50 protein-coding genes (2 of these 50 running past the window's edge) are annotated in these 56192 nt (G+C 72.4%); 25 read left to right on the top strand and 25 right to left on the bottom strand.

The features are described 5' to 3' along the window. Together AC07DI_RS07145 and AC07DI_RS07140 are read right to left on the bottom strand one after the other, a co-directional pair. Positions 1–130, bottom strand: partial view of a DUF2771 domain-containing protein gene (locus AC07DI_RS07145; protein WP_384256920.1) — the beginning only. It extends 380 nt beyond the left edge of the window; the window shows 130 of its 510 coding nt (coding positions 1–130); its start codon is at positions 128–130; its stop codon lies beyond the left edge, outside the window. A 119-nt stretch (positions 131–249) separates the two neighbouring features. Further along, the gene (locus AC07DI_RS07140; RefSeq protein WP_478902860.1) at positions 250–1650 is read right to left on the bottom strand and encodes an MFS transporter; all 1401 of its coding nucleotides are present in this window, start codon (positions 1648–1650) and stop codon (positions 250–252) included. Positions 1651–2383: 733 nt separating this feature from the next. Here AC07DI_RS07140 and AC07DI_RS07135 point away from each other — a divergent pair. From AC07DI_RS07135 to AC07DI_RS07125, 3 genes are all read left to right on the top strand, one after another. Continuing rightward, complete coding sequence (locus AC07DI_RS07135) at positions 2384–3322, top strand: DUF3027 domain-containing protein (RefSeq protein ID WP_478902755.1); 939 nt, start codon at positions 2384–2386, stop codon at positions 3320–3322. 280 nt (positions 3323–3602) lie between these two features. Then, positions 3603–6956: a sacsin N-terminal ATP-binding-like domain-containing protein gene (locus AC07DI_RS07130; protein ID WP_478902754.1), complete on the top strand. Its 3354-nt coding sequence runs from the start codon at positions 3603–3605 to the stop codon at positions 6954–6956. Positions 6957–7133: 177 nt separating this feature from the next. Further along, positions 7134–7985, top strand: coding sequence for a calcium-binding protein (locus AC07DI_RS07125; protein ID WP_478902752.1), 852 nt, complete (start codon positions 7134–7136; stop codon positions 7983–7985). A 9-nt stretch (positions 7986–7994) separates the two neighbouring features. Here AC07DI_RS07125 and AC07DI_RS07120 read toward each other — a convergent pair whose 3' ends face one another. Together AC07DI_RS07120 and AC07DI_RS07115 are read right to left on the bottom strand one after the other, a co-directional pair. After that, the gene (locus AC07DI_RS07120; RefSeq protein WP_478902750.1) at positions 7995–10400 is read right to left on the bottom strand and encodes a cation-translocating P-type ATPase; all 2406 of its coding nucleotides are present in this window, start codon (positions 10398–10400) and stop codon (positions 7995–7997) included. 131 nt (positions 10401–10531) lie between these two features. Then, a complete protein-coding gene (locus tag AC07DI_RS07115) occupies positions 10532–10792 on the bottom strand; it encodes a DUF2530 domain-containing protein (protein WP_384256932.1) in 261 nt (86 codons plus the stop codon). A gap of 241 nt (positions 10793–11033) precedes the next feature. On the opposite strand from AC07DI_RS07115, the gene AC07DI_RS07110 reads away from it, so the two are divergent. After that, positions 11034–12482 (top strand): NCS2 family permease, encoded by a 1449-nt coding sequence (locus AC07DI_RS07110; protein ID WP_478902748.1) that lies wholly within the window; start codon positions 11034–11036, stop codon positions 12480–12482. A 16-nt stretch (positions 12483–12498) separates the two neighbouring features. Here AC07DI_RS07110 and AC07DI_RS07105 read toward each other — a convergent pair whose 3' ends face one another. Then, a complete protein-coding gene (locus AC07DI_RS07105) occupies positions 12499–12681 on the bottom strand; it encodes a ribbon-helix-helix protein, CopG family (RefSeq protein ID WP_384256936.1) in 183 nt (60 codons plus the stop codon). A 145-nt stretch (positions 12682–12826) separates the two neighbouring features. Here AC07DI_RS07105 and AC07DI_RS07100 point away from each other — a divergent pair, with 145 nt between their 5' ends. Both AC07DI_RS07100 and AC07DI_RS07095 read left to right on the top strand, forming a co-directional pair. Next, positions 12827–13264: a MarR family winged helix-turn-helix transcriptional regulator gene (locus AC07DI_RS07100; protein ID WP_384256939.1), complete on the top strand. Its 438-nt coding sequence runs from the start codon at positions 12827–12829 to the stop codon at positions 13262–13264. 71 nt (positions 13265–13335) lie between these two features. Continuing rightward, positions 13336–14694 carry an MFS transporter gene (locus AC07DI_RS07095; protein WP_478902746.1) on the top strand — a complete coding sequence of 453 codons (1359 nt, stop codon included), beginning with the start codon at positions 13336–13338 and terminating at the stop codon, positions 14692–14694. A gap of 108 nt (positions 14695–14802) precedes the next feature. Here AC07DI_RS07095 and AC07DI_RS07090 read toward each other — a convergent pair whose 3' ends face one another. Further along, on the bottom strand, positions 14803–15327 hold the full coding sequence (locus AC07DI_RS07090) for a GNAT family N-acetyltransferase (protein ID WP_478902745.1): 525 nt from the start codon (positions 15325–15327) through the stop codon (positions 14803–14805). Positions 15328–15351: 24 nt separating this feature from the next. Between AC07DI_RS07090 and thpR the strand changes: the two genes are divergently transcribed. Further along, entirely contained in the window at positions 15352–15945 is a 594-nt protein-coding gene (thpR, locus tag AC07DI_RS07085; protein WP_478902743.1) for an RNA 2',3'-cyclic phosphodiesterase, read from the top strand. 163 nt (positions 15946–16108) lie between these two features. On the opposite strand, the gene AC07DI_RS07080 is transcribed toward thpR, so the two are convergent. The 3 genes from AC07DI_RS07080 to AC07DI_RS07070 form a co-directional block, all read right to left on the bottom strand. Beyond that, positions 16109–17137, bottom strand: coding sequence for an aldo/keto reductase (locus tag AC07DI_RS07080; protein WP_478902741.1), 1029 nt, complete (start codon positions 17135–17137; stop codon positions 16109–16111). Between the two features lie 49 nt (positions 17138–17186). Beyond that, complete coding sequence (locus AC07DI_RS07075) at positions 17187–17777, bottom strand: Uma2 family endonuclease (RefSeq protein ID WP_478902739.1); 591 nt, start codon at positions 17775–17777, stop codon at positions 17187–17189. 81 nt (positions 17778–17858) lie between these two features. Further along, a complete protein-coding gene (locus tag AC07DI_RS07070; protein WP_478902738.1) occupies positions 17859–18374 on the bottom strand; it encodes a MarR family winged helix-turn-helix transcriptional regulator in 516 nt (171 codons plus the stop codon). Between the two features lie 42 nt (positions 18375–18416). Between AC07DI_RS07070 and AC07DI_RS07065 the strand changes: the two genes are divergently transcribed. Beyond that, positions 18417–18923, top strand: a complete 507-nt coding sequence (locus tag AC07DI_RS07065) for a carboxymuconolactone decarboxylase family protein (protein WP_478902736.1) — start codon at positions 18417–18419, stop codon at positions 18921–18923. Positions 18924–18928: 5 nt separating this feature from the next. On the opposite strand, the gene AC07DI_RS07060 is transcribed toward AC07DI_RS07065, so the two are convergent. Beyond that, positions 18929–19177, bottom strand: coding sequence for a DUF397 domain-containing protein (locus AC07DI_RS07060; protein ID WP_478902735.1), 249 nt, complete (start codon positions 19175–19177; stop codon positions 18929–18931). Further along, the gene (locus tag AC07DI_RS07055) at positions 19174–19950 is read right to left on the bottom strand and encodes a helix-turn-helix domain-containing protein (protein ID WP_478902733.1); all 777 of its coding nucleotides are present in this window, start codon (positions 19948–19950) and stop codon (positions 19174–19176) included. The genes AC07DI_RS07060 and AC07DI_RS07055 overlap by 4 nt, the downstream gene beginning before the upstream one ends. 119 nt (positions 19951–20069) lie before the next feature. Here AC07DI_RS07055 and AC07DI_RS07050 point away from each other — a divergent pair, with 119 nt between their 5' ends. Continuing rightward, on the top strand, positions 20070–20480 hold the full coding sequence (locus AC07DI_RS07050) for a hypothetical protein (protein WP_478902732.1): 411 nt from the start codon (positions 20070–20072) through the stop codon (positions 20478–20480). A gap of 106 nt (positions 20481–20586) precedes the next feature. Further along, positions 20587–21495 (top strand): hypothetical protein, encoded by a 909-nt coding sequence (locus AC07DI_RS07045; protein ID WP_478902730.1) that lies wholly within the window; start codon positions 20587–20589, stop codon positions 21493–21495. 104 nt (positions 21496–21599) lie between these two features. Here the strand turns inward: AC07DI_RS07045 and AC07DI_RS07040 are convergent, their stop codons facing one another. After that, entirely contained in the window at positions 21600–22334 is a 735-nt protein-coding gene (locus AC07DI_RS07040) for a GDSL-type esterase/lipase family protein (protein ID WP_478902729.1), read from the bottom strand. Between the two features lie 85 nt (positions 22335–22419). Here AC07DI_RS07040 and AC07DI_RS07035 point away from each other — a divergent pair, with 85 nt between their 5' ends. Next, a complete protein-coding gene (locus tag AC07DI_RS07035) occupies positions 22420–23421 on the top strand; it encodes a TolB-like translocation protein (protein ID WP_478902727.1) in 1002 nt (333 codons plus the stop codon). Between the two features lie 108 nt (positions 23422–23529). Here AC07DI_RS07035 and serC read toward each other — a convergent pair whose 3' ends face one another. The 7 genes from serC to AC07DI_RS07000 form a co-directional block, all read right to left on the bottom strand. Further along, positions 23530–24648 (bottom strand): phosphoserine transaminase, encoded by a 1119-nt coding sequence (gene serC, locus AC07DI_RS07030; protein ID WP_384256971.1) that lies wholly within the window; start codon positions 24646–24648, stop codon positions 23530–23532. Positions 24649–24755: 107 nt separating this feature from the next. Next, on the bottom strand, positions 24756–25994 hold the full coding sequence (locus tag AC07DI_RS07025; protein ID WP_478902726.1) for a cytochrome P450 family protein: 1239 nt from the start codon (positions 25992–25994) through the stop codon (positions 24756–24758). Further along, complete coding sequence (locus AC07DI_RS07020; RefSeq protein ID WP_478902724.1) at positions 25991–27271, bottom strand: cytochrome P450; 1281 nt, start codon at positions 27269–27271, stop codon at positions 25991–25993. Before AC07DI_RS07020 ends, AC07DI_RS07025 begins: the two co-directional genes overlap by 4 nt. Then, positions 27268–27927, bottom strand: coding sequence for a GTP-binding protein (locus AC07DI_RS07015; RefSeq protein ID WP_478902723.1), 660 nt, complete (start codon positions 27925–27927; stop codon positions 27268–27270). The genes AC07DI_RS07020 and AC07DI_RS07015 overlap by 4 nt, the downstream gene beginning before the upstream one ends. Continuing rightward, positions 27908–28264, bottom strand: a complete 357-nt coding sequence (locus AC07DI_RS07010) for a DUF742 domain-containing protein (RefSeq protein WP_384256979.1) — start codon at positions 28262–28264, stop codon at positions 27908–27910. Before AC07DI_RS07010 ends, AC07DI_RS07015 begins: the two co-directional genes overlap by 20 nt. After that, a complete protein-coding gene (locus tag AC07DI_RS07005; protein ID WP_478902721.1) occupies positions 28261–28731 on the bottom strand; it encodes a roadblock/LC7 domain-containing protein in 471 nt (156 codons plus the stop codon). The genes AC07DI_RS07010 and AC07DI_RS07005 overlap by 4 nt, the downstream gene beginning before the upstream one ends. After that, entirely contained in the window at positions 28728–30269 is a 1542-nt protein-coding gene (locus tag AC07DI_RS07000) for a sensor histidine kinase (RefSeq protein ID WP_478902719.1), read from the bottom strand. Before AC07DI_RS07000 ends, AC07DI_RS07005 begins: the two co-directional genes overlap by 4 nt. Before the next feature lie 545 nt (positions 30270–30814). On the opposite strand from AC07DI_RS07000, the gene AC07DI_RS06995 reads away from it, so the two are divergent. The 12 genes from AC07DI_RS06995 to AC07DI_RS06940 all read left to right on the top strand — a co-directional run bounded on the left by AC07DI_RS06995 (position 30815) and on the right by AC07DI_RS06940 (position 46725). Further along, positions 30815–33562 (top strand): FAD-binding and (Fe-S)-binding domain-containing protein, encoded by a 2748-nt coding sequence (locus tag AC07DI_RS06995; RefSeq protein WP_478902858.1) that lies wholly within the window; start codon positions 30815–30817, stop codon positions 33560–33562. 355 nt (positions 33563–33917) lie between these two features. Then, positions 33918–34925 (top strand): SPFH domain-containing protein, encoded by a 1008-nt coding sequence (locus AC07DI_RS06990; RefSeq protein ID WP_478902718.1) that lies wholly within the window; start codon positions 33918–33920, stop codon positions 34923–34925. 57 nt (positions 34926–34982) lie between these two features. Next, positions 34983–35906 (top strand): C40 family peptidase, encoded by a 924-nt coding sequence (locus AC07DI_RS06985; protein ID WP_478902717.1) that lies wholly within the window; start codon positions 34983–34985, stop codon positions 35904–35906. 248 nt (positions 35907–36154) lie between these two features. Next, positions 36155–37180 carry an EamA family transporter gene (locus tag AC07DI_RS06980; RefSeq protein WP_384257022.1) on the top strand — a complete coding sequence of 342 codons (1026 nt, stop codon included), beginning with the start codon at positions 36155–36157 and terminating at the stop codon, positions 37178–37180. Between the two features lie 174 nt (positions 37181–37354). Continuing rightward, on the top strand, positions 37355–38152 hold the full coding sequence (locus tag AC07DI_RS06975; protein WP_478902715.1) for a TIGR03084 family metal-binding protein: 798 nt from the start codon (positions 37355–37357) through the stop codon (positions 38150–38152). Beyond that, positions 38149–39864 carry an acyclic terpene utilization AtuA family protein gene (locus AC07DI_RS06970; protein ID WP_478902714.1) on the top strand — a complete coding sequence of 572 codons (1716 nt, stop codon included), beginning with the start codon at positions 38149–38151 and terminating at the stop codon, positions 39862–39864. The genes AC07DI_RS06975 and AC07DI_RS06970 overlap by 4 nt, the downstream gene beginning before the upstream one ends. Continuing rightward, the gene (locus tag AC07DI_RS06965; protein WP_478902712.1) at positions 39861–41465 is read left to right on the top strand and encodes an acyl-CoA carboxylase subunit beta; all 1605 of its coding nucleotides are present in this window, start codon (positions 39861–39863) and stop codon (positions 41463–41465) included. Before AC07DI_RS06970 ends, AC07DI_RS06965 begins: the two co-directional genes overlap by 4 nt. 47 nt (positions 41466–41512) lie before the next feature. Beyond that, the gene (locus AC07DI_RS06960; protein ID WP_478902710.1) at positions 41513–43381 is read left to right on the top strand and encodes an acetyl/propionyl/methylcrotonyl-CoA carboxylase subunit alpha; all 1869 of its coding nucleotides are present in this window, start codon (positions 41513–41515) and stop codon (positions 43379–43381) included. After that, positions 43378–44592 (top strand): acyl-CoA dehydrogenase family protein, encoded by a 1215-nt coding sequence (locus AC07DI_RS06955; RefSeq protein WP_384257001.1) that lies wholly within the window; start codon positions 43378–43380, stop codon positions 44590–44592. Before AC07DI_RS06960 ends, AC07DI_RS06955 begins: the two co-directional genes overlap by 4 nt. A 40-nt stretch (positions 44593–44632) precedes the next feature. Then, positions 44633–45367, top strand: coding sequence for an enoyl-CoA hydratase family protein (locus tag AC07DI_RS06950; protein ID WP_478902707.1), 735 nt, complete (start codon positions 44633–44635; stop codon positions 45365–45367). Continuing rightward, entirely contained in the window at positions 45355–45987 is a 633-nt protein-coding gene (locus AC07DI_RS06945) for a TetR/AcrR family transcriptional regulator (RefSeq protein WP_389612100.1), read from the top strand. Before AC07DI_RS06950 ends, AC07DI_RS06945 begins: the two co-directional genes overlap by 13 nt. Positions 45988–46119: 132 nt before the next feature. Then, the gene (locus AC07DI_RS06940; protein ID WP_478902705.1) at positions 46120–46725 is read left to right on the top strand and encodes a peptidase inhibitor family I36 protein; all 606 of its coding nucleotides are present in this window, start codon (positions 46120–46122) and stop codon (positions 46723–46725) included. 138 nt (positions 46726–46863) lie between these two features. Here the strand turns inward: AC07DI_RS06940 and AC07DI_RS06935 are convergent, their stop codons facing one another. Then, complete coding sequence (locus tag AC07DI_RS06935) at positions 46864–47964, bottom strand: citrate synthase 2 (RefSeq protein WP_384253723.1); 1101 nt, start codon at positions 47962–47964, stop codon at positions 46864–46866. Positions 47965–48309: 345 nt separating this feature from the next. Between AC07DI_RS06935 and pdxH the strand changes: the two genes are divergently transcribed. After that, a complete protein-coding gene (pdxH, locus tag AC07DI_RS06930; protein ID WP_478902703.1) occupies positions 48310–48999 on the top strand; it encodes a pyridoxamine 5'-phosphate oxidase in 690 nt (229 codons plus the stop codon). 61 nt (positions 49000–49060) lie between these two features. Here pdxH and AC07DI_RS06925 read toward each other — a convergent pair whose 3' ends face one another. Together AC07DI_RS06925 and AC07DI_RS06920 are read right to left on the bottom strand one after the other, a co-directional pair. Continuing rightward, positions 49061–49927 (bottom strand): alpha/beta fold hydrolase, encoded by an 867-nt coding sequence (locus AC07DI_RS06925; RefSeq protein WP_384253718.1) that lies wholly within the window; start codon positions 49925–49927, stop codon positions 49061–49063. A 672-nt stretch (positions 49928–50599) separates the two neighbouring features. Next, on the bottom strand, positions 50600–51292 hold the full coding sequence (locus tag AC07DI_RS06920; protein ID WP_384253717.1) for an iron-dependent transcriptional repressor DtxR: 693 nt from the start codon (positions 51290–51292) through the stop codon (positions 50600–50602). 150 nt (positions 51293–51442) lie between these two features. Here AC07DI_RS06920 and AC07DI_RS06915 point away from each other — a divergent pair, with 150 nt between their 5' ends. Then, the gene (locus tag AC07DI_RS06915; protein ID WP_384253714.1) at positions 51443–52207 is read left to right on the top strand and encodes an SIS domain-containing protein; all 765 of its coding nucleotides are present in this window, start codon (positions 51443–51445) and stop codon (positions 52205–52207) included. Between the two features lie 318 nt (positions 52208–52525). Here the strand turns inward: AC07DI_RS06915 and AC07DI_RS06910 are convergent, their stop codons facing one another. The 3 genes from AC07DI_RS06910 to AC07DI_RS06900 form a co-directional block, all read right to left on the bottom strand. After that, on the bottom strand, positions 52526–53902 hold the full coding sequence (locus tag AC07DI_RS06910; protein ID WP_478902700.1) for a PAS domain-containing protein: 1377 nt from the start codon (positions 53900–53902) through the stop codon (positions 52526–52528). Positions 53903–54364: 462 nt separating this feature from the next. After that, positions 54365–55999, bottom strand: a complete 1635-nt coding sequence (locus tag AC07DI_RS06905) for a transporter (RefSeq protein ID WP_478902699.1) — start codon at positions 55997–55999, stop codon at positions 54365–54367. Continuing rightward, on the bottom strand, positions 55996–56192 hold the end of the coding sequence (locus AC07DI_RS06900) for an ABC transporter ATP-binding protein (RefSeq protein ID WP_478902697.1). Its footprint extends 580 nt past the window's final position; 197 of the gene's 777 nt are visible here — the last part of the coding sequence; its start codon lies beyond the right edge, outside the window; its stop codon occupies positions 55996–55998. The genes AC07DI_RS06905 and AC07DI_RS06900 overlap by 4 nt, the downstream gene beginning before the upstream one ends.

Below are 56192 nucleotides of genomic sequence, written 5' to 3'. Positions count from 1 at the left end.
GCGGCGTCGGCTTGTCACAGGCGGAGAGGACGAGGAGTCCGGCGGAGACGGCGCCAAGCGCGGCCACGGTGCGGCGGCGGCGCGCCGCGCTGTTCACATTCGCGGCTCCGCCGCGGAGCAGGGAGGTCATGGCCGAAGGCTATCGGGCGGGTCGGGGGGTGCGGTTACGCGGGGGTCGTGGCGTGCCGCGGCGTGTGCGGCTGCGCTCGGACGGAGCGTGGGTCGCCCGCCGGGCCTCTCAGGTCTCTCTCACACCACTCGGGTGCGGTGCGGGCCGCTGTGGCGGGAGGAGGTGAGGAGGCCGCGGACGGTCGACAGCCAGCCGATGGCCACGATCGCCGCCGCCACCGAAAGGCCGAGCGTTCCGATCAGGGGCAGGGCGATGCCGATGCCGCCGCCGATCACCCACGCCACCTGGAGCAGCGTCTCGGAACGGGCGAACGCGGAGGTGCGGATCTCCTCCGGTACGTCCCGCTGGAGCAGCGCGTCCAGGGACAGCTTCGACAGCGCCTGCGCGAAGCCCGCGCACGCGCCGAGACAGGCGACGCCCACCGCGCTGAAGAACAGCGCGGCCACGACCGCCACGCCGAGGACCACCGCGACGACGGTCACGATGATGATCTCCGGCGCCCGGGACTTCAGCCAGGCGCCGACGGCCGTGCCCAGCGCGTTGCCCGCACCCGCTGAGACGCCCACTATGCCGAGCGAGACCGCCGCGCTCTGCCCCGCGAGGGGGTGCTCGCGGAGCAGGAACGCCAGGAAGAAGATGAGGAAGCCGGAGAGGCAGCGCAGCGCCGCGTTGGCAGCCAGGGCATGGGTGACGGCGGGGCCGACCGTACGCAGCCCCATGCGCTTCTTGCGGGTCTCGTCGGGGTCGTCGGGGTCGTCCGCACGGCCGTGCAGATGCAGATGCTCCTCGTCGGCGGCGAGCAGCGCCCTGCTCTCGCCCTTCGACGAGTCGACCTTCGGCGGCAGCGAGAACGACAGGAACATCCCCGATACGAAGATCACGAAGGCGCCGTACAGGGGCCAGCGTGGCCCGAGCGCCTGCAGCCCGGCTCCTATGGGCGCCGCGACGGCCGTGGCGAGGAGACCGCCGAGAGTGACCCGTGAGTTGGCCTTGACCAGGGAGAAGCCGAGGGGCAGGAGGCGTGGGACGACGGCGCTTCTGACCACCCCGTACGCCTTGGAGGCGACGAGCACGCCGAGCGCGGCGGGGTAGAGCTCCACGCTGCCGGTCACGACCGCGCCCGAAAGGACGAGGGCGAGCAGCGCACGGGCCAGCATCGCGCCCGCCATCGCGGCACGGCGGCCGTGCGGGAGCCGGTCCAGGAGCGGGCCGATGACGGGGGCGAGGAGCGTGAACGGTGCCATGGTGATGGCGAGGTAGAGCGCGACGCGGCCGCGGGCCTCGTCCGTCGGTACCGAGAAGAAGACGGTGGAGGCGAGCGCGACGGTGATCATCACGTCGCCCGCGCCGTTCACCGCGTGCAGCTCGATCAGCTTGCCGAGCCCCGACTCGCCCGCTCCGTGGGCGTGGGTGGCCTTGCGGATGCCGCGGGCCGTGCCGGTGAAGGGGAGGTGCAGGGCGCGGCCGAGCGCACGCGCGGCCCGTCTCGCGGGTCCTGGCGAGACGGTTCCTACGGGCATCGACCTGGTGGGGGCCACTCCGTCATAGTGCCCTGTTGGGGGCGTACTAGTGCGGATACTGGCTGTGAGCCTGGCGGGCTTTCGGTCTGCCACTGTCAGCCGGGGGGGCTGGTGTTCTTCGCCGCTCCGCGGCGGGTTTCCCGCCCGCCCACCCGTTGCTCCGCGCCGCGGGGCCGGCGTTCTTCGCCGCTCCGCGGCGGTTGGGGTGGGTCTGTCACTGTCAGCCGGGGGGCTGGTGTTCTTCGCCGCTCCGCGGCGGGTTTCCCGCCCGCCCACCCGTTGCTCCGCGCCGCAGGGCCGGCGTTCTTCGCCGCTTCGCGGCGGGGTTTCCCGTCCACCCACCCGTTTGCCTCGCGCCGCGAGGGGTGTGGAAAAGGGCGGGTGGGTGGGGAAAACGCCGCGTAGCGGCGACGCGTGGAGGTGTCGCGCCGGGGGACTCGTGAGGAGCCGGAGAGCCGCAACCGGCGGGAGGAAGCGGGCGCGCGAAGAGCGGCTCGGGACGCGGCGGCGTACGTCGGTGTAGGCCCAGGGGCCAGGAGAAGGTAGCGTGCGTAGCGCGCCTGCGGCGGTTGTTCTTGGCCGCGCGCCTCTCGGTCATCCCGCAGAATGGGTGACGTAGGCGCGCCCCAGAACGTCGGGCGCGGACGTTGACGCGGCCCACTGGTCCGCTCCGTCCGCACCTCCGCGTAAGGGTGGCGCACTCGTGAGACGGCGTAGGAGAGAAGCGATACTTGTGAGCGCAGCGACAACGCGAAGCCGTACCCCGCGCACCCCGCGTACCCCCGACCGCCTGTGCGCCGAGGCGGTCGGCCTGGCACGCGCCGCGGCCGAGGAGGCCGCCGCGCCCGGTGTGGTCGGTGAGCATGTCGAGGTCGTCGTGGAGGGCGACCGCGTCGTCACGCACCTCTTCGAGTGCAAGGAGTTCGGCTACCGGGGCTGGCGCTGGGCGGTGACGGTCGCCCGTGCCTCGCGGGCGAAGGTCGTCACGCTCGACGAGACGGTGCTGCTGCCCGGCCCCGACGCCCTCCTCGCCCCCGAGTGGGTGCCGTGGAGCGAGCGGCTCCGGCCCGGCGACATGGGCCCGGGCGACCTGCTGCCGACCGACGCCGAGGACCTGCGCCTGGAGCCCGGCTACTCGGGCGAGGAGGAGCCGCCGCCCAACTCCGTGGTGTCACAGGAGATGGCTGAGCTCGTCGAGGCGGAGGACGCCGAGGTCACGGCCGTCTCGCCCGCCGAGTTGCCGGTTCTGCCCGCCCGCGGCTCCATCGCGGCGGTCGCCGACGAGCTGGGCATGCGGCGGGCGCGGGTGCTGTCCCGTTACGGCCTGCATGTCGCCGCGGACCGCTGGGACGAGGCGTACGGCGCGAAGACCCCGATGGCGCAGGCGGCGCCCGCGGCGTGCGTCAGCTGCGGCTTCCTCGTCCGGATCGGCGGCTCGCTCGGGCAGGCGTTCGGCATCTGCGGCAATGAGTTCGGGCCCGCGGACGGGCATGTCGTCTCCCTGTCGTACGGGTGCGGCGGGCACTCCGAGGCCGCGATCATGCCGAAGCCGCCGCGGCCCGCGCCGCCCGTCCTTGACGAGACGCGGGTGGACGTGCTTCCGCTGCGGCCCGCGGCGGACTCCGGATCGGTGAGCGTGGAGGGACCGAACGAGGACCTCGGTCACTCGTAGGCTCCGCGGGCGCGACGGGTTCGTACCCGGCGCGCACCCGGCGCCCACCCGGCACCCATCCCGGCGCCCACGATCGGGTGGGTCCGGGCTGCGCCCGGTGGGTCGCTCCGCGCCGGGTGTCCGCGCGGGAGTGACCCCCGGACGCCCTGCGAAGCCCCCCCGCGCGTCGCCGCTTCGCGGTGTTCTCCCCGCCCACCCGCCCCTTCTCTGCGCGGTACCGTTCGCCGCAGGGCACACCACGCCCCCGTAACGGATGCCGACGCAGAGAAGAGAGACGACCGTGAGCAAGACCGTGCGGCCGGCGGCCGAGGGCACTGACCCCTTCGGCACCGCCCGCCTCCGCCGCGGAGTCCTCGACGCGTGGGCGGCGGCCCCGGCCCGGTTCCGCGAGGACGCGAACGCCGAGGAGGACCTCGCCCTCGGCGGCTACCGCGACCGCCTCGTCGTGGAGCTCGCCCAGAACGCCGCGGACGCCGCCGCCCGCGCGGGCGTGCCAGGGCGCCTCGCGCTGACCCTGCGCGACGGGGTCCTCGCCGCCGCGAACAGCGGCACTCCCCTCGACGCCACCGGCGTCGAGTCCCTCTCCACGCTCCGGGCGTCCGCCAAGCGGCAGAGCGGGGCAAACGAGGGAGAGGCCGGCCCAGGGACCGGCACCCCCGGCACCCCCAGCAGCGTCGGCCGCTTCGGCGTCGGCTTCGCCGCCGTGCTCGCCGTCTCCGACGAGCCCGCCGTCGTCGGACGTACCGGCGGTGTCCGCTGGTCGCTGTCCGAGGCGCGCGAACTCGCCGCGGAGACCGCCCGCTTCAGCCCGGGGCTCGGCGACGAGATCCGGCGCAGGGACGGCCACGTACCGCTCCTGCGGCTGCCGCTCGCCGCCGAGGGCAGCGCCCCCGAGGGCTACGACACCGTCGTCATCCTGCCGCTGCGCGACGCCGCCGCGCAGGACCTGGTGGCCCGGCTGCTCGACGAGGTCGACGACGCGCTGCTCCTGGCCCTGCCCGGCCTGGAGGAGGTGCGCATCGAGACGCCGGACGGCGGTACGCGTACGCTGCGCCGGCGCGTCGAGGACCCGTACACCGTCGTCGAGGACAGCCGGGACGGCACGACGCGCTGGCGCACCGTCAGCACGCACGGGCCGCTCGACGCCGCCCTCTTGAAGGACCGGCCCGTCGAGGAGCGGCTGCGCCCGCACTGGTCGGTGACCTGGGCCGTGCCGGTGGGGCACGACGGTGCCCCGGAGCAGCCCCGTACCACCGCCGTCCTGCACGCGCCGACCCCGAGCGACGAGCCGCTGGGCGTACCGGCGTTGCTCATCGCGTCGTTCCCGCTGGACACCGCGCGGCGGCACGCGGCGCCGGGACCGTTGACCGACTTCCTGGTGGAGCGGGCGGCGGACGCGTACGCCGGACTCCTGGACGGCTGGCGTCCCGTGACCGAGGGGATCATCGGTCTCGTGCCTGGCCCGCTGGGCAGGAGTGAGCTGGACGGCGCGCTGCGGCAGGCCATCCTGGCGCGGCTGCCCCGCACCGCCTTCCTGCCGCCCGCGCTGCCCCGCGCCGATGACGACGAGGACGGGCTGCCGCAGGCCCTGCGACCGCGGGACGCGGAGGTCGTGGAGGGCGCGGGCGCCGCTACCGTCCGGGTCCTCGCCGAGGTGCTGCCGAGCCTGCTGCCCGCGGGCCTTGAGCGCCGCGCCGAGCTGCGCACGCTCGGGGTGGCCCGGGTGCCGCTGACCGAGGCGGTCGACCGGCTCGCGGGCCTGGACAGGGAGCCGGGCTGGTGGCACCGGCTGTACGACACGCTGACGGGGGTGGACCCGGACCGCCTGTCGGGCCTGCCGGTCCCGCTGGCGGGAGGCGCACCCACGAGCGACCTCGCGGACTTCGGCTCCGAGGGCGACCCCGCGGACTTCGGCTCCGAGGGCGACCCCGCGGACTTCGGCTCCGAGGGCGACCCCGCGGACTTCGGCCCCGAGGGCGACCTCGCGGACTTCGGCCCCGGAACCGCAGGCACCGCCGCCCCCCGCCCCAGCGGCGTACGCACAACGATCGGCCCCCGCCAGGTCCTGCTCCCCGCGCCGGGCGGCGGTGACGCGGGCGGCGCCGACCCCGCCCTCCTGGCCCGCCTCGGGCTGAAGATCGCCCACCCCGAAGCCGCCCACCCGCTCCTGGAGAAGCTCGGCGCGCTGCCCGCGACGCCGCGTGCCGTCCTCACGACACCGCAGGTACGTTCCGCCGTCGCCGCCTCCCTCGACGACGACACGTGGGACGAGGAGGCGCTGGACGCCGAGGAGTTGGCGGACGTCGTGCTCGCGCTCGTGCGGGACGCGAACCTCGCGCCGGGCGACGAGCCGTGGCTGGCCGCGCTCGCGCTGCCCGACGAGGAGGGCGAGCTCGCCCCGGCCGGTGAGCTGGTGCTGCCCGGCAGCGCCTTCGCCGGGGTCATGCGGGAGGACGAGCTTGCCCTCGTCGATCACGAGCTGGCCGAGCGCTGGGGTGAGCAGCCCCTCGCCGCCTGCGGTGTGCTCGCCACCTTCGCCCTCGTACGCGCCACCGATGTCGTGCTCGACCCCGACGAACTGGAGCCGCGCGAGGGCGACTACGCCGAGCCGGACGACGCGGGGCTCCTCGACGCCGTGGACGTGTGGTGCGAGGACGTCCTCGACCGGTTGCCCGACACCCCCGTGCCGCCGGTCGCCACCGAGATCGTCGCCGTACGCGACCTCGATCTGGTCGACGACGACTGCTGGCCGGAGGCCCTCGCGATGCTGTCGCGCCCGCCGCTGCGGGACGCCCTGACACAGCCGCTGCGGGTGCTGCTCCCGGACGGCACGACGCAGACCGTCCGCTCGTACACGGCCTGGTGGCTGCGCGGCCACCCGGTCCTGGACGGCCGCCACCCCGCGGGCCTGCGGGCGGAGGGCAGCGATCCGCTCCTTGCGGGCCTGTACGACGCGGCGGACGCGTCCGGCTTCGGCGACGAGCAGGTGCTGCGGGCGCTTGGCGTACGGACGTCCGTGGCCGCCCTTCTCGACGAGCCGGGCGGCGCCGCCGAACTCCTCGACCGGCTCGCGGACCCGGAGCGGCCCGTCTCCGCCGCCCAACTGCACGCGCTGTACGGCGCGCTGGCCGACCTGGACCCGGAACAGGTGACGCTCCCCGACGAGCTGCGCGCCGTGGTGGACGGCGAGGTCGTGGTGGTCGACGCGGCGGACGCGGTGGTCGCCGACGCCCCGGACCTGCTGCCCCTGGCCGGTGGCGTGGCGCTGCTGCCCGTGCGGCCGGGGCGGGCGGGTGACCTGGCGGAGCTGTTCCAGGTACGGCGCCTCAGCGAGACGGCGGCGGTCGAGCCGTCGGGGGAGGGAGCGGAGCACGAGGTCCCCGAAGCGGTACGGATCCTGCTCGGCCCGGCGACCCCGGAGACGTACATCGAGCACGACGAACTGATCGCGGGCGGCGTGGAGCTGGACTGGCGCCGCACCCCGGACGGCGCGGTGCACGCGGCGACGCTTGAGGGCGTGGCGGCGGGTCTCGCCTGGGCGGCGGGCCAGTGGCCGCGCCGCTTCGAGGTGGCGGCGCTGCTGGAAGATCCCTCGCGGACGGCGGAGTTGGCGCGGGACCGCTGGTTCGACTGACCCGTCGGTCGGGTGACCGTCGGCTCTCCGGACCGGCGGTCACATCTTCTTCACTGTCGTACAACCAGTCACACGTGTCACGAGTCTGATCTTGCGAGTCAACAGACTCCTAGATCATTCGGCCCTCGCGTGACGGCGTGACGCACCGCGGGGGCCCTTCTCCACTTGGGGAAACACATGCGCATCCGTGCCACCGTGGCCGCACTGTCCGGCACCCTGGCCCTTTCCGCACTCGCCGTCCCGGCCGCGCAGGCCGTCGACGGTCCGCAGGTCCCGAAGCCCGGCTCCTTTGTCGCTCAGGCTCCGGTCGGCGCGGCCGCGGGCGACACCAAGATCACGAAGGTCGCCGTCAACGGCGGCAAGGACATCGTGGTCGGTACCACCGAGAAGAAGAAGGTCACCGTCGAGGTCACCGCCACCGACCCCGACGGCATCAAGGACGCCCTCGGATTCCTGTGGCACGGGACCGAGTTCGACCCGGACATCCCCGGTGCCATCAACGGTGCGATCGTCCCGGCGGACTCGGTCGAGTACGCCTCCTGCACGGAGGTGGACACGACCACCTCCACCTGCAAGGTCACGGTCATCGCCGACCCGAAGGACAACATCTACGGCAACGTCCTGGCGGGCAAGTGGAAGGTCGCCGTGCGAACCATGGACGGCGCGGACAACTACGCCTTCGTGGACACGTACTCGCAGGCTTCGGTGAAGCGCGCCGCCCGCCTCACCACCAACGCCGCCCCCGAGCCCGTCAAGAAGGGCAAGACCCTCACGGTCAGCGGCGCCCTCACCCGTGCCAACTGGGACACCAAGAAGTACGCCGGCTACACCAAGCAGCCCGTGCAGCTCCAGTACAAGAAGAAGGGTGCCGCCGGCTACACCACCCTCAAGACCGTCACGTCCGACACCAAGGGCAACCTCAAGACCACGGTGAAGGCCTCGGCCGACGGCTACTTCCGGTACGTCTTCGCCGGCACCTCCACCACCCCGGCCGTGACGTCGGCCAGCGACTTCGTCGACGTCCAGTAGGAAGCGGCGCTACGCCGCAAAGCGGCGGTCCACCCAGCGGTAGACGACCTCGATGATCAGTGAGGCCACCGCCGCGATCGCGACCGCCGCCCACGGCAGCGTCGTGCCCACCAGCTTCAGCTGGAAGAAGTCCTGGAGCCAGGGCACGGTCAGCACGAAGAGGAAGCCGAGACCCATCGCGCCGATCAGGGCGATCCGCCACCACGTGTAGGGGCGGGCGATGATGGCGAGCACCCACATGGCGATCAGGAACAGCGTCAGGGTCGCCGCGCTGGTCTCGGCTTCCCGCGCCTCCGCGCCCGTGTAGTGGTGCCGCGCGAGGAGGTACGTCACGAAGGTGGCGACACCCGCGACGACGCCGCCCGGGATCGCGTACCGCATGACCCTGCGGACGAAGTGCGGCTTCGCGCGCTCCTTGTTGGGGGCGAGGGCGAGGAAGAACGCGGGGATGCCGATGGTGACGGTGGAGAGCAGCGTCAGGTGGCGCGGCAGGAAGAGGTACTCCACCTGGGAGCAGACCACGAGCAGCGCGAGGATCACCGAGTAGACGGTCTTCACCAGGAACAGCGTGGCGACGCGCGTGATGTTGCCGATGACCCGGCGGCCCTCCGCGACCACCGAGGGCAGCGTCGCGAAGCTGTTGTTGAGCAGCACGATCTGGGCGACCGCCCGGGTCGCCTCCGAGCCCGAGCCCATCGAGACGCCGATGTCGGCGTCCTTGAGGGCCAGGACGTCGTTGACGCCGTCACCGGTCATCGCGACGGTGTGGCCGTGCGACTGCAGGGCGCCCACCATGTCGCGCTTCTGCTGCGGGGTGACCCGGCCGAAGACGGTGTGCTCGTCCAGGGCCTGGGCCATCCCGTCTTGTTCGGTGGGGAGTTTGCGCGCGTCCACGGTGTTCTCCGCGCCGGGCAGGCCGAGCTTGCCCGCGACCGCGCCCACCGAGACGGCGTTGTCGCCGGAGATGACCTTGGCGGCGACGTCCTGCTCCCCGAAGTAGCGCAGGGTGTCGGCGGCGTCGGGGCGCAGCCGCTGCTCCAGGACGACCAGGGCGCTCGCCTGTGCCCGCTCGGCCACGCCGGGGTCGTCGAGGTCGTCGCCGGACGCGCGGGCGAGGAGCAGCACGCGCAGGCCCTGCTCGTTGAGCTCCTCGATCTCGCTGAGGGTCGGGTCGCCGTCGGGCAGGAGCACGTCGGGCGCGCCGAGCAGCCAGGTCGACTCGGTGCCGTCGCCCTCGCTGAAGGAGGCGCCGCTGTACTTGCGGGCGGAGGAAAAGGGCAGCGACCCCGTGCAGCGCCACTCCTCACTGTCGGGGTAGGCGTCGATGATCGCCTGGAGCGAGGCGTTGGGGCGCGGGTCGGATTCGCCGAGGGCGCCGAGGACCTTGCGTACGTACGTCTCGTCGCCGCCGTTCAGCGGGCGCAGCTCGGTGACGTCCATGCCGCCCTCGGTGAGGGTGCCGGTCTTGTCGAGGCAGACCGTGTCGACGCGGGCCAGGCCCTCGATCGCGGGGAGTTCCTGGACGAGGCACTGCTGCCTGCCGAGCCGGATCACGCCGATCGCGAAGGCCACGGAGGTGAGGAGGACCAGGCCCTCCGGGATCATGGGGACGATCCCGCCCACCGTGTACGCGACGGACTCCTTGAAGTTGTCGTCCTTGACGACGAGCTGGGAGATCACCAGGCCGATGGAGGTCGGGACCATCAGCCACGTCACGTACTTGAGGATCGTGGAGATGCCGGAGCGCAGCTCGGAGTGGACGAGCGTGAAGCGGCTCGCCTCCTCCGCGAGCTGCGCCGCGTACGCCTCGCGGCCGACCTTGGTGGCGGTGAACGCGCCACCGCCCGCGACCACGAACGAGCCCGACATCATCCTGTCGCCGGGCTTCTTGACGACCGGGTCGGCCTCGCCGGTCAGCAGGGACTCGTCGACCTCCAGGCTGTCGGCCTCGACCGTCTCGCCGTCCACCGGGATCCTGTCGCCGGGGCCCACCTCCACGAGGTCGCCGAGGACGATCTCCGAGCCGGAGATCTCCCTCGCGCTGCCGTCGCGCCGGACGGTGGGCTTGGCCTCGCCCATGACGGCGAGCGAGTCCAGGGTCTTCTTGGCGCGCCACTCCTGGATGATGCCGATGCCGGTGTTGGCGACGATCACGAAGCCGAAGAGGCTGTCCTGGATCGGCGCCACGAAGAGCATGATCACCCAGAGCACGCCGATGATCGCGTTGAAGCGGGTGAAGACGTTGGCCCGGACGATCTCGCCGAGGGAGCGGGAGCTGCGGACCGGGACGTCGTTGACCTCGCCGCGCTCGACCCGTTCGGCGACCTCGGCCGAGGTCAGGCCGGTGGCCCGGCCGGCCGGGAGTTTCACCGGGTGGACCGGGTCGAGCTCGGCGCCCGCGTCGATATGCGTCATGCATTCGACGGTAAAGGGCGATGTGGGGCTTCACCCCTTGAATGTCCCGAAGATCCGACCACGGGAGGAGGGATGCCGTCCTGTGGTCGTACGGATCGGCGCCCTCGCCACCCCTACTGGGCCCGCGCGCCCTACTGGGCCCGCGCCGCCGCCTTCGCCCGCTTGATCGCCGCGTCGCGCCCCCGGACGTACCAGATGCCGATGAGGCCGAGGCCGCCGCCGGCCAGGCAGGTCCACACCCACCAGGTCGCGTCGCGGTCGTCGAACCAGCCGTAGAACGGCAGCTGGACCAGGAAGAGGACGAACCAGAGGATCGTGCCGCCGGTGATGGTGGCGACCACGGGGCCCTCAAGGGGCTCCGGCGCCTCGTGCTTGGGGGTCCACTTCGCCATGCGTACAGCTTATGCCGGGGCCGGGGGAGCGGGGCGGCGAGCCCGCGAGCCGTTGTCCGCCAGGGGTCTACGCGCGGAGATAGCGATTTCCCTCTCATGTATTCATACTGAAACGGCTCGTTAATGGCCGATTGCTTTCGTAAGAAGACACAAGTCAACAAGACGCAAGTCAAGAAGACGCAAGTCAATCGAGAGTCGCGGCCTGACGATCTCCCCCTTCTCTGAGTCCACGAGGTCCCGCATGCCTTCCTCGGCCACTGCCCCGGTCGACGCCAGCAAAGAGCCGCCGAAGCCCCCGCAGAACGGGCTCGACCGCTACTTCAAGATCTCCGAGCGGGGCTCGACCCTCGCCCGCGAGGTCCGCGGCGGTTTCGCCACCTTCTTCGCCATGGCCTACATCGTCGTGCTCAACCCGATCATCCTGGGCGGCGCGAAGGACATGTACGGGCATCAGCTCGACAACAAGCAGCTGGTCACCGCGACCGTGCTGACCGCGGCCTTCACCACGCTCCTGATGGGCGTCATCGGCAACGTCCCGATCGCGCTCGCCGCAGGCCTCGGCGTCAACACCGTCGTCGCCCTGCAGCTCGCGCCCCGCATGTCGTGGCCCGACGCGATGGGCATGGTGGTCCTGGCCGGCTTCGTCGTGATGCTGCTCGTCGCGACCGGTCTGCGCGAGCGGGTCATGAGCGCCGTGCCGCTCGGCCTGCGCAAGGGCATCGCGATCGGCATCGGCCTCTTCATCATGCTGATCGGCCTGGTCGACTCCGGCTTCGTCTCGCGCATGCCGGACGTCGCGGGAACCACTGTCCCGCTCCGGCTCGGCGCCGACGGCCACCTCAACGGCTGGCCCGTCCTCGTCTTCGTGCTCGGCGTGCTGCTCACCCTGGCGCTGCTCGTACGCAAGGTACCGGGCGCCATCCTCATCAGCATCGTCGTCATGACGGTCGCCGCGATGATCATCAACGCCGTCGCGGACATCCCCTCCTGGGGCCTGACCACCCCGAAGTGGCCCGGCAACCCCGTCTCGACCCCGGACTTCGGGCTCGTCGGGCAGATCAGCCTCTTCGGCGGCTTCGAGAAGGTCGGCATCCTGACCGGCATTCTCTTCGTCTTCACCGTGCTGCTCTCGTGCTTCTTCGACGCGATGGGCACGATCATGGGCATCGGCGACGAGGCCGGGCTCACCGACGAGCGCGGCAACATGCCCGGCATGAACAAGGTGCTCTTCGTCGACGGCATCGCGGTCGCCGCGGGCGGCGCCTCATCGGCCTCCGCCACCACCTGCTTCGTGGAGTCCACGGCGGGCGTCGGCGAGGGCGCGCGCACCGGCTTCGCGAACCTCGTCACCGGCGGCCTCTTCGCGGTCGCGCTCTTCCTCACGCCGCTCGCCACCATGGTCCCGTCCCAGGCGGCCACGCCCGCGCTGCTCGCGGTGGGCTTCCTGATCCTCTCCGGGTCCATTCAGCAGATCGACTGGGCCGACTACACCATCGCGATCCCCGCGTTCGTGACGATGCTGATGATGCCGTTCACGTACTCGATCACCAACGGCATCGGCATGGGCTTCGTCACCTTCAGCGTGCTGCGGCTGGTCGCCGGGCGCGGCAAGGAGGTGCCGGTCGCGATGTATGTGGTGTCGGCCGTCTTCGCCTTCTACTACCTGATGCCGGCGCTGAACCTCACGTGAGGCGCCGTCGGGGCGCTCACGCCGCCCCGTAGAACTTCTCCGTCTCCTCGACGGACGTCGCGAACCGTTCGTCGAAGTCGTCTCGAATGAGCGTCCGGACCACATAGTCCTGGACGCTCATTCCTCTTTTGGCCGCATGCTGTCGGAGCCGGTCGAGCAGCTCACCGTCTATACGCAGGCTGAGCACTGGCGATCCCATGCGTGTCAGGGTCCACGCCGCCCGGTGGCCGACGCGTCGCTTTCCGGAGCCGCCTCACCCGTACGGGTGACGAAGGGGTTTCGGTAGTGGGGCGGCAGGGAATCCAAGTGGTCCTTAGCTAGGGTAATGAGTTACGCTAACAAACATGCCGGACCTCTCCCATGGTGACGATGCCGTCGCCGTGAACGCCTTGCGCTCCGCTGTGATGCGCCTGTCCCGTCGACTCAAGCACCAGCGGGTCGACGAGTCGCTGAGCCCGACCGAGATGTCGGTGCTCGGCACCCTTGCCCGCTGCGGCTCCGCCACCCCGGGCGAACTCGCCCGCAAGGAGCATGTGCAGCCGCCGTCGATGACCCGCATCGTGGCACTGCTCGAGGCGAAGGGCCTGGTGCGGCTCGAGCCGCACCCCGAGGACCGTCGTCAGAAGGTGGTGACCCAGACCGAGACCGCCGAAGCGATGCTCGAAGAGAGCCGCCGCAAGCGGAACGCCTGGCTGGCGTCGCTCACCGAGAACCTCGACGACGACGAGTGGGCCCGGCTGCGCGCCGCCGCCCCGGTCCTGGAGAAGCTCGCGCACCTGTAGCCCCGCGGCACCCCGCGGGCACTCCCGCCGACCCGCGGGAGCCGTACGTATGCCAAGGAGGCGAACCTACTTTGAGTACGGGATCCGGAGCAGACTCCGCCCCCGCACCAACCGCCCTCGACACCCCTGCCCACCCCCGCAAGACCTCGATGTTCAGCTCGCTGCGGATCCGCAACTACCGGCTCTTCGCGACCGGTGCCGTCGTCTCCAACACCGGCACCTGGATGGCCCGCATCACCCAGGACTGGCTGGTCCTGAGCCTGACCGGATCCTCCGCGGCCGTCGGCATCACCACCGCCATGCAGTTCCTGCCGATGCTGCTGTTCGGCCTGTACGGCGGTGTCATCGCCGACCGCTTCGCCAAGCGGAACCTCCTCTTCGTCACCCAGGGCGCGATGAGCCTCAGCGGCCTCTTCCTCGCCGTCCTCACGCTCAGCGGCAACGTCCAGGTCTGGCACGTCTACTTCGCGGCCTTCTTCACCGGCCTCGTCACCGTCGTCGACAACCCGACGCGGCAGTCCTTCGTGTCCGAGATGGTGGGCCCCGACCAGGTCCGCAACGCCGTCTCGCTGAACTCCGCCAACTTCCAGTCCGCCCGTCTCGTCGGCCCCGCCGTGGCGAGCGCGCTGACCGCGGCCGTCGGCCCCGGCTGGGCGTTCCTCGCCAACGGCCTGTCCTTCCTCGCGCCGCTCACCGGTCTGCTCCTGATGCGCACGAGCGAGCTGCACCACACCCCGCGCAAGCCGCGCGGCAAGGGACAGCTCCGGGAGGGCCTGAACTACGTATCGAAGAACCCCGAGCTGATCTGGCCGATCGTCCTCGTCGGCTTCATCGGCACCTTCGGCTTCAACTTCCCGATCTGGCTGAGCGCCTTCGCGGACGACATCTTCCACGGCGGCGTGGGGATGTACGGCCTTTTCAACACCCTGATGGCGATCGGCTCGCTGGCCGGCGCGCTGCTGGCGGCCCGCCGCGGCAGCTCGCGGCTGCGGCTCCTCGCCGGGGCGGCCGTGGCGTTCGGCGTGCTGCAAATCGTGGCCGCCATCGCGCCGGAGTACTGGATGTTCGTCGCGCTGATCGTGCCGATGGGCATCCTCGGCCTGACGGTGAACGTCACCGCCAACTCCTCGGTCCAGATGGCCACGGACCCGGAGATGCGGGGCCGGGTGATGTCGCTGTTCATGATGGTCTTCACCGGCGGTACGCCGCTCGGCGGCCCCCTCTTCGGCTGGCTCGCCGACGCCTACGGCGTCCGCGTCAGCATGGCCGCGGGCGGCCTCGTCTGCGCACTCGCCGCGGTGGCCGTCGGCCTGATGCTGGCCCGCGCGGCCAACCTCCGCCTGAAGGTGGACCTGCGCCGGGGCCACCAGCACGTGCAGTTCGTGCCGAGGGAGCGGGACCGGGAGCGGGAGTTGGCGACGGTGGCGTGAGGCGCCCGTCCCGTCGGGGCCGGGCGGCAGCCGGACCCCGTCCCGTCGGGGCCGGGCGGCAGCCGGACCCCGTCCCGTCGGCCCCGTCCCGTCGGGGCCGGGCGGCAGTCAGACCCGCCGCGCCAGCACCTGGCCCGGCCACGTGCCGTCCGGTCCCGTGAACGTCTCCGTCGCCGTGAAGCCGGTGGACTCGTAGTACGCGACCAGCTTGCCGTCGCCGCCCGCGTAGCAGTCGACCCGGAGCAGGGAGACGCCCTGCCTCCGGGTCTCCTCGGCGGCGTGGGCGAGGAGGGCGCGGCCCACCCCGCGGCCGGCGAAGCGGTGGTCCGAGGCGAGCAGATGGACGTACCGCTCGGGCTCGTCGGCCAGGGGGATGTTCGGGCCGGGCCCGTCGGTGAGGGTGGCCGTGCCCGCCACGGCGCCGTCGATCTCGGCGATCCACGGCTCACCCGCGGTCACGTACTTCTCGACCATCGCGACGGCCTTGGGGTTGGCCGACCAGGGCCTCGTGCCCCACTGCCCGATCCGGCCCTGTGCGACCAGCCACTCCACCGCGCCGTCGAAGAGGGCGATGATCGCGGGTATGTCGTCGACCCCGCCCCGCCTGATCCTCATGGCCTCCGTATCACTCATGCAGGGAGGCTAGCGTCACCCTCCATGAGACTCTTCGCCGCGGTCCTCCCACCGGACACCGCCACCAGCGAACTGGCCGCCGCCGCGCATGCGTTGAAACAGCTGCCCGGCGCCGACGAGCTGCGCTGGACGGCCCGTGAGAGCTGGCACTTCACCCTCGCCTTCATGGCGGAGGCCGACGAAGCGGCGCTGCCGGACCTCCTGGCACGCCTGGGACGGGCCGCGCACCGCACCCCGTCCTTCTCCCTCGCCCTGCGCGGCGGTGGCCACTTCGGGGACCGGGCGCTGTGGGCGGGCGCCACGGGTGACGTGGCCGCGCTGCGGCTGCTCGCCCGACGCGCGGACGCGGCGGCGCGCAAGGCGGGGATCACGATGGAGGAGCAGCACCGGCCCTACCGCCCGCACCTGACGCTGGCGCGGGGCCGCGGCGAGCCGGACCTCGCGCCGTACGCCGACGCGCTCGGATCCTTCGCGGGCACCGCGTGGCCGGTGCGGGAGCTGACGCTCGTCCGCAGCGAGCTGCCTCGCAGCGGGGTGCCGGGGGAGCGGCCGCGCTACGAGGCCGTCGGGCGCTGGTCACTGGGAGGCGGCGCGGGAGAGCCGGGCGGCGCCAGTTAACCTCGACTACGTGGACCCGAAAACCAGGAACCGGATCATGGCCGGTGTACTCGTGCTGATGTTCGTCGTGGTGGCGGTGGCGGCCGCGGTCGGCGGATAGCCGACGCGGGCCGCCCCACCCGTCACCCCCCGTCACACCTCGCCCGTCACTCCCCTCTCGGGATCACCAGGCGAAGGACTCCGGTGCGGGTCCCGGGCCGGGGAAGATCTCGTCCAGCGCTTCGAGGAGCTCGGCGGACAGTTCGAGCTCGACGGCGCGCAGCGCGGAGTCCAGCTGGTCCGCCGTGCGCGGGCCGACGATCGGCGCGGTGACGCCGGGCCGGGTGAGCAGCCAGGCCAGCGCGACCTCGCCGGGCTCCAGGCCGTGCTTGTCGAGCAGCTCCTCGTACGCCTGGACCCGCGCGCGGACCTCCGGTTTGGCGAGCTCGGCGGCGGCGCGCCCGCCGGTGCGGCGCGAGCCCTCGCCCGCCTTCGCGCCGGCCTTCCCGCGCCCCTTCACGCGCCCCTTCTTCAGGACGCCGCCGAGCATCCCGCCGTACAGCGGTGACCACGGGATGACGCCGAGGCCGTACTCCTGGGCGGCCGGGATGACCTCCATCTCGGCGCTGCGCTCGGCGAGGTTGTAGAGGCACTGCTCGCTGACGAGTCCGTAGCCACCGTGGCGGCGGGCGGTCTCGTTGGCCTGGGCGATCTTGTAGCCGGGGAAGTTGGACGACCCGGCGTAGAGGATCTTGCCCTGCGTGACGAGTACGTCGACGGCCTGCCAGATCTCCTCGAACGGGGTCTGCCGGTCGATGTGGTGGAACTGGTAGATGTCTATGTAGTCGGTCTGCAGCCGCTTGAGGCTGGCGTCCACGGCGCGGCGGATGCTGAGCGCGGAGAGCCGGTCGTGGTTGGGCCAGGAGGCCTCGCCGCCCGGGCTCATGTTCCCGTACACCTTGGTGGCGAGAACGACCTTGTCGCGCCGGCCGCCGCCCTGGGTGAACCAGGTGCCGATGATCTCCTCGGTGCGGCCCTTGCCCGCGCTCTGTCCGTAGACGTTGGCGGTGTCGAAGTAGTTGACGCCCGCGTCGAGCGCGGCGTCCATGAGGGTGTGGCTGTCGGGTTCGTTGGTGAGCGGCCCGAAGTTCATGGTGCCGAGCGTGAGCCGGCTGACCTTGAGCCCTGTGCGTCCCAGCTGCGTGTACCTCATGAGGTCATAGCCAACGGGGTGGAGTGGGCTCCAGGCAAGGGGGGATCGGTCAGTCGCGGGGGAACTCGTCGGTGCTGAGGGTGAGACCGACGGTGGTGTGGGTGAGGTCCACCGCGTCGCCGAAGACGAACTTCCGGTCAGTGTCGTACTCGCCGTTCTTGGGGTCGGTGTAGAGCAGGCACCGGCCCTGGTACGGGTCGACGATGAGGTAGACGGGAACCTTGGCTTCGGCGTACGCGGTCTTCTTCGGGCCGTAATCGTTCATCCCCGTGCTCTTGGAGATCACTTCAGCCACGAACTGGACGTCCCGGTACTGCCACTGGCCCTTCTCGTTCTTGGTGGCGTCCTCGGCCAGGAGCGTCACGTCGGCTGCGAAGCCGTTGAGGTATCCCGGGTAGTCGATGCGGACGTCGGACTTCAGTCGCTTGCGCGGATACTTGCTGCGCAACTGCTCGATGATGTCCAGGGTGATTGCCCAGTGGGTGTCCCGCTGTGACGACATGAAGACGTGCCCCCCGACGATCTCGGTCTTGATTCCCTCGGGGTCGGGCATCGTCTCAAGCCACTCGAACATCTTGTCCAAGGTGCGCTCGTCGCCGATCTCAGCCATCTCGATCCTGTCGGTCTCTACGACGGTCATCGTGGCGCTCCTCCCCGGCCGCCCTCGCTCGAACGCAGCCGCGCAGTACAACGATACGCACGGAGCCGAGGTCACGTCCGGTCACGAGCCACCCAGCCACCCCGCCGCGTCGAGCCGGAAGGCGTCCGGGGGAACAACCATCCGGAGCCCGGATTCCAGCTCGCCGAGCCGACGCGCCCCGAGGGCCTCGGCCCACTCCGCCCGCAACTCGTCGAAGACCGCCGCCGAGCGGCGCAGCGCGTCGAACCCGCGCGGGGTGAGCTGGACCAGCTTGCGGCGGGCGTCGGCGGGGTCATCGGTGCGGGCGGCGTAGCCGAGGGTGATGAGCCGGTCGACCGTCTTGCCCGCGGCCTGCTTGGAGACACCGAGCCGCCGCCCGACCTCGCTGGCGTTGGCGCCGCCCGCCCCGATGGCCTGCATCGCGAACCCGTGCGCGGGGCGGAGGTCGGGGTGGCCCTGGCGGGCGAGCTCGGCGTGCAGGCGGTCGATGAGGGTGCGGAAGCCGGCGAAGAGGAGCAGGGGCAGCTCATATCCCTTGCCGTCATATCCCTTGCCCGTACCGTCAACCTGGTTTACCGTCTTCTTGTCGTCAACCATGTTGTCTATTTTAGGGCCGGGCAGGCCCACAGGGGGTACGGGATGTTCACCGCGCACACACTCGAAACCGCACCGTCCGACTCACGCGCCACGATGGAGCGCACCGCCGTCGCCTTCGGGCAGGTGCCGGACGCGGTCGCCCGCCTCGCCGAGTCGCCCGACCTCCTCAACGGGTTCCTGGAGATGACGGCGGCCTTCGACCGGACGACCCTCGAACCCGTCGCCCGCGAGGTCGTCATCATGACGGTCGCGACGCGCAACGACTGCCACATCTGCGCGACGATGCACACAGGCAAGCTGCGCAAGCTGGGCGCATCGCCCGGGCTGATCACGGCCCTCCGCGAGGAGCGGGCGCTGTCCGACGAACGCCTCGAAGCGGTACGCCGGTTCACGCTCACCGTCCTCGCCACGGCGGGCGGGGTCGACGACGCCGACCTGAAGGAGTTCTTCGCCCACGGCTACACCGAGCGCAACGCCCTCGAAGTCGTCATGGGCATCGGTACGTACACGATGTCGACGCTCGCGAACCGGCTGACGCGGGCGGTGTGAGCGCGTCAGTCCGCCTCGCCGTGGCGCGCCAGGAAGGCGGTCCAGGTGGTGGGGGATATCTGGAGGGTGGGGCCGGTGGGGTTCAGCTTTGAGTCGCGGATGTGGATGGTGGCGGGGGTGGCGGCCATCTCCAGGCATTCGCCGCCCTGGCTGCCGCTGTAGCTGGACTTGGTCCAGGTGAGGGCCACCTCCACGCATTCGCCGCCCTGGTCGCCGCTGTAGCTGGACTTGAACCACATCAGCTCGGTGTTCATTGCGTCTGTGCCACCTGTCCGATCCATTTCGCGGACTCTTCGGGGTTGAGAGCCTGAGCCCGCAGAATGCCATACTGCGCGAACAGGTCTCCCAGGTCGGGGTGTTGGCGTACGAAGTAACCGCCGTTCGGTCCCTCGACGTAAGCGACACGGTCTCGGTCGGTCGTCTCCAGCAGGATCATCGGGCCGTTCAGCCCGGCGTGCGTCTGTCGGTTGTGGGGCATCACTTGGATCTCGACGTTGCGCCGCTGCCCCACGTCGAGAACGTGGTCCAGCTGCTCCCTGAGCGCCTGGCGGCTGCCAAGTGGCCGAGTCAACGTGTGCTCCTCCAGCACGAAGCCGACGAGCGGCGCGGGCTTGCGCTGAAGCACGTGCTGTCGGCCGAGTCGGGCAGTTACGCGCGACTCGACCTCCTCGTCCTCCAGGGGTGGGCAATGGCAGTTGAAGATCGCCCGCGCATACGACTCGGTCTGGAGCATGCCGGGGATCACGTGGTTCGCGTACATGTAGATGGCGACGGCCTCCGCCTCAAGCTCGGCGTAGTCCTCGAACCACGACGGGAACCGGCTGACCTGAAGTTTCTTGCCTGCCGCAAGAAGTGCACCTTGTGCACCGAGCACTTCGTCCGCGATCTCGACCAGCTTGCCCTTTGGGGGCCGCTCGCCCCGCTCCACCATTGCCACTTGCGACTTGGAGTACCCGACGTATCCGCCCAGCTTCTCCTGCGTCATCCCGGCCCGCTCACGGAAGAACCGCAGCAACGCACCGAACATCTCCAGGTTCCCTGAGTTCTGTCCACCGGAGTGCACAGCGACCTCCCCAAGTGCACAGCGCAGCACGACGCCTGCGAATCCCTGGTCACAGTATGTGAGCGCCCGTAAGCATTTGCCGCATGAACTCGGAAACCTCATCACTCAGGGTCCACGACTGGATTCCGGCGACGGGCCACGCCCTGCGGCACGCGGGCATTCACTTCGACGCGGTACGGATCGAGGGCGCGCTCGGCGAGCAAGTCGCGTACGACCTGATGCAGTTCACGGAGTTCCGCGCGGGCCCGATCGTCCGCGAGGCGACGGGCGGGCGCTACCTCTACTTCCTGCTGCCCCCGCAGGCAGCGGAGTCGTACGCCTGGCCGGTCGGTGTGCGGGCGCTGGGCCGGAGCGCGGGGAGCCTCGCGTACGTCGGCGTGCCCGCGCTGGACGGCTACACATGGCCCCTGGACTGGAGGTCACGCCCGACGAGTGAAGTCCCGTTCGTGGAGGGTGATTTGTTGCACGAGACGACTAAACGTGCGGTGCGGTGACCGCGTCATCACGCTCTGTGTCCGGCCGGACATGGGGCGGTCCCCGGAGGTGCTAGCAACACCGCCCGAGGACCTTCACCACCGAATGGATCAGAGGTCCACCGGGATGCTTCGGCATGCTATCGCGCCCACCCGGCGCTACACGAAGGCTTCGCACGACGTCGTACGGCATCAGTGCCTGAACAGCGATGCGAAGGTCCTGCTCCTGTACGTGCAGGGGCTCTCCGAGGCGGACGCCTCCGCCAGATCGCTCGGCGAACACGCGGCGCGGCTCGGCATCAAGGGCCGCGCCTACCAGCGGGCCAAGCAACTCCTCGCCGACTCCGGCTACTTGCACGTGTGGCGGTGGCAGGGTGAGCGGGGCCGCTGGGTCACGGAACAGCTCCTGGCGAACGTCACCCTGACGGGTGAGGAGGCGGGGCGGGCCCGGGTCGGAGACGGGCCCTCACCGACTGCGCAGGCACCGACGGTCGGCGGGCCGGGGACGCGGGAACCCGGTGGCTCTTACCCAGAAGAACAACGGGAGAAGAATCTTCCCCACCCCCCACCCGAAGAGTCGGAACCCGCAGCCGACACGGAACTGGCCGAGGCCGAACGGGTGTTGCTGTCACTCCGCCACGTGAACCGGGACCTGCTGCTCGGCGTACGAGAGGCGCGAGCACTGGCGGGGTCGGCGGCGGAGTGGCTGCGACGGGGTGTCTCGACCGGTGACCTCCGCAAGGCGCTGACTGCGGGGCTGCCTTCGGGCGGGGTCCGGTCGGCGGTCGGGTTCGTACGCCACCGGCTGGTGCAGAAGCTGCCGGACCGTGCGGGGCCGACGCCCTCTCCGGCGGTCACGGGCAGGCCCGGCCTCATGACCTGCGAGGGGTCGGGTGCCGAGCACGTCTTCCGGCCCCTGGGCGAGGAGACGCGATGCGGTCGGTGCCGGGCGGAAAGGGCCTCCTCCAGCACGGAGGGAGACCGCCGCACACAGCCACTGCCCTGGCGCGACCGCCTGGCGAGCGCGAGGACGTGACGGGCGGTCCGGCCCGCGTCGGTCCACGCCGTGGTCGCGGGTCGGCGCCGCCAGCACATCCGGGTCCGCGTGAGCCTTCGCTGTGTGCCGCCAGTGGCCGTGGCTCATGGGTGGGAAGCTACTTCGAGGGGCGGCCTGGTGCCCTCGCCCGTGAGGGTGGCGTAGGGGCCGCCTATGCCCCACCCCTGGGACAGGGCGGTCGCGAACGCCGACGCCAGTTTGTGTTCGCCGGAGGCGTTGGGGTGCGTGCCGTCGTACGTGTCCACATTGATGTCATACGACAGCGGCGGGGACGCCAGGAGCAGGGGGGAAGCCGGCGTGTCCAGGTCTGCCACCGTCTTTGCGAGCAGTTCGTTGAAGTGGGAGACCTCCGTCGCGAACGGGGCGTCCGAGGTCGCGCGGATGTTCGGGATCACGGGGAGCAGGACCATCCGGATGCCGGGGTTCGTCGCGCGGGCCGCTGTGATGAAGGCGCGGACATTGTCGGTCGTTTGGGCCGCGTTCGTGTAGAAGCCGAGGTCGATCAGGCCGAGGGAGATGAGGAGGATGTCGGCGGGGTCGCGGTGCAGGGCGCCGGATATGTGCGGGGCCATGTGCAGCCAGCCCTCGCCCCAGCCCGCGAGATGGTGACGGGGGAAGTCCGGGGACACGGTGGCGGCGTAGTCGTGGGAGAGGGGCTCGCCCGCCGCCTTGTCGTAGAGGGCGGTGCGCGGGCCGACCACGGCGGCGCCGTCGGGGCCGAGGGTGTCGCGAAGGTGCTGCCACATCCGGTACCGCCAGGTGTGCTCCCCGGCGCTTCCGATCGTCATCGAGTCGCCGACGAACATGAACCTGAACATCGGGTCATCATCGCGGATCGGGGGCACCGACTGCGATGTGAGGCTGAGCACGCCGCCCGCGCGGGCAGATGGCAGGCTTGGGCGCATGCGTTCGCTTCGGGCTGTTCCGTCTGTCCTCGCCGGTGCCGTACTGGCCTTCGCCGTGGCTGTTCCCGCCGCACCCGCCGCGGCCGACGACCACGACGGGTTCACCATCAAGGATCCGCGGATCGTCGAGTCCAGCGGCCTCGCCGCGTCCCGCGCCCACCCCGGCATCTACTGGACGCACAACGACCAGGACAAGGGCGCCTACCTGTACGCGGTCGACTCGAAGACGGGCGAGACCGTCGCCACCATCACGATGGCCGGCGTCGGCGCACCGCGCGACGTCGAGGCGATCTCGATCGGCAGCGACGGGAACATCTACGTCGGCGACATCGGTGACAACCTCAACGGCACCTGGAAGAACGTCTGGATCTACAAGCTCCCCGAGCCGAAGCAGCTCAAGAACCAGACGGTCCGCGCCACGCAGTACGTCGTGAAGTACGCCGACGGCGCGCGGGACGCGGAGGCGCTGATGGTCCACCCGAAGACCGGGCGCATCTACATCGTCAGCAAGAACGAGGACGGCGGCGGACTGTACGAGAGCCCGGAGCGGATGTCGGCCTCCGGCACGAACGTCTTCAAGCGCGTCGCCGAGATCGACCTGTGGGTGACCGACGGCGCCTTCTCGCCCGACGGCAAGCAGCTCGCCGTGCGCGGCTACTTCGGAGGCATCTGGTACGCGTGGCAGGGCGACGGCAAGAAGCCGCAGCGCAAGGGCCGCCTGAGCGTGCCGCTGCAACGGCAGGGCGAGTCCGTCACGTACACGACGGACGGCACGACCCTGATGTACGGCACGGAGGGCGCCCAGAGCGACGTGGAGCCCGTGGAGGCGCCCGGCGGGGGCGGCGGAAACGGCAAGTCCCCCTCGGACAACGGCGGCACGGCCCGCGACGGCGACGACCCCTTCCTCAACGGAAGCCTCAAGACGGGCGCCATAGTCGTCGGAGCCGTCCTGCTCGCCGTGTTCGGCCTGAAACGGCTGGGACGGCGCGGGCGCAAGTAGCGGGGCGAAGGGCGGCTTGGGGGGAGAGGCTTACGCACCCGAGGTTCGGGGTGCGGGGAACTGCGCGACCAGCTACGGCGCACCCGCGGCTGGTCGCGCAGTGAAGCGTCAGAGCTTCTCGATCACGTAGTCGATGCACTTCGTGAGCGCCTCGACGTCCGCGGGGTCGATCGCCGGGAACATCGCGACGCGCAGCTGGTTGCGGCCCAGCTTGCGGTACGGCTCCGTGTCCACGATGCCGTTCGCGCGCAGGGCCTTCGCCACCGCGCCCGCGTCGATCTCGTCCGCGAAGTCGATCGTGCCGATGACCTGCGAGCGCTTCGCCGGGTCCGTGACGAACGGGGTCGCGTACTTGGACTCCTCGGCCCAGCCGTACAGCGTGCGCGAGGACGCGGCCGTGCGGCCGGTCGTGAAGTCCAGGCCGCCCTGGGAGTTCATCCAGTCCAGCTGCTCGGCGAGGAGGAAGAGCGTGGCGAGCGCCGGGGTGTTGTACGTCTGGTTCTTGCGGGAGTTGTCGATCGCCGTGGGGAGGGAGAAGAACTCCGGGACGTGGCGGCCCGACGCGTGGATCCGCTCGGCGCGCTCGATCGCCGCCGGGGAGAACGCGGCCAGCCACAGGCCGCCGTCCGAGGCGAAGGACTTCTGCGGGGCGAAGTAGTAGACGTCCGTCTCGGCGATGTCGACCGGCAGGCCGCCCGCGCCGGACGTGGCGTCCACCAGGACGAGGGAGCCGGTGTCGGCGCCCGCGACGCGCTTGATGGGGGCGGCGACGCCGGTGGAGGTCTCGTTGTGCGTGAAGGCGTAGACGTCGACGCCCGCCTCCGCCTTCGGGTCGGGGTGCGTGCCCGGGTCGCTCGCGATCACGGTCGGCTCGGCCAGCCACGGGGCGAGCTTCGACGCCTTCGCGAACTTGGAGGAGAACTCGCCGAAGTTGAGGTGCTGCGACTTGTTCTCGATCAGGCCGTGCGTCGCCACGTCCCAGAACGCGGTGGAGCCACCGTTGCCCAGGATCACCTCGTAGCCCTCGGGGAGGGAGAAGAGGTCGGCGATGCCCTCGCGCACGCGGCCGACCAGGTTCTTGACCGGGGCCTGGCGGTGGGACGTACCGAGCAGAGAGGTACCGGTGGCGGCCAGGGCGTCCAGCGCCTCCGTACGCACCTTGGAGGGGCCCGCGCCGAAACGGCCGTCGGCGGGCTTCATGTCAGCGGGAATCTGGATCTCAGCCACGGGGCGAGCCTAGCGGTTCGGGGCTCGCCGTCTTGGTGGTGTCCGTCGGCTGAGATCCTCGGTCACCCGGGGTGGGCGCCGCGGGGCTCCGCCCCGGGCCCCGCTCCTCAAACGCCGGAGGGGCTGGATTGCCCCCGGGCGGGCCCAAGACGCACCGGCAGCTCGTACAAATCGTTCTGCGTCACCACCGGCTTGTTGCGGAGGGCCTCGTGCGGGACCGCGAGTCGCAGGTCAGGGAAGCGGGCGTACAGGGCCGGGAGGGCTACTCCCGCCTCCAGGCGGGAGAGGGCCGCGCCGGGGCAGACGTGGGGGCCGTGGCCGAACGAGATGTGGCGGGTGGGGGACGTGCGGGTGATGTCGAAGGTGCCCGCCGTGGGGCCGTGCGCGGCCTCGTCGCGGCCTATCGCGCCGTAACTGATGATCACCGCGTCACCCTCGCGGATCACCTTGTCGCCGACGGGGACGTCCGCCGCGGCGAAGCGGATCAGGACGTGCGAGGTCGGTGAGGAGTAGCGCAGGGTCTCCTCGATCACCGCGTCCCAGCCGACCTCGCCCGCGAGGACCAGCGCGAGCTGGTCGGGGTGGGCGGCGAGGTTGACGACGGCGTTGACGATGAGGGAGATCGTCGTCTCGTGGCCCGCGGCGACCATCAGCTGGAGGGTGGAGACGATCTCCTCGTCGGTGAGGCGGTCGCCGTTCTCGGAGGCCTGGACGAGGGCGCTCGTCAGGTCGTCGCCGGGCTTCGCGCGGCGCTCCGCGACGACCTTGGCCATCATCCCGGCGAGCTCGCCGAGCGTCGCCACGACCTCGTCCGGGGGCGTCTGCGTGGAGAAGAACTTGTCGAAGAGGACCTTCAGGCGCGGGAGGTCCGCCTCGTCGATGCCCATCAGGTCGCTGACGACGTACATGGGGAGGGGGTAGGCGAACTCCGCCTTCAGGTCGACCGTGCCGGAGTCGGTGGGGAGTTTGTCCAGGAGGCCCGAGGCGAGTTCCGCTATGCGGGTCCGCATGCGCTCCACGCGGCGCGGCGTCAGCGCCTGCGCCACCAGCGTGCGCATCCTGCGGTGCTCCTCGCCGTCGGCCGTCAGCATGGAGCGGCCGGGGTTGGCGAGGCCGATCAGCGGCCAGTCGGCGGGGATCTCGCCGCGCCGCCAGGCGCCCCAGACATCGATGTCCTTCACCAGGCGCCTGTCGGTGAGGAGCCGGCGCGCCTCGGCGTGGTGCGTGACCGCCCACACCGGGACGCCGCCCGGCAGCTCCGCCTCGGCGAGCGGGCCCGCGGCGCGCAGCAGGGCGCTCTCGGCGTCGAGGTCGGTGACGAACGGGTCCAGGGCGATGCGCTTCATCTGAGGTCTCCAAACACTGAGGTCGGGGTCGGGGTGAAGCTCACCGGCAGGTCGGTGAGGCCGCGCAGCCAGGGCGACGGGCGGCGGGTCAGGGCGTCGGCGGGCACCGCGAGGTCGAGGTCGGGCAGCCGGTCGAGGAGGACCTCGATACCGGTGCGGGCGATGACCTCGGCGACCTCCTGGGCGGGGAAGGGGCAGCGGTGCTCGCCGTGGCCGAAGGAGAAGTGGGCGCTGTTGCCGCCGGTGAGCGCCGAGCCGTCGGTGCGGACCTGCGGGTCGGAGTTGGCGGCGGCGAGGCCGAGCAGGAGCAGGTCGCCGGAGTTGACGCGGCGACCGCCCAGCTGGGTGTCGCGGGAGGCCCAGCGCCCGGCGACGTTCTGCGTGGGGGTGTCCTCCCACAGGACCTCGTTCATGGCCTCGGCGACGCTGTGCCGGCCGCCGAACAGGGAGGCGGCGAACCGGTCGTCGGTGAGCATCAGGCGCAGCGAGTTGCCGATCCAGTCGGCGGTCGGCTGGTGGCCCGCGGCCATCATCACCATCAGGTCCTGGGCGATCTCCTCGTCCGAGAAGCCCAGTTCGCCGTCGTCCGCCTGCGTCTGAAGCATGTACGAGGCGACGTCGCCGCCCGGCTCGGCGTGCTTGTCGGCGATGAGCCGCATCATCGAACCGGCCAGGTGCTGCTGGCCCGCGAGCGCCCGTTCGCGGCCGTCGATCATGTCGTTCATCGCCGTGACGAGGCCGGGGCCCTGCTCGTCGGAGAAGCCGTAGATGCGGGCGAGGACGCGGACCGGGAGCAGCATCGCGTACTCGGCGATGATCTCCGTGGTGCCCTTGCCGCAGAAGCGGTCGATCAGCTCGTCCGCGAACTGCTCGGCGTGCGCGCGGAGTTCGAAGGGATCGACGCCTTCGAGGGCGTGCGCGATCATCGCGGCGCGGCGGGTGTGCCGCTCGCCGACGGTGTAGAGGATCGACGGCTGCTTGTGGCCGATCATCGGCAGGAGCGGCCAGTCGGCGGGGATGTGCGGCCACTGGTTCCACAGCTCGGAGTCGCGGCTGTAGAGGACCGGGTCGCCGGTGACCTGGTGGAGTTCGCGGTAGCCGAGCACCAGCCAGGCCGGTATGCCGCCGTCCAGGAGGACGGGGGCGACGGGGCCGTGGTCGCGGCGCATCTCCCGGTACAGCTGCGTCGGTTCGGTGGCGAACCGCGGGCCGGAGAGCGGGACGGGACCGGGCGCGGCAGCGGCGTCGGCTCCGGCGCCGGTTACGGGGCAGGTCACTGGGCGTTCTCCTGGAGGGCGTTCGGCGGGAGGGCGGCGCGCTGGGCCGCGTACAACGACTGGAGGTGTTCCACGAGCGTGATCAGGACGGCCTTGCTCGACCCGCGGGAGCGCGCGTCGCAGTCGACGAGCGGCACGCCGGGGTCGAGGTCGAGCGCCTCGCGCAGCTGATCGAGGGTGTGCGGGGAGCCCCCGAAGTCGTTGCGGGCGACGATGAACGGCGTGCCGTGGTGCTCCAGGCGGTCGATCGCGTACCAGGAGTCCTCGACGCGCCGCGGGTCCACGAGGACGACCGCGCCGAGCGTGCCGGAGAAGAGGCGGTCCCACAGGAACCAGAAGCGTTCCTGGCCGGGGGCGCCGAAGAGGTAGAGGATGTTGTGGGCGTCGAGCGTGATGCGGCCGAAGTCGAAGGCGACGGTCGTGGACGTCTTGGCGCGCAGCCCGTCGAGGCCGCCCGTCTCGTCGATGCCCCGCCCGGCCTGCGTCATCGTCTCCTCGGTGTTGAGGGGACGGATCTCGCTGACGGAGCGTACGAGCGTCGTCTTGCCGACGCCGAAGCCGCCGACCACGACGATCTTCAGACCGTTGTCCGCGGTGGCGGTCAGTTCGGTTCGGGTGGCCCCGGTAGCGCTGCGTTCAGAGGTTGCGGAGTCCAACGAGCACCTGCTCCAGGATGTCGGGGTCGGGAAGGCTGTGGTCGGCGCCCGCGCGCGGGTGGCGGGCGCTGATCCGGCCCGCGTCGAGCAGGTCGGACAGCAGGATGCGGGTGATGCTCACCGGCAGGCCCAGCTCGGCGGCGACCTCCACCATGGCGGTCGGCAGGTGGCACAGGCGCAGGATCGCGGCGTGCTCGGACTGCATGCCGGGGACCGGCGCCGACTCGGCGACGACGAGCGTCACCAGGTCGAAGGGGGTGTCGGGCGCCGACCGGCTGCGTCCTCCGGTGAGGGTGTACAGCCGGTCGGGGGAGTCGTCCCGGCCGGGGCGGCTCATGAGGCGGGCTGGGTGCGGGGGGCGCCGTCCGTGCGGGGCGCGGCGCGCAGGTGCTCGCCGAGCTGCTCGACCAGCTCGGCCATGGTGTGCCCGACGAGGCCCGCGTCGGCGTCCTCGGCGGCGATGACCGCGAGGTGCGCGCCCTCGCCCGCCTCGACGATGAAGAGGATGCCGCCGTAGAACTCGGCCATCGCGGAGCGGACCCCGCCGCTGCCGTCGCCGAACTCGGCGGACGCGCCGTGCGAGAGGGACTGGATGCCGGCGGCTATCGCGGCCAGCTGGTCGGCCTGGTCGACGGAGAGCTCGGGCGTGCGGCACAGCTTCAGGCCGTCCCGCGAGAGCACGAGGGCGTGCCGGGCGCCGGGGGTGCGCTCCAGGAGTCCCTGGAGGAGCCAGGTGAGCTTCTCGTCGGTGGTGGTGCCGGGGGTGGAACCGGCGGTGGTGCCGGGGGTGGAGCCGGTGTTCATCGGGGGGTCTCGCCTTCCGGGTGCGGGGGAGTTGCGGTGGCGTCCGTGTCCTGCGCCGGTCCTGAGGGGTCCGACGGAGCGGGGCGGACGGCCTGGCGGAAGCTGCTGAAGCGGGCCGCGGTGCTCGCGGCGGTGGCGGCGGGCGGCCGCCGGGTCTCACCCGTGTCGCTGTCGGCGCGGGCCCGCTCGGCGGCGGCGAGGGTGCGGCCGCGGGGGCGCTTGGGGAGGGGGGCGTCGGGGGTGTCTTCGGCCGGGCGCCCGGGGTTCGTCTGCAGGTGCGGGGCCGCGGGGGGATGTGCGTACTCGCCATCCCTGCGCCGCGTCGGAAGTTCCTGGACGTCACGGTCGGCTCGGTGCTCCGTGCGCACATCCCTCCGCGTCCCCTCCGGCGCGCTCGCGGGTGACGGGGCGTCGGGGGTGGCACGCTCGGTCGCGGAGGCTGGGAGCGGGAGGGCCGCCGTGTTCGGAGCCGTCGCAGAGGGCCGGGAGACCAACTCCTGGGGTATCAGCAGGAGTACGCCCGTACCGCCCCGCGCCGACGGCCGGAACGACACCGTCAGACCGTGCTTGCGGGCCAGCCTGCCGACCACCGCGAGCCCGAGCCGGGTGCCGGACAGGCCGCCGAGGCCCTGGGCCTCACCGGACACGGCCTGCTCGGCGCGGCGCTGCTGCACGGGCCCCATCACGAGGCCGCTGTCCTCGACGGAGATGATGACGCCCGCCGCGACCTCCTCGATGTAGACGTGCACTTCGGAGGTGGGCGGCGAGAAGTTCGTCGCGTTGTCGAGGAGTTCGGCCAGGGCGTGCATGACGCCCTCGGCGGCGTGGCCCGCGACGGCGACCTCGCTGGCCGAGTGGACGCGCACCCGCTGGTAGCCGCCGATGCGGCCCATCGCACCGCGCAGGATCGACTCCATGACGATGGGCCGGGCCCAGCGGCGGCCGGAGCGGGCGCCGGTGAGCACCGCGACGGAGTCGGCGATGCGGCCCGCCTGCGCGGTGCGGTGGTCGAGGTGGAGGAGGTCGGTGAGGACGTCCTCGTCGGCGTGCCTGCCCTCCATCTCGCGCAGGTCGGCGAGCATGCCGGTGGCCAGGGCCTGCATGCGGCCCGCGGCGTTGGCGCAGGCGGCGAGGGCGGCGGCGCGCTCGGACTCGGCGCGGCGCACGCGCACGGTCAGCTCGGTCCGCTCCCGGGCGAAGTACTCGGTGAGCGCGGTCCGCTCACGGGTGAACTCCTCGGTACGGGCGGCCTGTTCGCGTACGAGGCGCTCCGCGTCCTGCTCCCCGGCCGCCACGCGGCGGCGCAGCAGGGAGTTGGCGCGCAGGGTGTGGAAGGCGAGCGTCACGGCGACCGTCAGGGCTACGGCCGCGGCGCCGGATCCCCAGGCCAGCGGGGTGCGTACGGAGGCGGGCGCGAGGGCCGCGGCGGCTCCGGTGAGCGCCGCGGTGACCACGGCGCAGGTCAGCAGGACGAGCGCGGACGGGCGCAGCGGAGGGTGCTCCGTCCCGGGGCGCGCTGGGGGGGTTTGCGCGGTCATCAATCGGGGTCCTCGATCGGAAGCGACACACTCTGCTCAAGCTTGGCTCAAGAAAAGATCACTATAGGAGAGTTGTCGACCGAGTTGGGAACCTTCCGGTCCGGATCATGAGAAAACGGGTGGGGCGGGGTGGCCACGAGGGGTTGCCGCGTGGGCATGCTTGGGGGATGAGCGATCTCGGCGGCGGTCCTGGCGGTTCCGGTGAGCTCGGCGGTCCCCGGGGGTCCGGTGGCCTCGGGGGCGGCTCCGGCAAATCCGGCGGCCACGGTGGCAAAACCGGCGGCTCGGGTGGCCACGGTGGCAAAACCGGCGGTACCAGTGGCACCGGCGGCACCAGCGGCTCCAGCAGCTCCGGTGACTCCGGCGGTACCGGCGGCTCCGTTGGCTCCAGCAGCCCCAGCGGCTCCGGCCGCACCCGAACCCGCCCCCGCGCAGACCGGCGGCACGCCCAAGCCCACGCCGACCCCGAAGCCCTCGCCCGCGACCTCCGCGCCGCCGTACGCGGCGCCGTCGACCTCTCCGTCACCGCCCGCGCCCTGCACACCATGGACGCCTCCAACTACCGCCGCGTGCCCGCCGCCGTCGTGGCCCCGCGCGACGCCGACGACGTGGCGGCGGCCCTCGCGGTGTGCCGGGAACGCGGCCTTCCGCTCGTACCGCGCGGCGCGGGCACCTCGATCGCCGGACAGGCCACGGGAGTCGGCGTCGTCCTCGACCTCACCCGGCACATGAACCGCGTCGTCTCCCTCGACCCCGGGACGCGCACGGCCGTCGTCCAGCCGGGCGTCGTCCTCGACGACCTGCGCGCCGCCGCGGCCCCGCACGGACTCACCTTCGGTCCCGACCCCTCCACGCACAGCCGCTGCACCCTCGGCGGCATGATCGGCAACAACTCCTGCGGCTCGCACTCGGTGGCCTGGGGCACGACCGCCGACAACGTGCACGCCCTCTCCGTGGTCGACGGTTCGGGCGAGCGCCGCCATCTCGCCCGCGGCTGGGACGGCGCCCCCGAAGGACTGCGCGCCCTCGTGGACGGTGACCTGGCGCTTCTGCGCACCGGCTTCCCCGAACTGCCGCGCCGCATCTCCGGATACGCCCTGGACGCGCTGCTCCCCGAACACGGCACGGACCTCGCGCGCGCCTTCTGCGGCTCGGAGGGCACGCTCGGCGTCCTCACCGAAGCGGTCGTACGCCTCGTCGAGGCACCCCGCGCGCGGGCGCTCGCCGTGCTCGGGTACGCGGACGAGAGCGCGGCGGCCGAAGCGGCGGCGGGCCTCCTCCCGCACGGCCCGCTCACGGTCGAAGGCATGGCGGCCGACCTGGTGAGGGGGGCGAACGGCCTGCCCAGGGGCGGCGCCTGGCTCTTCGTGGAGACCGGCGGCGAGAGCCCGGCGCAGGCACGCGCGCGTGCCGACACGATCGTGCGGGCCGCCGCGGGGGACACCGTGGACGCCCTGGTCGTCGACGATCCGGCGGGGCAGCGCGCGCTGTGGCGGGTGCGGGAGGACGCCAGCGGCACGGCGACCCGTATGCCGGACGGCTCGGAGGCGTGGCCCGGCTGGGAGGACTGCGCGGTGCCGCCCGCCCGCCTCGGCGCCTACCTGCGGGACTTCAGGAAGCTGCTCACCGACCACGGCCTGCGCGGCACTCCGTACGGGCACTTCGGTGACGGCTGCATCCACGTGCGCATCGACTTCGATCTGCTCACCCCCGCGGGCATCGCCGGATTCCGCCGCTTCTCCGAAGACCTCGCCGACGTGGTCGTCGCCCACGGCGGCTCGCTCTCCGGCGAGCACGGCGACGGGCAGGCCCGCGCGGAACTCCTGCCGAAGATGTACGGACCCGAACTCGTCGGCCTCTTCGGGCGCGTGAAGGACGTCTGGGACCCGGCGGGGCTGCTCAACCCGGGCATGCTGGTGCGGCCCGCGCCCCTCGACGCCGACCTGCGGTTCGCGCCCCTGCCGCGCGAGCCCGTCGACGTCGTCTTCGGCTACCCGCACGACGGCGGCGACTTCACGGCGGCGGTACGGCGCTGCGTGGGCGTGGCCAAGTGCCGTACGGCGAGCCCCGCTTCGCCCACCGGCGTGATGTGCCCGTCCTACCGCGTCACCGGCGAGGAGGAGCACTCCACGCGCGGGCGCGCCCGCCTGCTGCACGAGATGCTCGCCGGTGAGGTCGTGACGGACGGCTGGCGCTCCACCGAGGTCAAGGACGCCCTCGACCTCTGCCTGTCCTGCAAGGGCTGCCGCTCGGACTGCCCGGTGGGCGTCGACATGGCCACGTACAAGGCGGAGTTCCTGCACCATCACTACCGGGGCCGCCGCAGGCCCGCCGCCCACTACACGATGGGCCGCCTGCCGCGCTGGCTGCGGGCCGTCGCGGCGACGCGCACCGCCCGGCTCGTCAACGCCCTCGCCCGGGTCGGCCCGCTGGTGGCGCTCGGCAAGCGGATGGGCGGGATCGCGGCGGAGCGGGCGGTGCCGCGGCTGGCTCCGCGCACGTTCCGGCAGTGGTGGCGCGGCAGGCCGCGCGCAGGGGGCGCTCCCCACGCCGTGCTCTGGCCCGACACCTTCACCGACCACCTCTCGCCGGCGGTGGGACGGGCCGCGGTGGCGGTCCTCGAAGCCGCCGGGCTCACGGTCACTGTGCCGCCGCGCGGAGTCTGCTGCGGTCTTACGTACGTCTCGACGGGCCAGCTCGACCGCGCCCGCACCGTGCTGCGCGCCACCCTGGACCGGATGGAGCCGCTGCTCGACGCCGGGATCCCGGTGGTCGTCCTGGAGCCGAGCTGCGCCGCGGCCCTCAGGGCGGACCTCGCCGAACTGCTCGGCGACGACCCGCGCGCGGCCCGGCTCGGCGCGGCGGTCCGCACCTTCGCCCAGGCCCTGGAGGAGCTGGCCCCCGGTTGGCGTCCGCCGCACATCGGCCGGAGCGCCGTCGGCCAGACCCACTGCCACCAGCACGCGGTCCTCGGCGACGCGGCGGAGCGGCGACTGCGGGACAAGGCAGGACTGACGGGCGAACTGAGCGGCGGCTGCTGCGGACTCGCCGGGAACTTCGGTTTTGAACGCGGCCATTACGACGTCTCGAAGGCCTGCGCGCAGGAGCAGCTGCTGCCGTCGGTGGCGGCGGCCGACGGCGAAGCGGTGGTGCTGGCCGACGGCTTCTCCTGCCGGACCCAGCTGGAGCAGTTGGCGGGGGTGCGGGGGCGGCACTTGGCGGAGGTGCTGGCGGAAGGGCTTGGCTCCCGCCTGCTCCCGGCGCACCGGGACCAAAGTCCCCGGCCCAGGTGACCTTTGCGGGTGGGGACGGGTGTCCGTTTCCGGCAGGATCGGGATGGTTCTTGATCATCTGTCGACGCGAGAAGTCGGGTGTGCGGTCGTGCCGGAGATCCCGAAGGGCCCTGTATCGCCGAAGGAGCCGGAAGTCCCCGGCGAGACGGCCGGGAAGGACACCGCCGCCGCTCCACGCGGACCCGTCGTGCGCAATCACTACGACTCCATACGGATGGACACGCTGTTCCGTGGCGACACGGCCGAACCACCGAAACCATCGAAATCACCGAAACCACCGAAACCACTGAAACCACCGAAACCACCGAAGTCGCTGCGGAGGTGCGAGGGCGGCGGTCGGGAAGGTGAAGATCCGTTGCAGCGTGCGGGTGCGGATGCGGGTGGCCGTCGGGAGGACGAGCTCCGGGGCGCCGGGCCGGAGCGGCGGAGGAATGCCGCGCCCCGGGCCGACCGGGAGCTGAGGGAGCGGCGCGGGCCCGCCTGCTCCGGGTGGTGGGCGGTGCTCGTGGTGGTGCTCGCCGTGGTCGGGGCGGGCGCGGAGATCTGGTCCTGCGGGCTCCTGCCCGACCGGCTCACCGAGACGTTGCGGCTGCCCGAAAGGCCCCGGCAGGGACTCGACGCGGCGCGCGGGGCGGCCGTCGGCGGCTGCGGCGCCCTCGTCCTCCTCGCGCTCGGCGGGCTCACCCGGGGGCGGGTCGGCACCGCGTGGACGTTGTCGCTCTTCGGCCGGTACCGGGGCACCGTGCGCCGCACCGGACTCGTGTGGATCAGCCCGCTGATGCTGCGCCGCCGCGTCGACGTACGGCTGCGGCACTGGCGCAGCGAGCCGATGCCCGCCGTCGACGCGCAGGGCGTGCCGCTGCGCGTGGTCGTCCTGGTGGTGTGGCAGGTCAAGGACGCGGCGCGGGCGCTCCTCGCGGTCGACGACCACACCGCGTACCTGCGGGAGCAGGTGGAGGCGGTGACCACGCGCGTGGCGTCCCGGCTGCCCGCCGACTCGTTCGGCGAGCCCGCCGACGACGTGCCGACCCTGCGGGACACCGAGGCGGTCGGCGACGCGCTCACTGCGGCGCTGGCGGTGGAGTGCGGGGCCGTCGGCATCGAGGTGTTCTCGGCCCGGCCGCTTCGCGTGGAGTACGCGCCCGAGGTGGCCGCGGCGATGCACCGTCGGCAGATCGTCGCTCTCGACGCCCGGAACCGGGACGCCGTGCTGACGTCGGTGCTCGACGCGGTGGACGACACGGTCCGCAGACTCACCGTACGAGGACTCGTCACACTCGACGACTACGAACGCAAGGCGCTGGTCAAGGACTTGACGGTGGCCTTCTACACGGCGCGCGGCAACACCGTCGACACGCCCTGAGCCGTACGCGAGGAAGCGGAAGAGCAAGAGAAGAGCAGAGCAAGACGGAGGGACGACGTGCAGACACCGACCCGTTTCACCGAAGAGGTACCCGCCGACTGCGCCTGCGGACACTGCGCGGCGGCGACCGCGGGGCCCGCGGAACAGCAGCGGTGCGGCGGCGTGCGCGGCGCCGTGGTGGCCGCCGTCGGCGCGGCCGTCCTCGTGGGCGCCGCGACCGGCACCGCGTCGGCCGAACCCGCGCCGAGCCACGCGGGCTGGGACGGATCCAAGTACATGTACAAGGACGCCTCCGGCTGGTGGCGCTGGACCTCGCACCACGCCAAGTACCTGGCGCGGAGCGGCAAGGGGGCCGTGACCTCACCGGGGAAGGCCACGTCCCCCGGCCGACGCCGGACCGCCTCCGCCCCCGCCGAGCCCACTTTCCGTGGCCGGCCGGGCTGGGACGCCACCGACCGCGTGTACTGGTACCGGAAGGCGGGCCACTGGTACTGGACGAGCCACCGGGACAAGTACGAGCGCCGCACGGGCCGGTCGGACAAGCCGCACGGCACGAACCGTGGCACGTCCCACGGCACCGGCTCCCGTACGCCGTCGACCACCGGCATCCCTCGCAGGCACGGCACCGAGGCGGCCATCTCGTACGCCATGAGCCACCTCGGCGACCCCTACGTATGGGGCGGCAACGGCCCGCGCGGCTGGGACTGCTCGGGTCTGGTGATGGCCGCCTACCGGCAGGCGGGCATCTCCCTGCCGCGGGTGGCCGACGCCCAGTACCGCGCAGGCCGGCCCATCTCACGGAGTGAGCTGCGCCGCGGCGACCTGGTGTTCTGGAGCGGCGACGGGAGCGCGTCCGGCATCCACCATGTGGCGATCTACCTGGGCGGCGGCCAGTACCTGGAGGCGCCGCGGCCGGGCAGGAACGTCCGCGTCTCGTCCTTCAGCCAGTACAACCCGAACTTGTACGGGCGGGTCCGCTAGGGCGCGTCCGGCGCCGTGACGTCGGCATATGGACGTGGGTTGCGTACAGGAGTGAAAGGGCCTCACAATCCTGTCCGAGTGCCCGGCTGTGGACGGTGGAGTCCAGGACAGTGAACCCCTGGGGGGTGCGGAGACGCACCAGGAAAGGCTTGCCCGTGAACGTCTCCCGCAGCGATCAGGCGGCGGCTCCGGCTCCCGTCACGGCCCCGCCCGCCCCGGCCCCGGCGAAGGTCCCGGCGAAGGACTCGCTGGCGACGGGGCAAGGGGCGCGGCAGCCGGGCCTCGGCGGCCGTTTCCGCTCCCTCGGCTCCCTCGGTCCCGTCGGGCTCGTCCTCGCGGGCGGGATCTCCGTGCAGTTCGGCGGCGCGGTCGCCGTGAGCGTGATGCCGAGGGTCGGCGCGGTCGGCATCGTGACGCTGCGGCTCGTCTTCGCCGCGCTCGTGCTGCTCGCCGTGTGCCGCCCGAAGGTGCGCGGGCATTCGCGTGCCGACTGGGGCACGGTCGTCGCCTTCGGCGCGGCGATGGCCGCGATGAACGGCCTCTTCTACCAGTCCGTCGCCCGCATCCCGATGGGCCCCGCCGTCACGCTGGAGGTCCTCGGGCCGCTCGCGCTCTCCGTCCTGGCCTCGCGCCGCGCCGTGAACCTGATCTGGGCGGGGCTCGCGCTCTGCGGTGTCTTCCTGCTCGGCGGCGGGGGTGGTTTCGACGGCCTCGACCCGGTCGGTGTCGCCTACGCCCTCGGCGCGGGCGCGATGTGGGCGACGTACATCCTCTTCAGCGCGCGCACCGGACGGCGCTTCCCGCAGGCCGACGGGCTCGCCCTCGCGATGGTCGTCGCGGCGGTCCTGTTCCTGCCGCTCGGCGTCACCGTCTCCGGGACGAAGCTGGTCGAGCCGGGCACACTGGCGCTGGGCGCGGCGGTCGCGGTGCTGTCGTCCGTGCTGCCGTACACCCTCGAACTCCTCGCGCTGCGGCGGCTGCCCGCGCACACCTTCGCCATCCTGATGAGCCTGGAACCGGCCATCGCGTCCGTCGCCGGGTTCCTCGTCCTGAGTCAGGCCCTGTCGGTCACCGAGGCGCTGGCCATCGCCCTGGTCATCGCGGCGAGCATGGGGGCGGTGCGGTCGCAGGTGGGGCGCCGGGGGGACCGGTCGGGCGGGGGCCGTGCGGGCGGGGAAGCGGTGACGGGGGCTGTGGCCGGTCCGGCTGCGGGTACGGCTGTGGAAGCGAGTACGGTCACCGCCTCGGCCGCCGGGGGCTCGGCCGGCCGGTAGCGCCGGGTTCGACCGGTCACCGACACTCCGGTCGAACCGCCCGCGGACTCGTCCGGAAAGTAATGCAAGCACGCTTGCTTGTTTCTGCGAGCGCTGCCATGCTCCCAGGCACTCCCCGAGCTCTCGGCTTCCTGCGAGCGGGGGGACCCAGTCGTGCCCCGAGGGGAGCGTTCCATGTCCGATGCCCTGCCTGTGCTCGACGACCTGCGCGAGGAGAGCGAGGAACTCGACCGTGTCGTCGCGGAGCTGAGCGCGGAGGCGTGGGCCCTGGCGACGCCCGCGCCCGGCTGGAGCGTCGCCCACCAGATCGCGCACCTGACCTGGACGGACCGGGCGGCGCTGCTCGCCGCCACCGATCCGGGAGCCTTCGCCGTCGAGGTCGAGAAGGCGGCCGCGGCACCGGACTCGTTCGTGGACGAGGGCGCCGAGGAAGGCGCCGCACTGCCGCCCGCCGAGCTGCTGACCCGCTGGCGCGCCGGGCGCGACGCGCTGTCGCAGGCCCTGGGCGAGGCCCCCGCGGGCACCCGTCTGCCCTGGTACGGGCCACCCATGGCCGTCCCCTCCATGGCGTCGGCGCGGCTCATGGAGACCTGGGCGCACGGCCAGGACGTGGCGGACGCGCTCGGCGTGCGGCGGACGGCGACCGGACGGTTGCGGCACGTGGCGCGGATCGGGGTGCGGGCACGGGACTTCGCCTTCGCGGTACGGGGCTTGAGCGCGCCCGGCGAGGAGTTCCGGGTGGAGCTGACCGCGCCCGGTACGGGGGAGACCTGGACGTACGGCCCCGAAGGCGCCCCCCAACGCGTCACGGGCCCAGCCCTCGACTTCTGCCTGCTGGTCACCCAGCGAGCCCACCGCGCCGACCTCGCCCTGCACGCCGAGGGCCCCGACGCCGACCGCTGGCTGAACATCGCGCAGGCGTTCGCGGGCCCACCAGGCACCGGGCGCGCGCCGAGGGGAGGTGCCGCATGACGGTGTCCGCCCTCCGTATCGGCAACGCCTCCGGCTTCTACGGTGACCGGTTCGACGCGATGCGCGAGATGCTCACCGGCGGTCCCCTCGACGTCCTCACCGGTGACTACCTCGCCGAGCTGACCATGCTCATCCTCGGCCGCGACCGGCTGAAGGACCCCGCACGCGGTTACGCCAAGACCTTCCTGCGGCAGCTGGAGGAGTGTCTCGGGCTCGCGCGGGAGCGGGGCGTGCGCATCGTCGCCAACGCGGGCGGCCTCAACCCGGCCGGGCTGGCCGGCGCCGTGCGGGAGCTGGCCGGGCGGCTCGGGCTCGGTGGGATCAAGGTCGCGCACGTCGAGGGCGACGACCTCGGCGCCCGCTTCCCCGGCGCCCTCACCGCCAACGCCTACCTCGGCGGCGCCGGAATCGCCGCCTGCCTGAACGCGGGCGCCGACGTCGTCGTCACCGGGCGCGTCACCGACGCCGCCCTGGTCACGGGCCCCGCCGCCGCGCACTTCGGCTGGGCCCCCGACGCGTACGACGCGCTCGCGGGCGCCGTCGTCGCCGGGCACGTCCTGGAGTGCGGAGCGCAGGCCACCGGCGGCAACTACGCCTTCTTCGCCGAGAGGATGAAGGGGCCGGACGGGCTCGGCGCCCTGCGCCACCCCGGCTATCCGCTCGCCGAGATCCACCAGGACGGCTCGTCCGTCATCACCAAGCACGACGGCACCGGCGGCTTCGTCGACGTCGGCACGGTGACCGCGCAGCTCCTCTACGAGACGCAGGGCGCCCGGTACGCGGGCCCCGACGTCACCGCCCGCCTCGACACCGTCGTCCTCACCCAGGAAGGCCCCGACCGCGTCCGTATCGACGGCGTGCGCGGCGAGGCGCCGCCCCCCACCCTCAAGGCGGGCCTCAACCGTCTCGGCGGCTTCCGCAACGAAGTCGTCTTCGTGCTCACGGGGCTCGACATCGAGGCCAAGGCCGAGCTCGTCCGCGCGCAGATCGAGGACGCCATGGGGCGGGCCAAGTCCCGCCCGGCACACGTGCGTTGGGAGCTGGCCCGCACCGACAGGCCCGACGCCCCCACCGAGGAGGGCGCCGCCGCGCTGCTCCGCCTCGTCGTGCGCGACAGCGACGCGGACGCGGTCGGCCGCACGCTCAGCGGCGCCGCCATCGAGCTGGCCCTCGCCGGCTACCCCGGCTTCCACGTGACCGCGCCGCCCGGCAGGGGTTCGCCCTACGGGGTCTTCGAGGCGGCGTACGTCGACCGTGACACCGTCGAGCACGTGGCCGTCCTGCCCGGCGGCGAACGCACGCCCATCGCGCCGGGCGCCGACACCCGCGTACTCGAAGACCCGCCCCGGCCCCCGCTGCCCGCCCCGCTCCCGCCGGGCCCCACCCGCCGCGCGCCCCTCGGCCTCGTCGCCGGGGCCCGCAGCGGCGACAAGGGCGGCGACGCGAACGTCGGCGTGTGGGTGCGCTCCGACGACGCGTGGCGGTGGCTGGCCCACGAGCTGACCGTCGACCGGTTCCGCCAACTCCTGCCGGAAACCGTCGGCTTGAACGTCGTGCGGCACGACCTGCCGAACCTGCGCGCCCTGAACTTCGTCGTCGAGGGACTGCTCGGCGAGGGCGTGGCCGCACAGGCCCGCTTCGACCCGCAGGCCAAGGGGGTCGGCGAGTGGCTGCGCGCCCGCCACCTGGACATACCGGAGGTACTGCTGTGACCGTCCTCGCCTCCGCGCTCGACCCCGCGAGCGCCGAGTACGCCGAGCACCGCCGGGCCATGCTCGACCGGCTCGCCGAGCTCGGCACCGAGCAGGCCAAGGCGCTCGAAGGGGGAGGGGAGAAGTACGTCCAACGGCACCACAAGCGCGGCAAGTTGCTCGCCCGCGAGCGGATCGAGCTGCTCCTCGACCCGGACACGCCGTTCCTTGAGCTGTCCCCGCTGGCCGCCTGGGGCAGCGACTACCCCGTCGGCGCCTCCATGGTCACCGGCATCGGCGTCGTCGAGGGCGTCGAGTGCCTGATCACCGCCAACGACCCCACCGTCCGGGGCGGCGCCTCCAACCCCTGGACGCTGAAGAAGGCCTTCCGCGCCCACGAGATCGGGCATGCCAACCGGCTGCCGTCCATCCACCTCGTCGAGTCCGGCGGCGCCGACCTGCCCTCCCAGAAGGAGATCTTCATCCCGGGCGGCGCCCTCTTCAAGCACCTCACGCAGTCCTCGGCGGCCGGGATCCCGACCATCGCCGTCGTCTTCGGGAACTCCACCGCGGGCGGCGCCTACGTGCCCGGCATGAGCGACCACGTGATTATGGTCAAGGAGCGGGCGAAGGTCTTCCTCGGCGGCCCGCCCCTGGTGAAGATGGCGACCGGCGAGGAGAGCGACGACGAGTCGCTCGGCGGCGCCGAGATGCACGCCCGCACCTCCGGCCTCGCCGACTACCTCGCCGACGACGAACGGGACGCGCTGCGCCAGGCCCGCCGCGTCGTCGCCCGCCTCAACTGGCACAAGGCGTACGCCGACCCGGACCCGCTCGCCGTCGCGCCGCCCGAGTACGACGAGGACGAGCTGCTCGGCATCGTCCCCGGCGACCTGAAGAAGCCCTTCGACCCGCGCGAGGTCGTCGCCCGCATCGTCGACGGCTCCGACTTCGACGAGTTCAAGCCGCTCTACGGCACCTCGCTCGTCACCGGGTGGGCCGCCCTGCACGGCTATCCGGTCGGCATCCTCGCCAACGCGCAGGGCGTGCTCTTCAGCGAGGAGTCGCAGAAGGCCGCCCAGTTCATCCAGCTGGCCAACCAGCGCGACATCCCGCTCCTCTTCCTGCACAACACCACCGGCTACATGGTCGGCAAGGAGTACGAGCAGGGCGGCATCATCAAACACGGCGCGATGATGATCAACGCGGTCAGCAACTCGAAGGTGCCGCACCTCTCCGTCCTCATGGGCGCCTCGTACGGGGCCGGGCACTACGGCATGTGCGGACGGGCCTACGACCCCCGCTTCCTCTTCGCCTGGCCGAGCGCCAAATCCGCCGTCATGGGCCCGCAGCAGCTCGCGGGCGTCCTGTCGATCGTCGCCCGCGCCTCCGCCGCCGCCAAGGGGCAGCCCTACGACGACGAGGCCGACGCGGGGCTGCGCGCCATGGTGGAGCAGCAGATCGAGGCCGAGTCGCTGCCGATGTTCCTCTCCGGGCGGCTCTACGACGACGGGGTCATCGACCCCCGCGACACCCGCACCGTCCTCGGCCTCTGCCTGTCCGCGATCCACACCGCCCCCTACGAGGGCGCGCGCGGCGGCTTCGGCGTCTTCCGGATGTGACCCCATGACCGATGCGACCCCATGACCACTGTGGTGAGGAACTGCCCATGATTGCTTCCCTGTTGGTCGCCAACCGGGGCGAGATCGCCTGCCGCGTCTTCCGCACCTGCCGCGAGCTCGGCATCGCCACGGTCGCCGTGTACTCCGACGCCGACGCGGACGCCCTGCACGTGCGCGAGGCCGACACGGCGGTACGGCTGCCGGGGGCCGCGCCCTCGGACACGTACCTGCGCGGCGACCTCGTCGTGAAGGCCGCGCAGGCCGCGGGCGCCGACGCCGTCCACCCCGGCTACGGCTTCCTCTCCGAGAACGCCGACTTCGCGCGGGCCGTCCTGGCCGCGGGCCTGGTCTGGGTCGGCCCGCCGCCCGGGGCGATCGAGGCGATGGCCTCCAAGACGCGCGCCAAGGAGCTGATGGGCGTCGCGCCGCTCGGCGAGGTCACCGAGGCCGACCTGCCGGTCCTGGTGAAGGCGGCGGCGGGCGGCGGCGGGCGCGGCATGCGCGTCGTACGTGAACTGGGGGAGCTGGCCGGCGAGTTGGAGGCCGCCCGGTCCGAGGCCGCCAGTGCCTTCGGTGACGGGGAGGTGTTCGTCGAGCCGTACGTCGAGGGCGGGCGGCACGTCGAGGTGCAGATCATGGCCGACGCGCACGGCACCGTATGGCCGCTGGGCACCCGCGACTGCTCGCTGCAGCGCCGCCACCAGAAGGTCGTCGAGGAGTCCCCGGCGCCCGGCCTCGTCCCGGAGCTGGTCGCCGAGCTGCATGCGCAGGCCGTGCGCGCCGCCCGCGTCACCGACTACCGCGGCGCGGGCACCGTCGAGTTCCTGGTCGCCGGAGGGCGGGCGCACTTCCTGGAGATGAACACCCGCCTCCAGGTCGAACACCCCGTCACCGAGGCCGTGTTCGGCGTAGATCTGGTGGCGCTCCAGCTCCGGATCGCCGAGGGGCTCGCCCTGGAGAAGGAGCCGCCGCCCGCCCACGGGCACGCCGTAGAGGCGCGCCTCTACGCCGAGGACCCGGCGGCCGACTGGGCCCCGCAGACCGGCACCCTGCATCGCCTCGACGTCCCCGGCGGCATACGCCTGGACACCGGATACACGGCGGGCGACACCATCGGCGTGCACTACGACGCGATGATCGCCAAGGCCGTCGCCCACGCGCCGACCCGCGCCGAGGCCCTGCGCAAACTGGCGGGCGCCCTGGAGCGCGCCGCCGTGCACGGCCCGGTCACCAACCGCGACCTGCTCGTACGCTCCCTGCGCCACCCCGAGTTCACCGAGGCCCGGATGGACACCGGCTTCTACGACCGGCACCTCACCGCCCTCACGTCCGCGGCGCCGGACCCGCACGCCCCGCTGGCCGCCGCACTCGCCGACGCGCACGGCCGCTCGCGCTACGGCGGCTGGCGCAACCTCCGCTCACAGGCCCACCTTAAGCGGTACCGCACCGAGCCCGACGGCGCCGAGCACGAGGTGCGCTACGACCACACCCGGCAGGGCCTCGCGGCGGAGGGCGTGAGCGTGGTGAGCGTGGCGGCCGGACGCGTCGTACTCGACATCGACGGCGTACGGCGGACGTACACGATCACGCGGTACGCGGACCGGATCCACGTCGGCACCTCCCGGGGCGACACCGCCCTCACGCCGCTCCCGCTGCTCCCCGAACCCACCGTCCGCCGCGCGCCCGGCTCGCTGCTCGCCCCGATGCCCGGCACCGTCGTCCGCGTCGCCGAGGGGGTCACCGAGGGGCAGCAGGTCACGGCCGGGCAGCCCCTCGTCTGGCTGGAGGCCATGAAGATGGAGCACCGCATCTGCTCCCCCGCCTCCGGAACGCTCACCGCCCTGCACGCCGCGCCCGGCCGCCAGGTCGAGGTCGGCGCGCTGCTCGCCGTCGTCCAGGAGGAAGAAGCCTCATGAGCACCGCTCGCAGCACGTCTCGCAGCACTGTCGGCAGCCCCCCTCGCGGCGGCGTTCTCGAAACGGAGGAGCACCGGGCGCTGCGCACCGCCGTCGCCGCGCTCGGCCGCCGGTACGGCCGCGACTACCTGGCCCGCGTCGCCGCCGCCGGGGGCCACCCGGACGAGCTGTGGGCGGATGCCGCCAAGCTCGGCTACCTGGGCGTCAACCTGCCCGAGGAGTACGGGGGCGGGGGCGGCGGGATCGCCGAACTCTCCATCGTGCTCGAAGAGCTGGGCGCGGCCGGCTGCCCGCTGCTGATGATGGTGGTCTCGCCCGCGATCTGCGGCACGGTCATCGCCCGCTTCGGCACCGAGGAGCAGAAGCGGGCCTGGCTGCCCGGCCTCGCCGACGGCTCGCGCACCATGGCCTTCGGGATCACCGAACCGGACGCGGGCTCCAACTCCCACCGCATCACCACCACCGCCCGCCGCGACCCGGACACCGGCGACTGGCTGCTGACCGGCCGCAAGGTCTTCATCTCCGGCGTCGACATCGCCGACGCGACCCTCATCGTCGGCCGCACCTCCGACGCGCGAACCGGCAACCTCAAGCCGTGCCTGTTCATCGTCCCGCGCGACGCGCCCGGCTTCGGGCGGCGGCAGATCGACATGGAGCTCCAGGCGGCGGAGAAGCAGTTCGAGCTGGTCCTCGACGACGTGCGGCTGCCCGCGGACGCGCTCGTCGGCGACGAGGACGCGGGCTTGCTCCAGCTCTTCGCGGGACTCAACCCCGAGCGCATCATGACCGCCGCGTTCGCGCTCGGCATGGGGCGGTACGCGCTGTCCCGCGCCGTCGAGTACGCCAAGGAGCGCAGCGTCTGGAAGTCCCCGATCGGCGCCCACCAGGCCATCGCGCACCCCCTCGCCCAGTCCCACGTCGAGATCGAACTGGCCCGCCTGATGATGCAGAAGGCCGCCCGGCTCTACGACGAGGGCGACGACATCGGCGCGGGTGAGGCCGCCAACATGGCCAAGCTCGCCGCCGCCGACGCCTGTGTGAAGGCCGTCGACCAGGCCGTGCACACCCTCGGCGGCAACGGCCTGACGAAGGAGTTCGGCCTCGCCTCGCTGATCGTGGCGTCCCGCGTGGCACGGATCGCGCCGGTGAGCCGGGAGATGATCCTCAACTACCTCTCGCACCAGACGCTGGGCCTGCCCAAGTCCTACTGACCCCGATCCCGCTGACCCCGATCCGCTGAGGAGCCCCGCCATGAGTCTCGTCGTCTCCTCCCCGCTGCGCGGCGTCACCACCGTCACCCTGGACTTCCCCGAGCGCCGCAACGCGCTCTCGGCGGAGCTGGTGGGCGCCCTCTCACAGGCCCTGCGCGGCCTCGGCGAGGACACCGCCGTCCGCGCCGTCCTGCTCACCCACACCGGGACGACGTTCTGCTCGGGCGCCGACCTGAAGGCGCCGCCCGACCCGGCGGAGTTCGTACGGCTGCTGCGGCAGATCGTGGAGCTGCCGAAACCGGTCGTCGCCCGGGTGGACGGCCATGTGCGGGCGGGCGGCCTCGGGCTGCTCGGCGCCTGCGACCTGGCGGTGGCGGGCCCCGCCGCTTCGTTCGCGTTCACGGAGGTGCGCATCGGCGTCGCCCCCGCCGTGATCTCCCTGCCCCTCCTGCCCCGCCTCGACCCGAGCGCCGCGTCCCGCCACCTCCTCACCGGGGAGCGCTTCGACGCGGCGGAGGCGGCCCGGATCGGCCTGATCACGGCGTACGCGGCCGACGTCGACGCCGCACTCGAACCGCTGCTCGACGGGCTCCGCGCGGCGGCGCCGCACGCCCTGGCCGAGACGAAGAAGCTGCTCACGGCTAAGGTGCTCGACGCATTCGACACCTACTCGGACGCCGTCACGGCCCTGTCCGCGCGCCTCTTCGGCTCCGCCGAGGCGCGCGAGGGCATGGCGGCGTTCCTCGAACGACGGGAGCGCCCATGGGTGCTGTGACCGCCGCGGACCGGGGCCCCGGTGAGGTCCCGGCCCGCTCGCCCAAGCAGGACCGCAGCCGGGCGACCCGGCAGAAACTCCTGGAGGCCGCCGTGTCCTGCCTCGCCGAACACGGCTGGGCGGGCTCGACGGTCTCGGTGGTCGCCGAGCGGGCGGGTGTCTCGCGGGGCGCGGCCCAGCACCACTTCCCGACCCGGGAGGACCTGTTCACGGCGGCGGTGGAGTACGTCGCCGAGCAGCGCTCCACGGCCCTGCGCGCACTCCCCGCGCAGGACCGCGCCGCGGCGGTCGCGGCCCTGGTCGGCCTCTACACCGGCCCGCTCTTCCGCGCGGCCCTCCACCTGTGGGTGGCGGCCTCGAACGAGCCGCAACTCTCCGAGCGGGTGCGGGAGCTGGAGTCCCGGGTGGGCCGCGAGACGCACCGTATGGCGGTGGAGCTCCTCGGCGCGGACGAATCGGTCCCCGGCGCCCGCGAGACGATCCAGGGCTTCCTTGACATGGCGCGGGGCCTCGGCCTCGCCAATCTCCTCACGGACGACGGGGCGCGGCGGGAGCGGGTGGTGGCGCAGTGGACGGCGATCCTGGACGGCGCGCTGGGCCGCGGCGGTCGTCAACCCTAGCGTCTACCGCGAGGGTTTACGGCTTCTCAACTCCACGGTTGATGAACTGAATTGAGCCTCCTGGGACCTTCTAAGTGCGTCGCGAAGGGCGGCGGATCCAACGCAGAACCGCGAAGAACCAGGGGGAAACACATGGCAGTCACCAAGGGCCGTGTCGCCATCGCGGCGGCAGGCGGGTTGCTCATGCTCGGCACGGCCGTGGCCACGGCCGAGGCGGGACCGGGGGCGCCGACGGCCCCGTCCTTCGCCCAGCAGGCCCGGTCCGCGCACCTGACCAGTGCGCAGACCACGGCGCTGCAGACGGAGGTGGACGGCTATCTGAAGAAGATGGGCGGGACCCAGGTCGCGCTCAACAAGATCGACCTCAAGGGCAAGGGCGAGGTCCTCGTGGCCCTGCCGGGCGAGGCCCACCCGCGCGACTTCGCCTCGGGCGACGGAACGCGCCTCGCCGCCGACCCGTGCCTGGGCGTGCCGGGCGTGTCCGGGAACTTCTGCGGCTACCAGAGGGACAACTTCCAGGGCAGCATCATCAAGATGCGCCAGTGCAACACGAAGTACTACGTGTCCACCTGGGGCAGCGGCGGTTCCTGGGTCAACGACCAGACCCGCAACGTGGAGAGCCGCCGGGCCCGGATGTACAGCCCCAGCGGCACTCTGGTCTACAAGACCCCGCGGGCGTACAGCTCGGACGCCCACGGCGACTGGAACCCCGTCCGCTACGTGATCCCCTGCGGCTAGGGCTGCCCGGTCCCGTAGCTCCACACAGCTCCACAAGTCCACACAGCTCCACAAGTCCACACAGCGGCGCCCCCGGTCCGAGAGGGCCGGGGGCGCCGTGCCATGCGTACGTACGGACGGACGTACGACGCGCGGACCTCAGCCCGCGATGTCAGCGAACCCCTCGATGTCCCGGGGGCTGCGCGAGCCCGGCCCCACATACCGCGCCGAAGGCCGCACGAGGCGTCCCGTCCGCTTCTGCTCAAGGATGTGCGCCGACCAGCCGGCCGTACGCGCGCAGGTGAACATCGACGTGAACATGTGCGCCGGCACCTCGGCGAAGTCCAGGACGATCGCCGCCCAGAACTCCACGTTGGTGGCGAGGACGCGGTCCGGGCGGCGCGCGTGCAACTCGTCGAGGGCCGCCTTCTCCAGCGCCTCGGCGACCTCGAAGCGCGGCGCCCCCAGTTCACGCGCGGTGCGCCGGAGCACGCGCGCCCGCGGGTCCTCGGCCCGGTACACCCGGTGCCCGAAGCCCATCAGCCGCTCGCCCTTGTCCAGCGCCTGCTTCACGTACGCGACCGCGTCGCCCGTCCGCTCGATCTCCTCGATCATGCCGAGGACCCGGGAGGGGGCGCCGCCGTGCAGCGGCCCCGACATCGCGCCGACCGCGCCGCTGAGCGCCGCCGCCACGTCCGCGCCGGTGGAGGCGATGACGCGGGCGGTGAAGGTGGAGGCGTTCATGCCGTGCTCGGCGGCCGACGTCCAGTACGCGTCGACGGCCTTGACGTGCTTGGGGTCGGGCTCCCCGCGCCACCGCTTCATGAAGCGCTCGACGACCGTGCCCGCCTTGTCGATCTCCCGCTGCGGCACCATCGGCAGGCCCTGCCCGCGGGCCGACTGGGCGACGTAGGAGAGGGCCATGACGGCGGCCCGCGCCAGGTCCTCGCGGGCCTGCTCCTCGCTGATGTCGAGCAGCGGGCGCAGGCCCCAGACGGGGGCGAGCATGGCGAGCGCGGACTGGACGTCGACGCGGATGTCGCCGGAGTGCACCGGGATCGGGAAGGGCTCGGCGGGCGGCAGACCGGGGTTGAAGGCGCCGTCGACGAGCAGGCCCCACACGTTCCCGAAGGAGACGTGGCCGACCAGATCCTCGATGTCGACACCGCGGTAGCGCAGCGCGCCCCCTTCCTTGTCCGGTTCGGCGATCTCCGTCTCGAACGCGACGACTCCTTCAAGTCCGGGTACGAAGTCGGACATCAGGCGGCTCCTCGTGATGGGTTCGACATGATGGTTTTCGAGTGAGGCAAGGGCGATCAGCTCATGACCATCGGTCAGAAGTGGGCGGACACGGCCCGGTTACGCGGTCCGATCCGCCAATGTTCGGCGGATACGACGACTCGCGGTCCGGAACGTTCACTCCGGTGATGCCCAGTGAGGCTGGTGGTCACCCAACCGATTCGGCAGCAGGACGATATCCCTTGGTGCCACCTTTGGCGATGTGATGCGGCACTCAGTGCCACACGTCACCTCTCCGGTCGGCACGGCGCCGCCGCGGCCCCGGCCCCGCCGCCGGGCCCGTCCCGGATACGGCAGGATGACTGTGTGACCGACGCCAGCGCCGCCTTTCCGCCCGAACCCCTGCCCGAGCCGGCCGACATGCGCGAGCAGTACGTCACCGCGGGGCTCGCCGAGGCCGAGCTGCCCGACGGGCCGATGGAACAGTTCGCGCTCTGGTTCAAGGAGGCGGCGCGCGACAGGGCCGCTGTCCACGAGCCGAACGCCATGGTCGTCGCCACGGCCGACGCGGAGGGCAGGCCCAGCTCCCGGACCGTGCTCCTGAAGGGCTTCGACGAGCGGGGCTTCGTCTTCTTCACCAACTACGACTCCCGAAAGGCCCGTGAACTCGCCGCCAACCCGTACGTCTCGCTGCTGTTCCCCTGGCACGCCGTGGCCCGCCAGGTGATCGTCTCCGGCCGCGCGGAACGCGTCCGCCGCGAGGAGACGGTCGCCTACTTCCGCACCCGCCCGCACGGCTCCCAGCTCGGCGCCTGGGCCAGCGCCCAGTCCTCCGTACTCGGCTCCCGTGCGGAACTCGACCGCGCCTACGCCGACTTGGCCGCCCGCTACCCCGAGGGCGAACAGGTCCCGGTCCCTCCGCACTGGGGCGGCTTCCGCGTACGCCCCCTGACGGTGGAATTCTGGCAGGGCAGAACGGACCGCCTCCACGACCGCCTGCGGTATGTACGGACGGAGGAGGGGCGGGGCTGGCGGGTGGAACGCCTGAGCCCGTGAAGGGGAACGGCACCCCGCGATCGCCGAGCGCCCCACCGCGCCCAGACCCGTCAGGACTCCGTCAGGACCCCGCCAGGACCCCGTCCAGGAACGGTTCGATCGCGGCGCGCCACGCCTCCGGCTGGTCATAGTGCACAAGGTGCCCCGCATCGGCCACCTCCGCGTACTCCCCGCGGGGCAGTACGCGGACCATCTCCTGGGACTCCGCCCGGCCGAGCTCACCGTCCTGGCCGCGCACGACGAGCGTGGGGCAGCGGACCTGGATCAGCTCCTCCCAGTGCGCGTCGTGCACCCACGTCTCGCGGGACTCGAGCATCTGCGCGCGGTCGAAGACGGGACGCCAGCCGTCCGTGCCCTCCGTCATCACCTCGGCGAAGAACTCGCCGCGCGCGGGGTTGGGGCGCTCCACCCAGGGGTCGTCCTCGCCGAACCACTTCCGTACGTCGGCGAGCGTCGCGAACGGCACGGGCCAGGACTTGAACCAGCCCTCCCACTCGCGCTGCGAGGCCGCCCCGAGCGCGGAGGCCCGCATGTCGCAGACGATCAGGCCCCGGACGAGGTCGGGGCGGCGCGCGGCGAGCTGCCAGGCGGTGAGCGCCCCCATGGAGTGGCCGATGAGGACGGCGGGCGCGAGGTCCAGCTGGACGAGGGCGGCCTCGGCGTCGTCCACGTAGGCGTCGCGGGTGTAGGGGCCGTCGGCGGGCTTCTCGCTCCTGCCGTGGCCGCGCTGGTCGAGGGCGACCGCCCGGTGCCGCTCGGCCAGCCAGCGGGCCGTGCCCGCCCAGTGCGAGGCGCGGCCCATCAGGCCGTGCAGTAACAGCACCCCGCCGGGCGCTCCCTCGGCCTCCCTGAGCTTGGGAGGATCGGCGTACTCCCAGGCGGCGAGGCGTACGCCACCCGTGCCCGTCACGTCGATGCGCCGCACCATGATTCCTGGCACCCCCCTGAGTTCCGCTCGGGATCCACGCCTGGCCCTGCTCCACGCCCCCGCACGTTATCGAACTCTCTTTCGAAAGTGACCGGTTCGCCGATAACACCCCTCGTTCGGGTGACCACGCTCAAGGATTGACCGGCGCGGCCGAGGGGAGATCTTCATCGGGAGGCGGACCGCTCGGGGAAATCGGTCCGAGGGGAATGACCCTGAGAGCTCGGGGCTCCGGGTCAGTGCAGGGGAGGACAGGCCCCGGCGCCTTCGGGCGCCGGGGCCCTCGCCTTGTTCCCGCCGGTGGCCGGGCGCACGCAGGCGCTCGCCGGGCGGGCGTTCACGCTCAGAGCGGCACATCCTCCAGCCCCCTCTCCGGCCGTGCGGCCAGACCTGGCGCCGACACGGTCAAGAGCCCTCAGGTCATATGCCTCTCGCGACAGCCTCGCACGCAAAACGCTCGGCCGCTGCGATTCCGTACACTGAATCTTGGATTCCGCAAGATCTCATGGAGATCGTGAAGCCTCGTCAACTTCCCCTTCGGCAACGGGAGTTGACAGTGGCCCACCGGCGGGACCGGAATCCCCGCCGACGGGCCTCGCGCGCGCCCCGGCGGACGGCCCCGCGGCCGGGGACGTACGCCGCCGGGACGTACGCCGCCGGGAAGCCGCGGACCGGTCAGCGCTTGGCGACGAACACGTGCGACGCGACCTCCGTGGTGAGCTCCGCGGCCTCGCCGCTGCTCCCCACAAGGACGCCGCCCGCCGACTCCGTCACACTCACCACGGAGCCCGGTTGCACACCGGCCCGCCGCAGCGTGTACATCAGCTGGGCGTCCGTCTGGATCGGCTCGCCGATGCGGCGCACCACGACCGTCTTGCCCTCGGCGCCCGGGTCGAGCTCCGTCAGGGAGACCATGCCCTCGTCCAGGAACGGGTCCGCGCCGTCCTTCTCGCCCAGCTCCTCGAGGCCCGGGATCGGGTTGCCGTACGGCGACTCGGTCGGGTGGCGCAGGAGCTCAAGGACGCGGCGCTCCACGGCCTCGCTCATCACGTGCTCCCAGCGGCAGGCCTCGGCGTGCACCTGCTCCCACTCAAGACCGATCACGTCGACGAGCAGGCACTCCGCGAGGCGGTGCTTGCGCATCACGCGGGTGGCCAGGCGGCGGCCCTCCTCGGTGAGCTCCAGGTGGCGGTCGCTGGCGACCGCCACCAGGCCGTCGCGCTCCATCCGCGCCACGGTCTGGCTCACCGTCGGTCCGCTCTGGTCCAGCCGCTCCGCGATCCGGGCGCGCATGGGGACCACACCTTCCTCCTCCAGCTCGAGGATGGTGCGCAAATACATCTCAGTGGTGTCAATCAGCCCCGACATGGGTGCCCCTCAGAATTCGCTCGTGCGCTGGCCCTGCCCTCAATTCTGACGCATACCACTGACAACCGTGCCGCGCCGGTTGAATTCCCGGCCGGGACCGGCCTCCGACGGTGTTGACACGGCGCTGGTCCAGACCGCAACGTGATGCGAATGAGCTCGAAGAGCGAGAGCAAGTTGGCAGGTCAGTATTTCGATGCCGCGATCGGCCTGCTGCAGCGGGTCCGCGACGAGGAGGCCGGGAACGTCGCGGAGGCGGGCACCCTGCTCGCCGACGCGGTCGAGTCCGGCGGCCGTCTCTTCGCCTTCGGCGCCGGGCACTCCTCGCTCGCCGCGCAGGACGTCGTCTACCGCGCGGGCGGGCTCGCCCTCATCAACCTCCTCGCCGTCCCCGGCGTCGTCGGCGTCGACGTCATGCCCGCCACGCTGGGCTCCGCCCTGGAGCGGGTCGACGGCCTCGCGGGCGCCGTCCTCGACTCCTCGCCGGCCCGCCCCGACGACGTACTCATGATCGTCTCGCTCTCCGGCCGCAACTCGCTTCCGGTGGAGATGGCCATGAACGCCCGTGCCCTCGGCCTGAAGGTCATCGGCGTGACCTCGGTGGCGTACGCGTCCGAGACCAGGTCGCGGCACGTCTCGGGCACCTTCCTGAAGGACCACTGCGACGTGGTGATCGACTCCAAGATCGGGGTCGGCGACGCCGAGCTGAGTCTGGACGGCGTCGATGCGCCGTTCGGGCCTGCCTCCAGCGTCGTCACCAACGCGCTGATGCAGGCCGTGACGGCCGCCGCCGTCGAGCGGCTCGCCGCGCGCGGCATTCGGCCGCCGTTGCTGCGTTCGGGGAACGTGGATGGCGGTCACGACTGGAACGGGCGCGTCTTCCAGGAGTACGGGGATCGGATCTTTTACCGGCACTGATCCGGGGCCGGTGCTGGCGGCTGCGGGTTTCGTGCGCAGTTCCCCGCGCCCCTGGGGGGGCTGATCCCGTGCCGTCGGTCTCGGGTCTCACGTGGCTGGGTGCGCAGTTCCCCGCGCCCCTGGGGGGGGCTGATCCCGTGCCGTCGGTCTCGGGTTTCACGTGGCTGGGTGCGCAGTTCCCCGCGCCCCTTGGGGGGGCTGGTCTGGTGTCGTTGGCTGCGGGTCTCGTGTGGTTGGGTGCGCAGTTCCCCGCGCCCCTGGGGGGCGCGGGTAGGTGCGGGACGGTGTTCGGTGGGATCGCCCCCCCGTCCTGCCCCTTCAGTGGCCCAGTGCCTGCGCCAGGTCGAGGGACGCTCCCACCCGCGACGCCACACTCTCCGCGTACGCCGCGTCGCCCCCGTCGAACTGCCCCCGGCCCGACCCCCGCAGGAACGTCGCCACGCCCAGTGTCCGGCCCCGGCTGCGCAGCACCACGCACAGGGCGTGCACCGAGTCCTCGGGCCACTGCCGGGCCGCCGCCCACTCCCGTACCCGCTCCGGTGAGGCGCCCGCCCCCGCGCTGGCCCGCACCGAACCGGTGCGGGCGACGCACTGCGGTGCGGGGTGGCCCTCGGGGTAGCGCACCGGGATGCCCGCCATGGCGACCGGCAGGCACGGGCCAGGCGGGCCCGCGGGCGTCGCGGCCACCCGCACCAGGCGTACCGGATTCTCGTTCGCCAGCAGGTCCACCAGGGCGTGGTCGGCGAATCCGGCGAGCGCGAAGTCCAGCTGGACCGTGGCGGCCTCCATGGGGTCCTCGCACTCGGCGGTGGCCCGCGCCGCCCGGTGCAGCTGCTGGGAGCGGAAGCGCAGCTGCGAGGCCACCTGCTCGGTCTGCCTGGCCTCCGTCACGTCCATGAAGAGCCAGCCGACCCCCAGCGGCACCGGCTCCTCGGCGAGCGGTGAGGCCAGCCGCAGGAAGCCGCTGCGCCAGCAGCGCCGCTCGGCGCCCTCCTCCTGGCCGGCAGCGGACCGCACCGTCACCCACATCTCGGCGGGCGCGGGCGGCGTGCCCTCGGCCAGTACGTGGGTCAGCGCGCTCTCCAGCTCCTCGACGCCCTGCCCGAGCAGATCGGCCAGCGGGCGTCCGAGGACGGCGGTGCGGCCCACTCCGAAGGCACGGGCCGCATGTTCGTTCACCACCGCGGGGCGCAGGTCCGCGTCGACGAGGACGACGCCCCACGAGGCGTTCTCGAAGAGCGCCTCGCTCAGCGCGATGGAGCGCTCCAGGTCGATCTGCGCGTGGACCTCGCTGAAGGCGCAGTACATCCCCGCGGACTTGCCGTCACCGCCGCGTACGGCCGCCGACTGCATCCGTACGAGCACCCGCCCGCCGGCCTTCGTCACCAACGCGAACTCGTGCACCTGCCGCCCCGGCGCGTCCATCGCCGCGAGCAGCCGCTCCTCGACGTCCCCGGCGTCCGCCGTCCGCACCGCCCAGCCGGTGAACCCCCGCCGCCCGACGGCCTCCGCCGCCGACCAGCCGAGGATCCGCTCCGCCTCGCGGTTCCAGTGCGTCACGACACCGTCGGTGTCGAACGCGCACAACGCCGCGTCCATCCCGTCGAGCAGGGCCGCGAGCAACTCGGCTCCGCCGGGCTCGGGCTCTTCAGGACCCAGTTCGTCAGTAGTTCCGCTCTGCCGCGAAGCACTCACCTGGAACCCCCTACAGGCCGTGTCCTCGTCCTCGTGCGCCGCGCGAACCGCCGGCACCGCACGTCCAGATCATTCAACTGGAACGTGACGCACCCCACAGGTAGTTCCCCGAAGTTGGAAAGAAATCGTTGCGTGCGAAATTCGGTTGTGCGGCCCGCGGGGCGGTTCCTAGGGTGGCGTGTACACACGAAGGGAGGTGGTTCGGCAGATGTATGAAACCCGGACGCGTGAGGTGGCTGCGGGCTAGCGGCCCGTCGTCGCAACTCGAATTCGGCGCCGGACCAGCACGTGTGATGTGCGTGCAGCCGGCCCTATTCCCAAGCAGTCACCCGACCCGCGAGCCGCCGGTACGTCCGGCCGGCTTCCTCCGCCCGGCTCGCCCGGCGCGGCAGGAACCACGGCTCGCGGGTCGCCTGCGTTCCCCAGTACGACGACGCAGACGACGCATGTGCCCACAGGCTCTCAGCCCTTGCTCACCGCCGTGAGGATCTCCGGCAGGCGCCCGGCGAGCCGCGGGGCCGCCGACCGCAGGCCCAGCTCCGTGACGAGCGCCCCGTACGCCGCGCCCAGCGGGAGCAGGAGCCAGCTCCAGGAGGCCGTGCCCGAGGCGTGCAGCCAGATCGCGAGGGCCAGGACCGGGGCGCACAGCAGGGCCGCCGCGACCATGCCGCCGAAGACGCCGATCCAGGCGAGCCCCGCCTGCCCGGGGGCCACGTTCTTGTAGCCCTCCTGCGGGATCGAATAGGGGAAGCGGGCCGAGGACCAGGCGCCGGTGGCCAGCATCGCGCCGAGCAGCGCGAAGGAGAGGCCGAGTACCTCGGGCAGGGCGGGCCAGTCGCCGAGCACCGCGGTCGTCAGGGCGGTGACCAGGGTGGCGTAGGGGAGGGTGATGACGAGGAGCGCCAGGGCCCGGCCGCGCAGTTCGACGTACGCGTCGCGCTTCGACGAAATGGTCATCGCCACCGTCCAGAAGGCCGAGGTGTCCTGGCCGAACTGGTTGTACATCAGGACGCCGAGCATGCCCGCCGCGAAGCACGCCAAGTAGACGGATCCGGAGCCCTGAAGGGCGTTGAAGAGCGGCACGATCAGGCCGATGGCCAGGGACGTCACCCAGGCCGCCTTGGTCTTCGGGTCCCGCCAGACGTAGCGCAGGCTGCGCTCCATGACGGTGCCGGTGCGGCCCGCGGGGAGCAGGCCGGCGAGCGCGCCCCGGCCGCGGGACGCGCCCTTGTCCGGTGCTGCCGCCGCGAGCGTGGAGCCGTCCGGCGTCGTCATCAGGCGGGTCAGGCTGCGCTGCCAGAGGGCGAGGAGGGCCGCCAGGGCCCCGGCGGACAGGACGAGCTGGGCGGCGCCCCGCGCGTACGAGCCGTCGCTCACCGAGTCCACCGCGCCGAGCGCGGCGGCCGGCGGGAGCCAGCGGACGATGTCCGCCGCCGGGTCCAGCGTGGAGAGCCCGGACGAACCGAGCCGCTGCGCGCCGAAGTTCACGACCTGCGCGCCGACCGCGATGAACAGGCCGCTCAGGACGGCGAGGTCGCGGCCCTTGCGGCTGGTGAGGAGGCGGATGTTGGCGGCGGCGACCGCGCGGGCCAGTGCCACGCAGATCAGGAGGGTGAGGGCGACCGCGAGGACGCCGGTGACGGCCGCCGCCGCGCCGTGCGCGAGCGCGACCGCCGCGCCGGCCGCGAGGGTCAGCGTGAAGAGCGGCCCGATGCCCACGAGGGAGGCCACGAGCAGCGCCCGCACGAGGGGGCGTGGCCGCAGCGGCAGCATGACCAGGCGGGTCGGGTCGAGGGTCTCGTCGCCGCTGGGGAAGAAGAGCGGCATGACCGCCCAGCCGAGGGCGAGCACGCCGACGAGCAGGACGCAGACGGTGGCGGCGTGTGCGTCGCCGCGCAGCGCGATGAGGCCGAGGAGCTGGAGGGCGGCGCAGAGCAGGGCGACGACGGCCGACGCGATGTAGGCGGCGCGGCGGCCCGCCGACTGGCGCAGGCCGTTGCGCAGGAGGGACAGCTTCAGGCGTACGAGGACGGGAGTGGCGCCCGTCGCGGGGGCGGCCGGGGCGGGGCCGGTCCGGGTGGGCAGGTGCGCGGTCATCGGGCGCCGCCGCCGAGCCAGTCGAGGTGCGAGCCCGCGTCACGCCCGCCCGCCCCGACGAGTTCGAGGAACGCCTGCTGCAACGAGGGCGCCGCGCCCCGCACCTCGGCGAGCGTGCCGTGCGCGCGGATGCGTCCCGCGGCCAGTACCGCGACCCAGTCGCAGAGCGACTCGACGAGCTCCATGACGTGCG

The organism is Streptomyces sp. NPDC044106 (genome assembly GCF_056433985.1).
The sequence above is the reverse complement of the archived record's forward strand: the minus strand, read 5'-3'. Positions and strand labels throughout refer to the sequence as shown.

Coding starts and splice junctions, on each gene's coding strand:
- AC07DI_RS07140 (WP_478902860.1), bottom strand. CDS start 1,650: ATGCCCGTAGGAACCGTCTCGCCAGGACCCGCGAGACGGGCCGCGCGT.
- AC07DI_RS07125 (WP_478902752.1), top strand. CDS start 7,134: ATGCGCATCCGTGCCACCGTGGCCGCACTGTCCGGCACCCTGGCCCTT.
- AC07DI_RS07120 (WP_478902750.1), bottom strand. CDS start 10,400: ATGACGCATATCGACGCGGGCGCCGAGCTCGACCCGGTCCACCCGGTG.
- AC07DI_RS07115 (WP_384256932.1), bottom strand. CDS start 10,792: ATGGCGAAGTGGACCCCCAAGCACGAGGCGCCGGAGCCCCTTGAGGGC.
- AC07DI_RS07110 (WP_478902748.1), top strand. CDS start 11,034: ATGCCTTCCTCGGCCACTGCCCCGGTCGACGCCAGCAAAGAGCCGCCG.
- AC07DI_RS07105 (WP_384256936.1), bottom strand. CDS start 12,681: ATGGGATCGCCAGTGCTCAGCCTGCGTATAGACGGTGAGCTGCTCGAC.
- AC07DI_RS07100 (WP_384256939.1), top strand. CDS start 12,827: ATGCCGGACCTCTCCCATGGTGACGATGCCGTCGCCGTGAACGCCTTG.
- AC07DI_RS07090 (WP_478902745.1), bottom strand. CDS start 15,327: ATGAGTGATACGGAGGCCATGAGGATCAGGCGGGGCGGGGTCGACGAC.
- thpR (WP_478902743.1), top strand. CDS start 15,352: ATGAGACTCTTCGCCGCGGTCCTCCCACCGGACACCGCCACCAGCGAA.
- AC07DI_RS07080 (WP_478902741.1), bottom strand. CDS start 17,137: ATGAGGTACACGCAGCTGGGACGCACAGGGCTCAAGGTCAGCCGGCTC.
- AC07DI_RS07075 (WP_478902739.1), bottom strand. CDS start 17,777: ATGACCGTCGTAGAGACCGACAGGATCGAGATGGCTGAGATCGGCGAC.
- AC07DI_RS07070 (WP_478902738.1), bottom strand. CDS start 18,374: ATGGTTGACGACAAGAAGACGGTAAACCAGGTTGACGGTACGGGCAAG.
- AC07DI_RS07065 (WP_478902736.1), top strand. CDS start 18,417: ATGTTCACCGCGCACACACTCGAAACCGCACCGTCCGACTCACGCGCC.
- AC07DI_RS07060 (WP_478902735.1), bottom strand. CDS start 19,177: ATGAACACCGAGCTGATGTGGTTCAAGTCCAGCTACAGCGGCGACCAG.
- AC07DI_RS07055 (WP_478902733.1), bottom strand. CDS start 19,950: ATGTTCGGTGCGTTGCTGCGGTTCTTCCGTGAGCGGGCCGGGATGACG.
- AC07DI_RS07050 (WP_478902732.1), top strand. CDS start 20,070: ATGAACTCGGAAACCTCATCACTCAGGGTCCACGACTGGATTCCGGCG.
- AC07DI_RS07045 (WP_478902730.1), top strand. CDS start 20,587: ATGCTTCGGCATGCTATCGCGCCCACCCGGCGCTACACGAAGGCTTCG.
- AC07DI_RS07040 (WP_478902729.1), bottom strand. CDS start 22,334: ATGTTCAGGTTCATGTTCGTCGGCGACTCGATGACGATCGGAAGCGCC.
- AC07DI_RS07035 (WP_478902727.1), top strand. CDS start 22,420: ATGCGTTCGCTTCGGGCTGTTCCGTCTGTCCTCGCCGGTGCCGTACTG.
- AC07DI_RS07025 (WP_478902726.1), bottom strand. CDS start 25,994: ATGAAGCGCATCGCCCTGGACCCGTTCGTCACCGACCTCGACGCCGAG.
- AC07DI_RS07010 (WP_384256979.1), bottom strand. CDS start 28,264: ATGAGCCGCCCCGGCCGGGACGACTCCCCCGACCGGCTGTACACCCTC.
- AC07DI_RS07005 (WP_478902721.1), bottom strand. CDS start 28,731: ATGAACACCGGCTCCACCCCCGGCACCACCGCCGGTTCCACCCCCGGC.
- AC07DI_RS07000 (WP_478902719.1), bottom strand. CDS start 30,269: ATGACCGCGCAAACCCCCCCAGCGCGCCCCGGGACGGAGCACCCTCCG.
- AC07DI_RS06995 (WP_478902858.1), top strand. CDS start 30,815: ATGGACGCCTCCAACTACCGCCGCGTGCCCGCCGCCGTCGTGGCCCCG.
- AC07DI_RS06975 (WP_478902715.1), top strand. CDS start 37,355: ATGTCCGATGCCCTGCCTGTGCTCGACGACCTGCGCGAGGAGAGCGAG.
- AC07DI_RS06970 (WP_478902714.1), top strand. CDS start 38,149: ATGACGGTGTCCGCCCTCCGTATCGGCAACGCCTCCGGCTTCTACGGT.
- AC07DI_RS06960 (WP_478902710.1), top strand. CDS start 41,513: ATGATTGCTTCCCTGTTGGTCGCCAACCGGGGCGAGATCGCCTGCCGC.
- AC07DI_RS06955 (WP_384257001.1), top strand. CDS start 43,378: ATGAGCACCGCTCGCAGCACGTCTCGCAGCACTGTCGGCAGCCCCCCT.
- AC07DI_RS06950 (WP_478902707.1), top strand. CDS start 44,633: ATGAGTCTCGTCGTCTCCTCCCCGCTGCGCGGCGTCACCACCGTCACC.
- AC07DI_RS06945 (WP_389612100.1), top strand. CDS start 45,355: ATGGGTGCTGTGACCGCCGCGGACCGGGGCCCCGGTGAGGTCCCGGCC.
- AC07DI_RS06940 (WP_478902705.1), top strand. CDS start 46,120: ATGGCAGTCACCAAGGGCCGTGTCGCCATCGCGGCGGCAGGCGGGTTG.
- AC07DI_RS06935 (WP_384253723.1), bottom strand. CDS start 47,964: ATGTCCGACTTCGTACCCGGACTTGAAGGAGTCGTCGCGTTCGAGACG.
- AC07DI_RS06925 (WP_384253718.1), bottom strand. CDS start 49,927: ATGGTGCGGCGCATCGACGTGACGGGCACGGGTGGCGTACGCCTCGCC.
- AC07DI_RS06920 (WP_384253717.1), bottom strand. CDS start 51,292: ATGTCGGGGCTGATTGACACCACTGAGATGTATTTGCGCACCATCCTC.
- AC07DI_RS06915 (WP_384253714.1), top strand. CDS start 51,443: ATGAGCTCGAAGAGCGAGAGCAAGTTGGCAGGTCAGTATTTCGATGCC.
- AC07DI_RS06905 (WP_478902699.1), bottom strand. CDS start 55,999: ATGACCGCGCACCTGCCCACCCGGACCGGCCCCGCCCCGGCCGCCCCC.